This window comes from Streptomyces sp. NPDC058051 (genome assembly GCF_042885475.1).
Taxonomy (GTDB): Bacteria; Actinomycetota; Actinomycetes; order Streptomycetales; family Streptomycetaceae; genus Streptomyces.
Genome location: NZ_JBHVRW010000023.1, coordinates 55,845 through 112,268 on the forward strand (window position 1 = coordinate 55,845; position 56,424 = coordinate 112,268).

At 69.9% G+C, this 56,424-nt stretch carries 50 protein-coding genes (1 of these 50 cut by a window edge); 15 read left to right on the forward strand and 35 right to left on the reverse strand.

Annotation, left to right across the window (positions count from 1 at the left end; translation table 11 throughout):
* From ACFVUT_RS28985 to ACFVUT_RS29015, 7 genes are all read right to left on the reverse strand, one after another.
* Positions 1-299, reverse strand: the beginning of a protein-coding gene (locus tag ACFVUT_RS28985) for an LLM class flavin-dependent oxidoreductase (protein ID WP_389655292.1). The gene continues 775 nt to the left of window position 1, outside the view; 299 of the gene's 1,074 nt are visible here — the first part of the coding sequence; its start codon is at positions 297-299; its stop codon lies off the left edge, out of view.
* A gap of 4 nt (positions 300-303) precedes the next feature.
* Positions 304-1,191, reverse strand: coding sequence for an ABC transporter substrate-binding protein (locus tag ACFVUT_RS28990; protein WP_389655294.1), 888 nt, complete (start codon positions 1,189-1,191; stop codon positions 304-306).
* Positions 1,192-1,950 (reverse strand): ABC transporter ATP-binding protein, encoded by a 759-nt coding sequence (locus ACFVUT_RS28995; RefSeq protein ID WP_389655296.1) that lies wholly within the window; start codon positions 1,948-1,950, stop codon positions 1,192-1,194.
* Positions 1,947-2,777 carry an ABC transporter permease gene (locus tag ACFVUT_RS29000; protein WP_389655298.1) on the reverse strand — a complete coding sequence of 277 codons (831 nt, stop codon included), beginning with the start codon at positions 2,775-2,777 and terminating at the stop codon, positions 1,947-1,949. Before ACFVUT_RS29000 ends, ACFVUT_RS28995 begins: the two co-directional genes overlap by 4 nt.
* Positions 2,774-3,790 carry an NrtA/SsuA/CpmA family ABC transporter substrate-binding protein gene (locus tag ACFVUT_RS29005; RefSeq protein ID WP_389655300.1) on the reverse strand — a complete coding sequence of 339 codons (1,017 nt, stop codon included), beginning with the start codon at positions 3,788-3,790 and terminating at the stop codon, positions 2,774-2,776. The genes ACFVUT_RS29000 and ACFVUT_RS29005 overlap by 4 nt, the downstream gene beginning before the upstream one ends.
* A 21-nt stretch (positions 3,791-3,811) precedes the next feature.
* Entirely contained in the window at positions 3,812-4,840 is a 1,029-nt protein-coding gene (locus ACFVUT_RS29010) for an ABC transporter substrate-binding protein (protein ID WP_389655302.1), read from the reverse strand.
* 282 nt (positions 4,841-5,122) lie between these two features.
* On the reverse strand, positions 5,123-5,233 hold the full coding sequence (locus ACFVUT_RS29015; RefSeq protein ID WP_389655304.1) for a putative leader peptide: 111 nt from the start codon (positions 5,231-5,233) through the stop codon (positions 5,123-5,125).
* A gap of 198 nt (positions 5,234-5,431) precedes the next feature.
* Between ACFVUT_RS29015 and ACFVUT_RS29020 the strand changes: the two genes are divergently transcribed.
* Both ACFVUT_RS29020 and ACFVUT_RS29025 read left to right on the forward strand, forming a co-directional pair.
* Entirely contained in the window at positions 5,432-6,214 is a 783-nt protein-coding gene (locus tag ACFVUT_RS29020; protein ID WP_389655306.1) for an IclR family transcriptional regulator, read from the forward strand.
* Between the two features lie 97 nt (positions 6,215-6,311).
* Positions 6,312-8,534: a DEAD/DEAH box helicase gene (locus ACFVUT_RS29025; RefSeq protein ID WP_389655308.1), complete on the forward strand. Its 2,223-nt coding sequence runs from the start codon at positions 6,312-6,314 to the stop codon at positions 8,532-8,534.
* 5 nt (positions 8,535-8,539) lie between these two features.
* Here ACFVUT_RS29025 and ACFVUT_RS29030 read toward each other — a convergent pair whose 3' ends face one another.
* Positions 8,540-9,724 carry a multicopper oxidase domain-containing protein gene (locus tag ACFVUT_RS29030; RefSeq protein ID WP_389655310.1) on the reverse strand — a complete coding sequence of 395 codons (1,185 nt, stop codon included), beginning with the start codon at positions 9,722-9,724 and terminating at the stop codon, positions 8,540-8,542.
* Positions 9,725-10,020: 296 nt separating this feature from the next.
* On the opposite strand from ACFVUT_RS29030, the gene ACFVUT_RS29035 reads away from it, so the two are divergent.
* Both ACFVUT_RS29035 and ACFVUT_RS29040 read left to right on the forward strand, forming a co-directional pair.
* The gene (locus ACFVUT_RS29035) at positions 10,021-12,513 is read left to right on the forward strand and encodes a ThuA domain-containing protein (protein ID WP_389655312.1); all 2,493 of its coding nucleotides are present in this window, start codon (positions 10,021-10,023) and stop codon (positions 12,511-12,513) included.
* Entirely contained in the window at positions 12,510-14,747 is a 2,238-nt protein-coding gene (locus ACFVUT_RS29040) for an OmpL47-type beta-barrel domain-containing protein (RefSeq protein ID WP_389655314.1), read from the forward strand. The genes ACFVUT_RS29035 and ACFVUT_RS29040 overlap by 4 nt, the downstream gene beginning before the upstream one ends.
* A 12-nt stretch (positions 14,748-14,759) precedes the next feature.
* Here ACFVUT_RS29040 and ACFVUT_RS29045 read toward each other — a convergent pair whose 3' ends face one another.
* Positions 14,760-15,839 (reverse strand): ABC transporter permease, encoded by a 1,080-nt coding sequence (locus ACFVUT_RS29045; RefSeq protein ID WP_389655316.1) that lies wholly within the window; start codon positions 15,837-15,839, stop codon positions 14,760-14,762.
* Positions 15,836-16,846: a non-homologous end-joining DNA ligase gene (gene ligD / locus ACFVUT_RS29050; protein WP_389655445.1), complete on the reverse strand. Its 1,011-nt coding sequence runs from the start codon at positions 16,844-16,846 to the stop codon at positions 15,836-15,838. The genes ACFVUT_RS29045 and ligD overlap by 4 nt, the downstream gene beginning before the upstream one ends.
* Before the next feature lie 97 nt (positions 16,847-16,943).
* On the opposite strand from ligD, the gene ACFVUT_RS29055 reads away from it, so the two are divergent.
* Positions 16,944-18,011 carry an ATP-dependent DNA ligase gene (locus tag ACFVUT_RS29055; RefSeq protein ID WP_389655318.1) on the forward strand — a complete coding sequence of 356 codons (1,068 nt, stop codon included), beginning with the start codon at positions 16,944-16,946 and terminating at the stop codon, positions 18,009-18,011.
* Between the two features lie 79 nt (positions 18,012-18,090).
* On the opposite strand, the gene ACFVUT_RS29060 is transcribed toward ACFVUT_RS29055, so the two are convergent.
* The 14 genes from ACFVUT_RS29060 to ACFVUT_RS29125 form a co-directional block, all read right to left on the reverse strand.
* A complete protein-coding gene (locus tag ACFVUT_RS29060; protein ID WP_389655320.1) occupies positions 18,091-19,317 on the reverse strand; it encodes a lytic murein transglycosylase in 1,227 nt (408 codons plus the stop codon).
* Positions 19,318-19,339: 22 nt separating this feature from the next.
* Complete coding sequence (locus ACFVUT_RS29065) at positions 19,340-20,107, reverse strand: hypothetical protein (RefSeq protein ID WP_389655322.1); 768 nt, start codon at positions 20,105-20,107, stop codon at positions 19,340-19,342.
* Positions 20,108-20,154: 47 nt separating this feature from the next.
* A complete protein-coding gene (locus ACFVUT_RS29070; protein ID WP_389655324.1) occupies positions 20,155-20,685 on the reverse strand; it encodes a hypothetical protein in 531 nt (176 codons plus the stop codon).
* A gap of 68 nt (positions 20,686-20,753) precedes the next feature.
* Complete coding sequence (locus ACFVUT_RS29075) at positions 20,754-21,413, reverse strand: hypothetical protein (protein ID WP_389655326.1); 660 nt, start codon at positions 21,411-21,413, stop codon at positions 20,754-20,756.
* Positions 21,414-21,432: 19 nt separating this feature from the next.
* Positions 21,433-21,951 (reverse strand): hypothetical protein, encoded by a 519-nt coding sequence (locus ACFVUT_RS29080; RefSeq protein ID WP_389655328.1) that lies wholly within the window; start codon positions 21,949-21,951, stop codon positions 21,433-21,435.
* The gene (locus ACFVUT_RS29085) at positions 21,948-23,204 is read right to left on the reverse strand and encodes an MCE family protein (protein ID WP_389655330.1); all 1,257 of its coding nucleotides are present in this window, start codon (positions 23,202-23,204) and stop codon (positions 21,948-21,950) included. The genes ACFVUT_RS29080 and ACFVUT_RS29085 overlap by 4 nt, the downstream gene beginning before the upstream one ends.
* Positions 23,201-24,424: an MCE family protein gene (locus ACFVUT_RS29090; protein ID WP_389655332.1), complete on the reverse strand. Its 1,224-nt coding sequence runs from the start codon at positions 24,422-24,424 to the stop codon at positions 23,201-23,203. Before ACFVUT_RS29090 ends, ACFVUT_RS29085 begins: the two co-directional genes overlap by 4 nt.
* Positions 24,421-25,548: an MCE family protein gene (locus tag ACFVUT_RS29095; protein ID WP_389655334.1), complete on the reverse strand. Its 1,128-nt coding sequence runs from the start codon at positions 25,546-25,548 to the stop codon at positions 24,421-24,423. Before ACFVUT_RS29095 ends, ACFVUT_RS29090 begins: the two co-directional genes overlap by 4 nt.
* A 1-nt stretch (position 25,549) precedes the next feature.
* A complete protein-coding gene (locus tag ACFVUT_RS29100) occupies positions 25,550-26,569 on the reverse strand; it encodes an MCE family protein (RefSeq protein ID WP_389655336.1) in 1,020 nt (339 codons plus the stop codon).
* Positions 26,566-27,597: an MCE family protein gene (locus ACFVUT_RS29105; protein ID WP_389655338.1), complete on the reverse strand. Its 1,032-nt coding sequence runs from the start codon at positions 27,595-27,597 to the stop codon at positions 26,566-26,568. The genes ACFVUT_RS29100 and ACFVUT_RS29105 overlap by 4 nt, the downstream gene beginning before the upstream one ends.
* A complete protein-coding gene (locus tag ACFVUT_RS29110) occupies positions 27,594-28,895 on the reverse strand; it encodes an MCE family protein (protein WP_389655340.1) in 1,302 nt (433 codons plus the stop codon). The genes ACFVUT_RS29105 and ACFVUT_RS29110 overlap by 4 nt, the downstream gene beginning before the upstream one ends.
* Entirely contained in the window at positions 28,892-29,695 is an 804-nt protein-coding gene (locus ACFVUT_RS29115; protein WP_389655342.1) for an MlaE family ABC transporter permease, read from the reverse strand. Before ACFVUT_RS29115 ends, ACFVUT_RS29110 begins: the two co-directional genes overlap by 4 nt.
* Before the next feature lie 6 nt (positions 29,696-29,701).
* A complete protein-coding gene (locus ACFVUT_RS29120) occupies positions 29,702-30,556 on the reverse strand; it encodes an MlaE family ABC transporter permease (RefSeq protein WP_389655344.1) in 855 nt (284 codons plus the stop codon).
* A complete protein-coding gene (locus ACFVUT_RS29125) occupies positions 30,553-31,536 on the reverse strand; it encodes an ABC transporter ATP-binding protein (protein WP_389655346.1) in 984 nt (327 codons plus the stop codon). The genes ACFVUT_RS29120 and ACFVUT_RS29125 overlap by 4 nt, the downstream gene beginning before the upstream one ends.
* A gap of 945 nt (positions 31,537-32,481) precedes the next feature.
* Between ACFVUT_RS29125 and ACFVUT_RS29130 the strand changes: the two genes are divergently transcribed.
* Positions 32,482-33,414: a hypothetical protein gene (locus ACFVUT_RS29130; protein ID WP_389655348.1), complete on the forward strand. Its 933-nt coding sequence runs from the start codon at positions 32,482-32,484 to the stop codon at positions 33,412-33,414.
* A gap of 480 nt (positions 33,415-33,894) precedes the next feature.
* Here the strand turns inward: ACFVUT_RS29130 and ACFVUT_RS29135 are convergent, their stop codons facing one another.
* Together ACFVUT_RS29135 and ACFVUT_RS29140 are read right to left on the reverse strand one after the other, a co-directional pair.
* Positions 33,895-35,394, reverse strand: coding sequence for a DUF6801 domain-containing protein (locus ACFVUT_RS29135; protein ID WP_389655350.1), 1,500 nt, complete (start codon positions 35,392-35,394; stop codon positions 33,895-33,897).
* 139 nt (positions 35,395-35,533) lie between these two features.
* Positions 35,534-36,151 (reverse strand): hypothetical protein, encoded by a 618-nt coding sequence (locus tag ACFVUT_RS29140; protein WP_389655352.1) that lies wholly within the window; start codon positions 36,149-36,151, stop codon positions 35,534-35,536.
* A gap of 781 nt (positions 36,152-36,932) precedes the next feature.
* Here ACFVUT_RS29140 and ACFVUT_RS29145 point away from each other — a divergent pair.
* The 6 genes from ACFVUT_RS29145 (at position 36,933) to ACFVUT_RS29170 (ending at position 43,766) form a co-directional block, all read left to right on the forward strand.
* Positions 36,933-38,147 (forward strand): helix-turn-helix domain-containing protein, encoded by a 1,215-nt coding sequence (locus ACFVUT_RS29145; protein ID WP_389655354.1) that lies wholly within the window; start codon positions 36,933-36,935, stop codon positions 38,145-38,147.
* A 220-nt stretch (positions 38,148-38,367) separates the two neighbouring features.
* Complete coding sequence (locus tag ACFVUT_RS29150) at positions 38,368-38,631, forward strand: hypothetical protein (protein WP_389655356.1); 264 nt, start codon at positions 38,368-38,370, stop codon at positions 38,629-38,631.
* A gap of 250 nt (positions 38,632-38,881) precedes the next feature.
* Complete coding sequence (locus ACFVUT_RS29155; protein WP_389655358.1) at positions 38,882-39,355, forward strand: SCP2 sterol-binding domain-containing protein; 474 nt, start codon at positions 38,882-38,884, stop codon at positions 39,353-39,355.
* A 4-nt stretch (positions 39,356-39,359) separates the two neighbouring features.
* Positions 39,360-40,574, forward strand: coding sequence for an acyl-CoA dehydrogenase family protein (locus ACFVUT_RS29160; protein WP_389655360.1), 1,215 nt, complete (start codon positions 39,360-39,362; stop codon positions 40,572-40,574).
* A 218-nt stretch (positions 40,575-40,792) separates the two neighbouring features.
* Positions 40,793-41,620, forward strand: coding sequence for a hypothetical protein (locus ACFVUT_RS29165; protein WP_389655362.1), 828 nt, complete (start codon positions 40,793-40,795; stop codon positions 41,618-41,620).
* Between the two features lie 58 nt (positions 41,621-41,678).
* Entirely contained in the window at positions 41,679-43,766 is a 2,088-nt protein-coding gene (locus ACFVUT_RS29170) for an MDR family MFS transporter (protein ID WP_389655364.1), read from the forward strand.
* Positions 43,767-43,800: 34 nt separating this feature from the next.
* On the opposite strand, the gene ACFVUT_RS29175 is transcribed toward ACFVUT_RS29170, so the two are convergent.
* The 4 genes from ACFVUT_RS29175 to ACFVUT_RS29190 all read right to left on the reverse strand — a co-directional run bounded on the left by ACFVUT_RS29175 (position 43,801) and on the right by ACFVUT_RS29190 (position 46,499).
* Positions 43,801-44,250, reverse strand: a complete 450-nt coding sequence (locus ACFVUT_RS29175; RefSeq protein ID WP_389655366.1) for a YchJ family protein — start codon at positions 44,248-44,250, stop codon at positions 43,801-43,803.
* A gap of 148 nt (positions 44,251-44,398) precedes the next feature.
* Entirely contained in the window at positions 44,399-45,208 is an 810-nt protein-coding gene (locus ACFVUT_RS29180; protein WP_389655368.1) for an SAM-dependent methyltransferase, read from the reverse strand.
* Between the two features lie 194 nt (positions 45,209-45,402).
* The gene (locus ACFVUT_RS29185; RefSeq protein ID WP_389655370.1) at positions 45,403-45,639 is read right to left on the reverse strand and encodes a DUF397 domain-containing protein; all 237 of its coding nucleotides are present in this window, start codon (positions 45,637-45,639) and stop codon (positions 45,403-45,405) included.
* Positions 45,639-46,499, reverse strand: a complete 861-nt coding sequence (locus ACFVUT_RS29190; RefSeq protein ID WP_389655372.1) for a helix-turn-helix domain-containing protein — start codon at positions 46,497-46,499, stop codon at positions 45,639-45,641. The genes ACFVUT_RS29185 and ACFVUT_RS29190 overlap by 1 nt, the downstream gene beginning before the upstream one ends.
* A gap of 207 nt (positions 46,500-46,706) precedes the next feature.
* Here ACFVUT_RS29190 and ACFVUT_RS29195 point away from each other — a divergent pair, with 207 nt between their 5' ends.
* Positions 46,707-47,165, forward strand: coding sequence for an ATP-binding protein (locus ACFVUT_RS29195; protein WP_389655374.1), 459 nt, complete (start codon positions 46,707-46,709; stop codon positions 47,163-47,165).
* Positions 47,159-47,599: a hypothetical protein gene (locus ACFVUT_RS29200; protein WP_389655376.1), complete on the forward strand. Its 441-nt coding sequence runs from the start codon at positions 47,159-47,161 to the stop codon at positions 47,597-47,599. The genes ACFVUT_RS29195 and ACFVUT_RS29200 overlap by 7 nt, the downstream gene beginning before the upstream one ends.
* Before the next feature lie 58 nt (positions 47,600-47,657).
* Here the strand turns inward: ACFVUT_RS29200 and ACFVUT_RS29205 are convergent, their stop codons facing one another.
* From ACFVUT_RS29205 to ACFVUT_RS29225, 5 genes are all read right to left on the reverse strand, one after another.
* Positions 47,658-50,348, reverse strand: coding sequence for a carbohydrate-binding protein (locus ACFVUT_RS29205; protein ID WP_389655377.1), 2,691 nt, complete (start codon positions 50,346-50,348; stop codon positions 47,658-47,660).
* A complete protein-coding gene (locus ACFVUT_RS29210; RefSeq protein ID WP_389655379.1) occupies positions 50,345-52,144 on the reverse strand; it encodes a DUF2264 domain-containing protein in 1,800 nt (599 codons plus the stop codon). Before ACFVUT_RS29210 ends, ACFVUT_RS29205 begins: the two co-directional genes overlap by 4 nt.
* 4 nt (positions 52,145-52,148) lie before the next feature.
* Complete coding sequence (locus tag ACFVUT_RS29215; RefSeq protein WP_389655381.1) at positions 52,149-53,015, reverse strand: carbohydrate ABC transporter permease; 867 nt, start codon at positions 53,013-53,015, stop codon at positions 52,149-52,151.
* A 26-nt stretch (positions 53,016-53,041) separates the two neighbouring features.
* Complete coding sequence (locus ACFVUT_RS29220; protein ID WP_389655383.1) at positions 53,042-53,908, reverse strand: carbohydrate ABC transporter permease; 867 nt, start codon at positions 53,906-53,908, stop codon at positions 53,042-53,044.
* A 77-nt stretch (positions 53,909-53,985) separates the two neighbouring features.
* Positions 53,986-55,302, reverse strand: a complete 1,317-nt coding sequence (locus ACFVUT_RS29225; protein WP_389655385.1) for an ABC transporter substrate-binding protein — start codon at positions 55,300-55,302, stop codon at positions 53,986-53,988.
* An 82-nt stretch (positions 55,303-55,384) separates the two neighbouring features.
* Between ACFVUT_RS29225 and ACFVUT_RS29230 the strand changes: the two genes are divergently transcribed.
* Positions 55,385-56,419 (forward strand): LacI family DNA-binding transcriptional regulator, encoded by a 1,035-nt coding sequence (locus tag ACFVUT_RS29230; protein WP_389655387.1) that lies wholly within the window; start codon positions 55,385-55,387, stop codon positions 56,417-56,419.
* Positions 56,420-56,424 lie beyond the last annotated feature (5 nt).

Genomic DNA, 56,424 nt, shown 5'->3' on the forward strand with positions numbered 1-56,424 from the left:
CGGCCGCCGAAGAGCGTGTCGAAACTGAGCGCCATCTTGGCGAGGAGGGTGGGTGAGATCAGACCGGGGTGCACGGCCAGCAGGGGTTTGAACCTGGTGCTGGTGGAGGCGGCCAGCGCGCTGCCGAGCGGCCAGACGTCGTACAGGTCGGTGGCGAGCAGCGCACCGCTGTAGCCGAGACGTTCGACCGATCCGGCGAGCTGGGCGAGGTAGCCGAGGTCGACCGGACGCCGCCCTTCGGGCTCCCAGGGATAGGCGCCTTCGCGCGGGATGATGTACCAGAGGACTTCGCTCGCCATGGCGTCAGGCCACCTCGTCCGCGGCGGCCCCGGCCCGGGCGTGGGCGACGGTGACCGGCCGGTCGATGAAGCCGGTGCGGTGGAAGATGTCGGCCGCTTCCTGCTGCTCGGCGATGAAGGCGTCCGTGACGGGCTCGATCCGCCAGGGCAGGGTCCGCAGGGCGGTCTCCCAGTCGTCGGCGGATCCGCCGAGGTCGGCGGCTGCGATCTCGGCCGCCTTCCGGGGGTGTTCGGCCGCCCAGTCGTCGGCGCGCTGCAGGGCGCGGGTGAGTGCCTCGATGACCTCGGGGCGGCTCTCGGCCAGATCGCGGCGGGCGAAGAAGACGGACCGGTCGGTGATGACGTCGCCGGTACGGACGAGGGTGCGCAGTCCGCCGGTGCGGCGGGCCGCTGCCAGTGGGGCGCCCTGCGCGACCCAGGCGGCGATGGCACCGGAGCGCAGCAGTTCCTCGCTGCTGTCGTCGCCGCGTACGGCGGTGATGTCGGTCGCGTAGGAGAGACCGGCGTCGTCCAGTGCCTTGGCGATCAGGTGGGTCTGCCAGGAGCCGATCGCGAGGTGGACGGTGGTGCCCTTGAGGTCGGCGACGGTACGCACGGGGCTGTCCTCGGGGACGAGGAGGGCGCCGTGTTCGGGGCGCGGGGCGGACACGGCGGTGTAGACGATGTCGTGCCCCGCGGCCTGGGCGGTGACCGGCGGGGTGGAGCCGGTGCCGCCGAAGTCGATGACGCCCTGGCTCAGGAGTTCGCCGGTGCGGACGCCGTTGGTGTACGGGTGGAAGACGACGCTCTCGCCGAGCGGTGCCAGTTCCTCCTGGGCGAGACCGAGCCGGGAGAGGTGGTACAGGTGGTAGAGGGACGGGTTGCTGCTGTGCACGCCGATGGTGATGGTCATTCAGCTCACTCCTGCTTCGGTACGTTCGGTGGTCGGTGCGGGGTGCGGGGCCGTGTCGACCCCGAGGTCGTCGAGCAGTCGTCGGCGCAGGGCCGCGAAGGCGGGGTCGCCGGGGTCGCGCGGCCGGTCGACGGTGACGGGCTCGTCGGTGACGAGCCGGCCCTCGCGCAGGACGGCGACCCGGTCGGCGAGCCGTACCGCTTCGTCGACGTCGTGGGTGACGAGGAGGACGGCGGGCCGGTGTCTGCGGCACAGCTCCCCCACCAGGTCCTGCATCTTCAGCCGGGTCAGGGCGTCGAGTGCGGCGAACGGCTCGTCGAGCAGCAGCAGTTCGGGTTCGCGGACCAGGGCGCGGGCGAGTGCGACGCGCTGGGCCTCGCCACCGGAGAGGGTGGCGGGCCAGGCGTCGGCGTGCCGTTCCAGGCCGACTTCGGCCAGGGCCCGCAGACCGTGTGCGGAGCGGCTGCGCGGCAGGGCCACGGTCACGTTGGCGAGGACCTTCTTCGACGGTACGAGGCGGGGTTCCTGGAAGACGACGGTGCGGGCCCGGGGGACGAGGACCTCTCCTCCGTCGGCGCCGTCGAGGGCTCCCAGGATGCGCAGCAGGGTCGTCTTCCCGCTTCCGCTGGCGCCGAGCAGTGCGACGAACTCGCCCCGTGCGATGTCGAGCCGGAGGCCGTCGAGCACGGCACGGTCGCCGAAGACGCGGCGCAGTCCCCGTACCCGTACCGCGGGCGCGTGAGGTGTCCGACCGGTCATCGCCTGGCTCCTTGCGGGGTGCGCCAGGGCATCAGCACGCGCTCCAGCAGCCGGACGACGATGTCGGCGGCGAGTCCGAGCAGCCCGTAGACGAGGATGCAGACGGCGAGGATGTCGGTGCGGGCGTAGCTCTGTGCCTGGGACATCAGATAGCCGATCCCGGCCGTCGCGTTGATCTCCTCGGCGGCGATCAGGGCGATGACGCTGAGCGTCATGGAGAGCCGCAGCCCGGCGAGCAGGGAGGGCAGGGCTCCGGGGAGGACGACTTCGCGTACGAGCGCGAGCCTGCCCATGCCGAAGCTGCGCATGGCTTCGATGAGTTTGGGATCGGTGTTGCGCACCCCGCTCGACGTCGACACGTACATCGGGAAGGTGGTGGCGACGGCGATGAGCAGGATCTTCGCGGTTTCGTTGATTCCGAACCAGACCATGAACAAGGGCACCAGGGAGAGGAAGGGAATGGTGCGCAGGGTCTGGAGGGAGGAGTCGAGGAGTTCGTCGCCGAGGCGGGTGAATCCGGTGGTGATCCCGAGGACGAGCCCGGCGGCGAGCCCGATGGCGAGGCCCAGTCCTGAGCGGGTGAGGGACGTCGTGAGTGCGTCGGGCAGCTGCCCGTTGCTCCACAGCTCCCCCACCGCGCGCAGCACTTCGGCGGGTGAGGCCAGTACGTCGGGGGTGAGCAGACCGGTGGCCGATGCTGCCCACCAGAGGGCGAGGAGGGCGACCGGGCCGAGTGCCCGGACGGTCAGGGAGTAGGTCCGGCCGCGGGCCTTGAGTCGCTGGGGCTGCGGCCGGACGAGGCCCGGATGCAGGGCGGCGTCGGTCATGTCAGCTTCTCGATGTCGAGGAGGTGGGCGGCGACGTCCACCTGGTTCGTGGTGACCTTCTGCTCGGCGTAGAAGGCGGCGACGTCCTCGAAGCGTGTGATGTCCTCGGGTCCGATGGGTCCGACCGTTCCGCTCTTGCGGGTGATGTCGGTCTGGACCTCCTTGGCCTTGCCGGTGACGGCGGTCGGTCCGGCGTCCGTGAAGACGTTCAGGTAGGCGGCCGGGTTCTCCTTCTCCTTGGCACTGGCGTCGTGGAGGTACTGGTAGAGCGCCTTCACGACCTTCGGGTGCTGTTCGGCGAATCCCGTGCGTACGGCGTGGAGGCTGTAGTTGTCGGAACCGATCGCGGCGCCGTCGGCGACGAAGTGGGCCTTGCCGCTGCCGATTTCGGCGACGGCGTAGGTGGCCCAGACGGCCCAGGCGTCGACCTGGCCGGCGTTGAAGACGGCGGCCGTCTGGTCGGGGCGCAGGTAGACGCGCTTGACCTTGCCGGCGGGGATGTGGGCCTCGGCGAGGGCCTTGAGGAGCAGGTATTCACCGGTCCCGCCCTGGTTGACGGCGACCTTCTTGCCGACGAGATCGGCGACGGACTCGATGCCGGAGCCGTTCTTCACGAGGATGCCCTCGCCGGCCGCGTCCGGGTCGACCGCGGCGAAGAACGCGAAGCCGGGGCGCTGGGCGAGCGAGGTGATGCCGGAGGTGATGGATCCGGTGGCGACGTCGAGCTGGTCGGCGTTCATCGCCTGGGCCGCCGGGGCGAAGGGGCCCGCGCTGCCGGTCCATGTGACCTTGGCACCCGCCTTGGCGAGCGCCTTGTCGAGGCTGCCGTCCTTCTTGCCGAGGGCGAGGACACCGGAGTTGCCGGGGTCGGGGATGCGGATCTCGACCGTTGCCCGGTTGGGGGAGGCGCCGCTGTCGGCCTCGGAGGTGCCGCAGGCGGTGAGGGCGAGGAGTGCGGTGACCGTGAGGAGCGCGGGGGCGAGGGAGGTACGCAGTGGTCGGCGGAGGTTCATGGTGTCGGGGTTCCTCGTGGGTCAGGGGGCGGAAGGCGGGGAGGAGAGGACGGCGGGACGGGAACGGGCCAGCGCGGCGGCGCGGCGCAGCGGTCCGGGGTCGGCCCAGGCCGTGACATCGACGGGTTCGGGCAGGAAGCCGTGGGCGCGCAGCCCAACCTCCTGCTCGGCGAGGAGGGCGAGGCGTTCGGTGGAGAGGTCGGGGTGGAGCGTGAGGTGGGTGCCCGGCCGGTAGGCCCCGGCGACTCCTTCGGCACCGGCGCCGGTCTCGGAGCCGAGGATGCGGGCGACCTCGCCGGGCTGTCCGGTGGCCCAGTCGGCGGCCCTGAGCAGGACGGCGAGGAAGCGGTCGACGAGGTCGGGGTGGTCGTCGAGGAGTTGCTGATGGACGGTGATGGGGCGCGGGGTGCCGTTGTTGATCCGGAAGCGGCGGTCGGGCAGTGCGTCGAGTTCGACGGCGATCTCGGCCCCCTGCCGTCGTGCGGCCTCGACGGCCAGCGCGCCCTTCACGTACACGGCGTCGACGTCGCCGCGCCGCAGCGCGGCCAGCTCGGCGGCCCACTGGCCCTCGTTCTCCGCGGCGGGTACGTCCACCGGCGTGGCGTCGTCCAGTGCGAGGCCAGCGGAGCCGAGCGCGCCTTCGAAGCCGCGCAGCGCCATGGCCCGCCAGAAGTCGATGGCGATGTCGTGCGCCGGCACGGCGAGCCGCAACCCGCGCAGGGCGTCGGCGCCGCGGATGCCGGAGCCCGGCGCGACCAGTACGGCCTGGCGTTCCTCGATCCAGGTGAGTCCGATCAGCCGGGTCCGCTCGCCGCGCGAACGGGCCCACAGGGCGGGGACGTTGCCGCCCTCGCGGAAGAGTCCCGACAGGGCGTGGGTGAAGTGGGCGCCGCGGTCGGCATCGGGTGCGGCGTCCTGGAGGGAGCGCACCGTGATGCCGTCGGGGGCGAACTCGCCGGTGAGCCACCCGCGGTCGGCGGCGATTCCGGTCGCGGTGGGTACGGGACAGCGGGTGAACCAGAGCGTCCGGGGCTGGACGGCATGCGTCATGGGGGTCTTCCCGAGGGTCGGCGAAGCGGAGGGAGGGCTGGTGCGCGGTGCGTACGGCGGTGCGTACGTCCGTGCTGGTGCGCGGTGCGTACGTCCGTGCTGGAACGCGGCGCGTACGTCAGTGCTGGAGCACGGTGCGTGGATCAGTGCTGGAGCGCGGTGCGTACGTGGGCGCCGGGGCAGACGTACGGCGGGCGGCAGGCACCGCGTAGGGCGGAGGAACCTCCGGGCCGCGCCGAGGACGCGGCGGGGAGGGGCGGCGCATGCGTGAGGGGAAGAAGGTCAGCGACAGGCGGCGCTGGAGACCCGCGCCAGGTCGATGTGACGGCGCAGCGTCAGAGCGAGCAGGACCGGAGCGGCGTGAGCGGGACTCGCGGTTCGACGGCCGGCCATGGCACTGCTCCCTTCTGCTCGATCGGTGGTGATGTGCGGCAGCCTGCCACGGACGCGCCCCGACCCACAACTCGCTTCCCACGATGTGGGATTGAGTATGAACAGAGTGTTTCACAGGGGGCGGAGACTCCGTTCTCAACTCCCGTAGTATGGCAACCACATGCCCTCCTTCCCCTCACGAGCAGAGAGTCACCCGATATGACCGAGGCCACGACGGTGCGCGCCCCGGCCGGAGCGCAGGCGGTACAGCGCGCCCTGGACGTCCTGCACTGCTTCCACGACAACGGCCCCGATCTCAGCGCCTCCGACCTCGCCCGCCGCCTCGGACTCTCCGTGTCCACGGCGCACCGGCTGGCCCGCACCCTGCTGAGTGCGGGTTTCCTGGAGCAGGACGCCCGCACGTCCCGTTACCGGCTCGGGCCCGCCGTGACCGAGCTGGGCCGCCTCTCGTACCACCAGCGCGGTCTGCACCTGGCCGCCCCGGAGCTGACCGACCTCGCCGAGCGCACGGGTGCCACCGCCGACCTCGCGCTGCGCAGCGGCCCGCACGCGGTGATCGTCGCCGGTGGTTCGGTCACCCCGAAGGTGGGGCTGCGCAGGCCGCTGCACTCCACCGCGCTCGGCAAGGTGCTGCTGGCCTGGGCGCGGCCGGGCGAGGGCGGACTCGCCTCGCTCCCTCCGCTTCCGGCGTTCACCGAGCGCACGATCGTCGAACGGGAGGCTCTGGAGGCCGAGTTGGCCAAGGTGCGGTCCCACGCCTACGCGCTCAACGACGGCGAGTCGGCCTACGGCGTACGGACCTTGGCGGTCCCGGTGCTGGACGGTTCCGGGTACGCGCGCTTCGCCCTCGCGGTCCGGGCCACGCCGTCCGTCATCACGGACGCGCGCACCGAGTGGTTCCTGTCGCAGGCCCGCGCCTGTGCGCGCGCTCTGGAGATCCTGTTGCTCTCCCCGGCGGAACGCCGACCGCCCGCGTCGTGAGCCGGGGGCACGGTCGGCGCCGCGTGGCACGATAGGGATCGCCCGGGGCGGGTGCCGGGCAGGACGGCAGCCGGACTCCGCGGACAGAGGGACGTACATGACAGAGGCCGGACCGGCGGAGGCCAGGGCTCCCCGAGGAAGGGCCGCCCGGGAGCTGCTGGAGCAGGCGGAGCAACTGCTCGGCACGGCGCGCACGGTGCTGGCCGATCACGCCCGCGCCGTCGACGCCGTGCGCGCGGCGCTGGCTCCGCTGCTCGACTCCCTCATCCGTCGCGAGCTGTCGGCGATCCCCGTCTCCCGGCTCAAGGACGTCACCGAGGGCAGACTGCGGATCGGCGCGGTCCAGCAGGCCGGCTTCACGACCGTCGGCCAGGTCCACGAGGCGAACCGCTTCGAGCTCCGCCAGATCCCCGGGGTCGGCGCGCAGACCGCCGACCAGGCACTGGCCGCGGCCGGGCAGATCGCCCACGCGGTGCGGGACACCGTCACCGTCCGGATAGACGTGGACGCCCCGGACAAGGACACGACCGCGCTCGTCACCGCATTGCACCGGCTGGTCGAGGCCGGTCCCGACGTCCGCCGGGCCGTGGACGCGGCGGGCCGCCTCGTCGGGCGCCTGGAGCCCCTGCTGGCCGCGGCGGGACCGGCACGGGGGCGGCTGCGGATGCTGCTCAGTCGGCGGCAGGCCCGCGCCCAGGCGCTGGAGGCCGTCGTCTCGGTACGGGCCGCCGTCGCCGAAGCGGCCACGCGCGGGCTTCCCCTGCTGTTCGGGCAGGTCTCCGTCGATCTGCTGCGGGACGCCGAGTCGGACCTCGCGGCCTGGGTGGACTTCGAACTGCGGTCCGCGGAGTACTACAGCCTGCTCGCCGAGATGTCGGGCACGGGGCCCGACCGGGACGCGGCCGAGGGATTCCTCCCGTCCGGGATAGCGGACCGGGTGCGTGAGCTGCGGCTGGACGACGCCCATCTGCGCGTCGCCCTGCGCGGGTACCAGTCGTTCGGCGCCCGGTTCGCGCTCGCGCAGAAGCGGGTCATCCTCGGGGACGAGATGGGACTCGGCAAGACCGTGCAGGCCATTGCCGCGCTCGCGCACCTCTCGGCGCGGGGCGAGACACACTTCCTCGTGGTCTGTCCGGCGAGCGTGCTCATCACCTGGGCGCGCGAGGTCCGTTCCCGGTCCACGCTGCGCGCGCTGCCGGTGCACGGCGCCGAACGGCAGGGCGCCTTCGCACAGTGGCGGGAGGGCGGCGGGGTCGCCCTCACCACGTTCGACGCGCTGCACACCCTGCCGGCCGCCGCGGACTGCGACACGGCCCCTGCCATGCTGGTGGTCGACGAGGCCCACTACGTCAAGAACCCCGACACCCGCCGTTCCCGAGCGGTGTCCGGCTGGACGCGGCGTGCCGAACGGGTGCTGTTCCTGACCGGTACGCCGATGGAGAACCGGGTCGAGGAGTTCCGCAGCCTCGTCCGCCAGCTCCGGCCCGAGCTGGCCTCCTCGATCCACACCACGCACGGCGCCGCGGGTTCGCACGCGTTCCGCAAGGCCGTCGCCCCGGCCTATCTGCGGCGCAATCAGGAGGACGTGCTGACCGAACTCCCCGCGCTGGTGCAGGTCGACGAGTGGGAGCAGTTCAGCGAGGGCGACCTCGCGGCCTACCGCGAGGCCGTGGGCGCCGGGCAGTTCATGCGGATGCGCCGGGCCGCGTACGCCCGGCCCGACACGTCCGCGAAACTGAACCGGCTGCGCGAGCTGGTCGCCGAGGCCGCGGACAACGGCCTCAAGGTCGTCGTCTTCTCGTACTTCCGCGAGGTGCTCCTCAGCGTCGGTCAGGCCCTGGGCAAGGGCGTGTTCGGGCCTCTCTCCGGAAGTCTTCCGGCCGCCCGGCGGCAGGAGCTGATCGACGGATTCAGTGCCGTCGAGGGCCATGCCGTCCTGCTGAGCCAGATCCAGGCGGGCGGTGTGGGGCTGAACATGCAGGCCGCCTCCGTCGTCATCATCTGCGAACCGCAGATCAAACCGACGATGGAGCATCAGGCGGTGGCCCGGGCACACCGGATGGGCCAGATACGGTCCGTCCAGGTGCACCGGCTCCTCGCCACCGACAGCGTCGACGAGCGGCTGCTGAACATCCTGGCGCGCAAGGAGCGGCTGTTCGACCTGTACGCACGGCGCAGCGACGTCGCCGAGACGACGCCGGACGCCGTGGACGTGTCGGACGGATCGCTGGCCCGACGCATCGTCGAGGAGGAGCAGCTGCGCCTCGCCACCGGAGCGGCGGGAGCCGCCGAGGCAGCCGGGGCGGTGCCGGGGAGCTGACCGCCTCAGCTCCCGTGCGCCGCCGGGGCGTGGGTGGCCGGGGCGTGGGTGGCCGCGTCCTTCGCCGCCTGATCGGGAGCCGCCTTGCCGGGCGCCGCCTTGCCGGGAGCCGCCTTGCCGGGAGCCGGTGTGCCGGCCGCCGTCGTGCCGGGAGCCGTGTCACCGTGCCCGGTGGTGCCCTTCGCCGTACCGTCCGGCGCGGTCTTGCCCGGCGCGGCCGACGCGTGGGTCGTCATGTCGTGGGGGTCGTAGCCCGGCACCGTGCCGTCCGGTTTGGCGACCAGCAGCAGTCCGGCCATGCCCATGTCGGAGTGGCTCTGTACATGGCAGTGGTACATCCAGGCGCCGGCGCCCACGTGTTCGCCCGCGATGACCTGGAAGCCGAAGGAGTCCGCCGGTCCGACGATCTTCGTGTCGACGACGCGGCTCGGGTCGTCCGGACCGGTGAGCAGACCGGTCCGGTTGTCCGCCCAGCGATGACCGTGAATGTGGAACGTGTGGAAGTAGTCGCCGTGCGTGATCATCACCACTTCGAGGCGGTCCCCCACCGTGGCCTGGAAGTCGGGGGCTTCGTGGGCCGGCTTGTTGTTGATCGTCAGGTCGTTGAAGACGATCGTGATCGTCTTGTCCGGCAGGATGTCTCCCGCGCGCCTGACGATCAGCGGACCGTAGAGGCCCTTCTTGATCCCGCCGGTGCCGTGATCCGTGCCGACGACGTGGTCGTGGTAGTGCCAGTAGCCCGCGCTGCCGGGCTGCCAGGTGCCGTCCTTGCGCCGGCCCGGCGCGTGGGTGCGCCAGGTGTAGGTGCGGGTGCCGCCCGGTTCGACGATGCTCTTGTTCATCCGGGTGCCGTCGCTCGCGATGTCGTAGTCGACTCCGTGCGTATGCAGGCTGACCGGCACGTCCATGGTGTTCTCGAACTCGATGTGCAGCGTGTCGCCCTCGGTGAGTTCGATGAGGGGCCCCGGGATCGACGCCTTGCCCTTCTCCAGGCCGTAGCCCATCTGACCGTCCGCCAGCTTCTCGGCGTACAGCTTGAGATGGCGGACGGCACCTCCCGCCGGGGCGGTTCTGGGCGGGGGTTCCGCCGAACTGGCCTCGATCGTCCCCAGAGACAACGATGTCACCCCGGTCGCGGCGGCCACCCCTCCGCCTACCAGGAACCGCCGGTTGAAGCTCCTTCTGTCCATGTCGAACTCCCCACTGCGTCAAGGAATTTGCCGATGCTTGCGCTCGTGTCCGGATCGCGGGGTCTGCGCAGACCGCGGAGGCTACGGAGGTTACGGGGATTGCGGCGGCTTCAGAGGTTGCCGAGGTTGGCGGGGCACAGGTACCCCCCGGACGGCCCACACCGTAGCCGGGGGATCTTCGTTTATCCACACCCAGGACAAAGTTCGTGCGATTGCTGCCATAGCTATTGGCGAGTCGCGAAAAGAGGTCTAGCTTCATCCGCTGTTGTAGTGACCAAAGAGGGGTGGGTGACCACATGCAGCGCACACCACATCACAGGTCCAGATCGCGACGCGGACTTGCTGCGGCCCTGGCGGCCGGAGCCCTGGCCGCTTCCCTGCTCGGCGGCAACGCCGCCAGCGCCAGGCCCTATCCGGAACCGCCGCGCGACATGGTGACAACGTTATCCCTGCCGTCACCACCGGGCAGCGCCGACGTCAAGGTCCTGGTGTTCCATGCCTCCGCCACCGAGGAGTCCCCGACCGTCGACGCCGGGATCGCAGCGATCGAGAAGATCGGACTCACCGGGCCGGAGGCCGGCCGGTTCCGGACCGTCGCCACCGACGACCCGGCCGTCTTCACCAAGGGCAAGCAGCTCGGCACGTACAACGCCGTCGTCTTCCTGACCGGTGGCGGCGATGTGCTGGACCCGGAGCAGGAGGCCGGCCTGGAGGCGTACATGGAGGCCGGAGGCGGTTTCCTCGGCATCCATGACGCGGCGCGCACCGAACCGTATTCGGACTGGTTCACCGGACTGGTCGGAGCCCGTCCGGCAGCCGACAGCCCGACCGCCGTACAGCGCGCGACGGTCGAGATCGGCGACCGCCAGCACCCGGCGACCAAGAACCTGCCGCTGGAGTGGAAGCGCCCGGACAAGTGGCTGAACTGGACGAAGAACCCGTCCGGTGACGTGCACACCGTGGCCCGCGTCAGGGAGATCACGTACAAGCCGGGCGCGAGCGCCAACGGCTGGGACCACCCGGTCTCCTGGTGCCGGGACTACGACGGCGGCAGGTCCTTCTACACGGCCATGGGCGGTACGGTCGACAGCTTCGCGGAGACCGACTTCCGCGACCATCTGCGCGGTGCACTCGACTGGACGACCCGGATCTCGCAGGCCGACTGCCGGGCGACGATCACCTCCAACTACACGGCGGAGCGGGTCACCCAGCCCAATCAGCCCGGCCGGAACGACCAGATCGGCGAGCCGCACGGTTTGGTCGTCGCCCCGGACGGACGGGTGCTGTACATCGGCCGCGGCGGGGCCGACAGCAGCCGGCCGGTCGTCACGGACTGGAACGACCCGGACATCGGCAAGGGGCTGGGGCAGATCCATGTCTACGACCCGAGGACGAAGAAGGCCACCCTCGCCGGCGAGCTGACCGTGTTCGGCAACAAGGGCGGCGGAGACGAGCTGGTCAAGGTCGAGGAGGGGCTGCTCGGGATCGAGCTGGACCCGGACTTCGAACAGAACGGCTGGGTGTACCTGCACTACACACCCCACTCGAAGATCGACCGTGACAAGCAGATGGCGGTGCGCCAGGTCTCCCGCTTCACCCTGGACCCGGCCACCGACAAGCTGGACCTTTCCTCCGAGAAGGTGCTGCTGCACTGGCCGGTCCAGATCCACAGCTGCTGCCACGCCGGCGGCGGGATGGCCTGGGACTCCAAGGGCAACCTGTACATCGCCACCGGTGACAACAACTCCTCCCAATTCAGCGACGGTTACTCGGGCAACAACCCGCAGCCGAACTACAAGGGCGTCTCGTTCGCCGATGCCCGGCGGACCGCGGGCAACACGAACAACCTCAACGGCAAGATCCTGCGGATCCACCCGGAGGACGACGGCACGTACACCCTGCCCGAGGGCAACCTCTTCACCGGCGAGGAGCCGGACGAGGGCGGTGGCAAGACCCGCGGGGAGATCTACGTGATGGGCGTGCGCAACCCGGCCCGGATCTCGATCGACAAGACGACCGACACGCTGTACGCGGGCTGGGTCGGCCCCGACGCGGGCGCGCCGAGCACCACATGGGGTCCGGCGAAGTACGACACCTTCGCCGCGATCACCAAGGCGGGCAACCACGGCTGGCCGTACTGCATGGGCAACAAGCAGCCCTACCGGGACCGCAACCTGCCGGACCCGAGCAAGCCGCTCGGCTGGTACGACTGCGACCACCCCAAGAACGAGTCGCCGAACAACGACGGCCTGGTGAACCTGCCGCCGATCACCTCCAACACCATCTGGTACTCCCCGCAGGGCGGCGGCGTGGACTACCCGCGCGACGCCGACGGCATCCCGAGCTACAAGGCGGAGGAGCAGAAGCAGCTCCTGCCCTGGCTCAAGGGCGGCGGCCAGGCCACCATGAACGGCCCGGTCTACCGGTACGACGCGGCGAGCACCAGCGCCGACAAGTGGCCCTCCTACTGGGACGGCAAGTGGTTCGTCGGTGACTTCTACGACGACACCCAGCCGCGGCACGCCGTACTGACCGACCCGAAGACGGTCGGCAAGGGCGGTCTGCCCACGCACGCCGAGTCACTCAAGAAGATCATTCCGGTCGGTGCCGACGGCATCCGCAACCTGATGGACTGGAAGTTCGCCCCGGACGGTTCGCTGTACGTCCTGGACTACGGTCGCGGATTCTTCACCTCCGACTCCAAGTCCGCGCTCTGGCGTGTGACGTACAAGGGCGGCGGTCCGACCCCGGCCGCCGAGGACCTGGCCAGGAAGGCGGCAGCGCAGTGAGACATCGTTCGCTCCACTCGCGACGGCGATACCGGCCCGTCCGGTTGTGGCTCGCCCTGCTGGGTGCGTTCCTGATGGTGCTGGGCCTGACCTCGACCGCGGCGTACGGCCGTACCGTGGCGGCTCCTACGGCCGCGGCGGCCGATCAGGTGCTCACCTGGACGGCGGGCGACTCCATCGACCACTACCTGTCGGCGCCGACGACCGCGGTGGCCGGCAAGGCGACCATCGTGTTCGAGAACAGCGCGGCGACCGGGAACACCACGGGGATGCCGCACACGCTCACCTTCAGCGTCTCGGACCCGGAGTTCAACAACGACGTCACGCTGAACATCCTGGCCAATCCGGCCGACGACCAGGGCGGCCGGCACACCGCCGAGGTCACCCTCACCCCCGGCCGGTACTTCTACCACTGCACCATGCCGGGGCACGAGGCGATGCAGGGCATTCTCGTCGTGACCGAGGACGGCGGCGGCTCGGACACCACCGCGCCCGAGACCTCGGCGAAGGTCGACGGCGACAGGAACGCCGACGGCGCGTACGTCGGGCAGGCGACGGTCACCGTCACGGCGACCGACGACAGCTCGGGGGTCGACACCGTCGAATACGCGGTGGGGGCGGACGGCGCCTGGCAGCCGTACACCACTCCGGTCGTGGTGAACGAGGTCGGGGCGCACACGATCCGGTACCGCGCCACCGACAAGGCGGGCAACGCGGCAGCGGAGAAGTCGGTCGACTTCGCGGTCGCCGCACCGCCCACGGACGACACCACGCCGCCGGAGACCTCGGCGACCGTGTCCGGCGAGCAGGACGATCAGGGCCGGTACCTCAGCATGGCGACGGTCACCGTGACCGCCTCCGACACCGGGTCCGGAGTCAACACCATCGAGTACGCGATCGGGGCGGACGGCGCCTGGCAGCCGTACACCGGACCCGTGATGGTGCACGAGACCGGCACGCACCACGTCCGCTACCGGGCCACCGACAGGGCGGGCAACGCGGCGGCCGAGAAGTCGGTCGACTTCACCGTCGTCGCGCCGCCGGCGCAGGACAGGACGCCGCCGGAGACCTCGGCCGCGGTGGAGGGCGACAAGAACTCGGACAACGCCTACATCACCAGCGCCAAGGTGACCGTCACGGCGACCGACGCCGAGTCCGGCGTGGACAGGATCGAGTACTCGCTCGACGGCGGCCCGTTCCTCGCGTACACCGGCACCGTCATCGTCGACCGGGTCGGCTACCACGCGGTCGCCCACCGGGCGACGGACAAGGCCGGCAACACCTCCGTCGCGAAGCAGGTGTCGTTCACCGTCGCGCAGAGCGGGGGCGTGCCGGCGCCGAACTGTCCGGAGTTCGACGAGCGGCTCACCGTCATCGTCGGCACGGTCGACACCGGGGTGCCCAACCGCATCACCGGCAACCGCTGCACCATCAATGAGCTGATCGAGGACGAGAAGGACTGGTCGTCGCACGCGCTGTTCCTCAAGCACGTCGACAACGTCCTCGACAAGCTGCTCGCCGCCGGTGTGATCGACGCCCGCGAGCACAAGAAGATCTACCGGGCGGCCAAGCAGTCGGGGATCGGCGAGCCGGGCCAGGACGAGGGCTACACGAAGCTCTTCGACGGCACGGCGGGGTCGTTCGCCAAGTGGCAGCAGGTCGGCGGCGGCAGGTTCGGACTCAATGCCGACGGTACGATCACCAGCTCCACGACGGTGGACGGCATGGGCATGCTCTGGTTCCCGGGACGGCAGTACGGCGACTTCTCGCTCAAGCTCCAGTGGCGCGACGACGCCCCCGGCACGGGCAACGCCAACAGCGGAGTGTTCGTCCGCTTCCCGAACGTCCACGACAATCCGGAGGAGTCCCGTCCGGAGTGGGTCGCCATCAAGTACGGCCATGAGGTGCAGATCCTCGACCGTCCGGACGGCGACATGTACAAGACGGGTTCGATCTACGGGTTCGACCGGATCGGTCTGGCCGGCGCCGGGGTCACCCCCAAGGGCACCTGGAACGACTACGAGATCCGGGTGGTGGACCAGCACTATTCGATCTACCGCAACGGTGTCCTGCTGAACGAGTTCGACAACAACGGCGGCCAGGTCTTCGAGCCGCCGCGGGACGACGACCCGGGCACCGACGGCCGGCGCTACGCCTCCGGCTACATCGGGCTCCAGGTCCACAGCACCACGGACGTGGTCTCGTACCGCGACATCCGTATCAAGGAGCTGTAGCCCGGACCGGCGTCAGGGGGCCGTGGCCGCGTGCTGAGGCATGTGGTCACGGCCTCCGGGGTGCCGGTGGCGCCACACCCAGAACACGGTGGAGGAGACCAGCGCCCATCCTGCGAGCACCAGGTACGGGAAGATCCGCTGGTGCCCCTGGTAGTAGACGGCGGCGTGCTGGGCGTTGACCGAGGCCCCCGGGGGGAGCCAGCGGCCGATGAAGCCGAGCACCGACGGCAGCAGCGGCCAGGACACCGCGCCGCCGGAGGACGGGTTTCCCAGCATCACCATCAGCCCCCAGGTGGGCAGCATGGCCCAGCGCCCGATCAGGGTGTTGAACATGGTGAACACCATGCCCGTGGTGAACATGGTGAAGGCGAGGATCAGCCACGACTGGACGAAGGGCAGATCGACGGAGCCGAGCAGCCAGTCCACCACGGCGGCGATGGAGAACCCGCCGAGCAGGGCGTAGGCGACGGTGAACCCGATCCGTTCCAGGGGCTCCAGTGCCTTGGCGTGCACGCTCAGCTGGATCGCGCCGACGAAACCGACGATCACCGCGGCGAGCGAGATGTAGAAGAGGGCGAGGCCGCGCGGATCGCCCCGCTGCAAGGGCTTCACGTCCGTGACCTTCACCGGCACGTGGGTCGCGTCGCCCACCTTCAGCACGGACTCGGCGAGCAGCTGGGCGACCGAGGCACCGGACGCGCTCGCGACGTCCAGGCCGACCCCGCCGTCCTCGGAACGCAGGATGGCGAAGACCTTCTGCTCCTCCAGCGCGGTGCGGGCCCCGGCTCCGGTGGCGTACGCGTGCGGCACCAGCGAGGTGTTGAGGGCGTCCTCCAGCTTGTCGAGGAAGACCTTGTCGCGCGGGGTGTCGAGCCGGCCGACCACGGCGGCCGGGATGTTGCGCGGGGTCGGGTTGGCCATCGCGTACGTGTAGGAGCCCGCGAAGAGGCCGGCCGCCGCCGCGATGATGAACAGGAGCACCAGGGCGGGCAGATACGGGGACTCCTTGAACGCCGCCCACCGGTCACCTCGGGCCGGGGGCCGGGCATGTTCCCCGCGCGGGGAGGCGGGCTCCAGGCCGGGTGCGCTCATGCATCGCCGTCCTCGTCGCGCCGGGCCCTGCTCGGCTGGACCCGTTTCGGTTCGCCCGGCATCTTCGGGTACTCCGGCGGATACGGCAGGTCGCCGAGCCCGCGCTCCCGCTCGTCCCGGTCCGCCAGCTCCAGCAGCCCGTCGAGCCGGAAGGCGTGCTCGTCCATGTCCGCGTGCACGTCGCCGGCTTCCGCATAGCGCTTCGGCATGGTCCCGATGTCGAAGTCGCGCGGTTCGGCGTCGTCGAGTTCCGTCCAGCGCAGCGGGGCGGAGACGGGGGCGTGCGGAAAGGGGCGCACGGAGTAGGCGGAGGCGATGGTCCGGTCGCGGGCGGTCTGGTTGTAGTCGACGAAGATGCGCTCGCCGCGTTCCTCCTTCCACCAGGCGGTGGTCACCCGGTCCGGCATCCTCCGCTCCAGTGCGCGCCCGGCGGCGATGGCGGCCCGCCGGACCTCGGTGAAGGTCCAGCGCGGCTCGATGGGGACGAAGACATGGATGCCCCGGCCGCCGGAGGTCTTGGGCCAGCCGCGCAGCCCGTGGTCGTCGAGGACGGAGCGCAGCTCATGGGCGGCCCTCACCGCGTCGGCGTAGTCCGTTCCGGGTTGCGGGTCGAGGTCGATGCGCAGTTCGTCCGGATGGTCGGTGTCGCCGCCGCGCACCGGCCAGGGGTGGAAGGTGAGCGTGCCGAGGTTGGCCGCCCAGAGGACGGCGGCGACCTCGGTGGGGCAGATCTCGTCGGCGGGACGCCCGCTGGGGAACGCCACCCGGGCGGTCGGGATCCAGTCGGGGAGGTTCTTCGGCGCCCGCTTCTGGTAGAAGAACTCGCCTTCGACGCCGTCCACGAAGCGCTGGAGGGTGGTCGGCCGGTCGCGCAGGGCGCGCGTGATGCCCGGACCCACGGCCAGGAAGTACTCGGCCACGTCCCTCTTCGTATAGCCCTTCTCCGGGAAGTAGACCTTGTCCGGGCTCGACAGCCGTACGGCCCGTCCGCCCGCTTCCAACTCCACCGCTTTTCCCGCTGCGCCCATGACGGTCACGGTAGGCCGGGCTCACATATGCCGCATATCGGGGGACGTATGTCCACCGATGGGCAACAATCGGCCCATGGATCTGCCGGTGATGCCTCCCGTGAAGCCGATGCTCGCCAAGTCCGTCGCGAAGATCCCGCCCGGTATGCAGTACGAGGCCAAGTGGGACGGCTTCCGCGCCGTGGTGCACCGCGACGGCGAGGAGGTGGTGATCGGCAGCCGGACCGGAAAGCCGCTCACCCGCTACTTCCCCGAGCTGGTCACCGCCGTCCGGGAGAGCCTGCCGCCGCGCTGTGTGATCGACGGCGAGATCGTGGTCGCGTACGGCGGACGGCTGGACTTCGACCGGCTCAGCGAGCGCATCCACCCCGCCGATTCCCGGGTGCGGCTGCTCGCCGAGCGGACCCCGGCCAGCCTGGTCGCCTTCGACATCCTGGCGGTGGGCGACGATTCGCTGCTCTCCACCAGGCAGTCCGACCGGCGCGCCGTGCTGGAGGCGGCCCTCGCCGGTGCGTCGCCCCCCGTCCACCTCGCGCCGGCGACCACGGACCCGGCACTCGCCCAGCAGTGGTTCGAGCGGTACGAGGGCGCGGGTCTCGACGGTGTGGTCGCCAAACCGCTCGATCTGCCGTACCGCCCCGACACACGGGTGATGTACAAGATCAAGCACGAGCGGACCGCGGACTGCGTGGTGGCGGGCTACCGCTTCCACAAGAGCGGCCCGGTCGTCGGCTCGCTGCTGCTCGGCCTCCACGACGCCGGGGGCGTCCTCCAGCACGTCGGCGTCTGCGCGGCCTTCCCGATGAGACGCCGCGCGGAACTGGCCGCGGAGCTGGAGCCGCTGCGGATCGATGTCACCGGTCACCCGTGGGCCGCCTGGGCGGACGCCGAGGCGCACGAGCGCGCCCGGCTGCCCGGGACGCAGAGCCGCTGGTCCGGGAAGAAGGACCAGTCGTGGGTGGCGCTGCGTCCGGAACGGGTCTGCGAGGTGGCGTACGACCACATGGAGGGCGACCGTTTCCGGCACACGGCGCAGTTCCGCCGGTGGCGGCCGGACCGCACCCCCGAGAGCTGCACCTATGCGCAGCTGGAGGAGGTGGTGCGGTACGACCTGGCCGACGTGCTTTCAGGAGGCGGGCGCTGAGGGCCTGTCGGGTGGCCTTCGGCCGCCCGGCCACAGGTCACAGGTCACAGGTCACAGGTCACAGGTCACAGGTCACAGGTCACCCGGCAGGCTCTGCCTCCGACGGCTCGGCGCAGGGGTCCTCGCTCGTGCTCGGGTCGGGTGACGGGGACTCGGTCGTTCCGGCCGGGTCGGTCGGGTCGGGGGACGGCGAGCCGGACGGGCAGCCGGGATCCGTGCCGCCGGGATCCGTGGTGCTGGGGTCCGGATCGGGGCTCGTCCCGGGATCCGGGGTGGTGGGACCGCTGTCGGTCGGGTCCGGGGAACCGCCCGGATCGGTGGGATCCGGGGAATCGCTCGGGTCCGGGGAACCGGTGGGCGAGTCGGAGGGGTTCGGGGACGCCGACGACGAGGGGCCGGGCGAGCCGCCGGGCGGCGGGCCCACGACGATGCCGCCGCCCGGGGCGCCGGGGCCGCCGACCGGGTGCGTCGGCTTGTTCGGCCCGCCCGCACCGGGGCTCTTCGGCACGGTGCCCTTGCCGTCGGGCACGGGGTGGATGCCCTTGCGGTAGAACTCCAGCCAGGACAGCACCGTACGCAGGTAGGTGTCCGAGTGGTTGTAGCTGAGGATCGCCCGGTCCAGATCGGCCTTCACGGACAGATCGCGGGTTCCCGCGCAGAGGTAGGCTCCGGCGGCCAGGGCCGCGTCGAAGACGTTGTTCGGATCGCGGCGGCCGTCGCCGTTCCCGTCCCTGGCCCAGTGCGCCCAGGTGGAGGGGATGAACTGCATCGGGCCGACTGCCCGGTCGTACGTCCTGTCGCCGTCGTACACACCGTTGTCGGTGTCCGGGATGTTCGCGAACCCGGCTCCGTTGAGGACCGGGCCGAGGATCGGCGTGAGCGTGGTGCCGTGGGCGTCGACCCGTCCCCCGCCGGCCTGCCCGGATTCGACCTTGCCGATCGCGGCGAGCAGTTGCCAGGGCAGATGGCACCCGGGGTCGGTGCGCCCGAGCGTGCTCTCCGCCGCGCGGTACGCCGCGAGCACCGTGGCCGGGATGCCCGCCTCGGCCCATGCCGTCGTAGCGGCCGGGCTCTGCTTCGCGCCGGCCTTCGGCGGTTGCGGCGACCGCAGCGGCGGCAGTTCGGTGTGGTACGAGTCGTCGTTGGGCACGTGCGTCCACGTGACCTCGTCGGCCTCCTGACGCTCCTTCGCGGTCAGTTCGTGGTGCACGGTTCCGGGTCCCTGGGACGCGGTGAGCGCGGCCATCGCGGCGACCGCGGCTGCCGTTCCGCCGGCCCGGCGGCGCATGGTGCCGTTGAACCTCATGCGTGCTCCCCTCTCCCCCGGGTCACTGGGTGAACGTGTCGATGCCGGAGATCCGCCAGGTCTCACCGCGGCGAACGGCGTCCACGGCGAACATGGCCGCCGCGTAGGTCGTCTCGTCCGACGCACCGGTACGGGTGTTGCTCTGGTCGGCGAAGATCAGTAGCCGGGCCCGGTCTCCGTCGAGGAGCTCCACCCCGCTCTCGGTGACGGTCGTGGTGAGGACGAGCTTCTGCTTCGGCCCCTGCTCCCGGACGTCCGCGAGCATGTCCTTGTGCTGCTGCACCGCCTTGCCGACGAGGTAGGTCTTCGCCGCCTGGTCGGACTTGGCGGTGGCGGCGTAGTTGTACGAGAAGACCGCGCCCACCGCCTCGGAGATCTGCCCCTTCACCTCACTGGTCCTGCTGATGTCGGTGAGGGCGGTGTTCTGGCGGCTCGCGTCGCCGCGCAGCCCGTCGGCCTCGGTGAACGACCAGGCGGCGAAGGCGCCGAGGAGGAGGGTGAGCGCGCAGAGCACGACGGGCAGCCGCATCCGCATCCGCATCCGCAGGCGAGACGTGGCCGTGGCCGTGGCCGTGGCCGGCGCTTCAGCCGTCTCCTCGTCGGTCGTCTCGTTCTCCGCCGGCTCCGCGTCGGGGGAGTCCGAGGGCGCGTCAGGATCGGGTGCGGTCCCCGGCTGCGGCTCGTCCTCGCCGGTCCGCCCCCTGCTGCGCGGGGGCGCGGTCGTACGCTCCGCGGCGGCGACGGTCGCCAACCGGCGCTGACGGTTCACGAGATGACGCGTCGTCGACATGTGCCGTGTTCCTCTCGGTGGAATGGTTCGGGTGGTGCCGGGCGGGTTCAGCCGGCCGTGTTTCCGACCGGCGCCTGGCCGAGGGTGCTGAGCTTCCACCCGTCGGACGTGCGGGTGAGCCGGCCGAGCATCCGGCTCTCCTTCACCGCTGGCTTGCCCTTCGGCGCTGCGACGGTGACCCGCAGTGCCACCATGACCGACGCCTTGCCGGCCCGGTCGTCGAGTTCGGTGACCGCGCCGGACAGCACCTTGGCGGTGCTCACGGTCTTCGCTTCCTGGATCTGCTTCTCGAACCCGCTCCGCCCGTCGACGAGTTGCTGGTGCAGATCGCCGGTCGTGGAGTCCTCCCAGCTGTCCAGTCCCTGGCTGAGCTTCTGGTGGTCGAGCGTGTTCAGGTTCTGTACGGCCTGCTCCCCCGCGGCCAGCGCGTCGTCGCGGGTCTGCCCGTAGCCGGCCGCGTCGTCGTGCGCGGCCCCGTACCAGGACGAGCCGCCCCAGGCCGCGCCGCCCGCCGCCGCGACGGTCAGCACGACCGCCGCCACCACCAGCGGGTTCTTCGTCGTCCGTATCCGTGCCATGTGCGGTCTCTCCCTCTACCGGCTGAGCTGAGCGGTGGGTGTCCGGGTGACGGTGGTCGCGGCCCCGGCTATCGGGTGGCGATATCGACGATGCGCCAGTGTCCGTTGTGCGGTTCGGCGGTGACGGAGAGCTGGGCGGCCGCCGTGGTGGCCGCCTTGCCCCGGCGCTCGTAGACCTGGTCGAGGAAGACGAGCAGCCGGGCGCTCGTGGCGGAGAGCCGGGTGACCCCGGCGCGTACGACATGGGTGGTGAGAGTCAGCTTCTGGTCCTCGGACTGCTTCTCGACCTGGCCGAACAGCGCCGCGTACTGCTGCAGCGCCCGTCCGCCGAGAAGCTGCTTCGCGGACTCCTTGGTGGCGGCGGTGTCCTGCGGGCCGTACGAGAAGACCTTGCCCAGCGCGCTGCTCACGTCGCCCACGACGCGGGTGGTGGCCTCGCTGTCGCTCAGCGCCAGGTTTCCGGTGGCCGGGGTGTCCCTCAACTGCTGGGTCCGGACGAGGAATCCGGCTCCCGCCACGACGAGGGCGACCACCAGCAGCACGGCGGCCGTGCGCCGGAGACGGCGGACGGACCCGGACCCCCCAGAACCGTCCCCGTCCCCGTCCCCGTCGACCGCTGCCCCCACGGTTCCGGCGGCCTCCGCCCCCACGGCCCCGTCGACCTCGGTGATTGCCGGGGCCTTCGCCTCCTCGGCTTCGGCCTCGGCCATCTCCCCGGTGCTCACCATCGGCGTCCTCCCCCGTGCCTCATGCCGCACCCACCGGAATCGCGGTGAGTGCCTTGATCTTCCAGCCGTCCGCGGTACGGGCGAGGGTCGCCTCGAACCGTTTGCGTTCGGTGCCGGCCTCGCCGGTGCGCGGGGTGACCCGGACGTCGACGGTCGCGATCAGCTCGGCCGTACCCGTCCGTTCGTCGAGCGCGGTGAGCGCCGCGTCGGTGACGGTGCCGCGGGCGGTGCTGCCGCTCTTCTTCAGCTCCTCGGCGTCCTTCCCGCGGGTCCGCTTCAGCTGGTCGTGCAGCGGTCCGGTGGAGACGTCGAGCCACTGGCCCAGCCCCGCGTCCACGCTCGCGTCGTCCTTGCCGTTCAGGCTGTTCAGCCGGGCCAGGTGGTGCTTGCCCGCTGCCAGGGCCGCGTCGCGGCTCTTCGCGTACGCGAGGGTGTCGTCGCCCCGCGCCTGCGCGTACGACCAGCCGCCGAAGGCGCAGAACAGCACGGCGGCGAGTACGGCCGCCCAGCCGCCGAGTCTTCTGCCTCGGGTGTTCACTCGCCGGCCTCCAGTCCCAGCAGCCCGGCCATGCCGCTCGCGGCGGGCGCCGTGTTCGCCGTGGCCCCGAGTGCACCGGGGAGCGTGCCGCCCGCGTCGGTGCCCAGGAGCATCGAGCCCGGCTTGGCGGGTTCGGGTACGGCACCGCCCTTGGGGGCGTTGGCGCTGCCGCGTACGTTGATGCCGGTGCCCGGCGAGGACGTGCAGCGTGCCTTGGTGTTGACCGCGGGGCCGGTGGTCGTGTCGAGACCGTTGCGATAGGTCGTCCCGCCGTATCCGGCGGTGCAGGGCAGCGGTTCGAAGAAGGTGACCGACAGGCCGAACCGCGCGCCGTCCTCGTCCACGGCGCTCGCCCCGGCCGCGGCGACGGCGGGCAGTTTCACGAGGAGTTCCTCGATGCCGCGCTGCCGGGTGACGGCCACCTCGGAGGTGGTGAGGAGGTTCGCGACGACGACCCCGAACCCGGGGTCGAGGTCGCGGAGCAGGCCGCTGATCTGCTCGGTCGCGTCGGGTGCGGCGGCGATCAGCTTGCGGAGGTCCGTGTCGGAACTCTTGAGCTGGGCTGCCAGTTCCTCGGCCCCGGAGGCGAATCCCTTCAGCGCCTCGCCCTGTTCGGCTTGGGTGCGCAGCACGACCTCGCCGTCGGCCATCAGCTTGGTGGTGGTGGGCAGTGCGTCGTCGGCCGCCCGGACGAAGTCGCTGCCCGTGTCGAGGAGGACCTGGAGGTCGTCACCGCGCCCGTCGAACGCGGCGCCGAACTCGTCGACCACGGTGCGCAGCGATTCCAGGTCGACGGAACCGGCGAGGTCGTTGACGCTGGTGAGGACGTTCGTCACCGGTGCGGGAACGGTGGTGTCGGCCTGGTCGATGACCGAGCCGTTCTCCAGGTAGGGGCCGTCGGTGCGGGTCGGCCGGAGGTCGACGTACTGCTCGCCGACGGCGGAGAGGTTGGCGACGACGGCCTTGAGCTCGTCGGGGATGGGCGGCGCGGACTTGTTGATGCGCAGTTCGGCCTCCACGCCGTCGTCGGTGAGTTCGATCGGGCCGACGCGGCCCACGGACACGCCCCGGTAGGTGACGTTGGAGTGGGTGAACAGACCTCCCGTCCGGGAGAGCTGGACCTTGACGGTGTAGTAGTCGCGCAGGCCGACGTAGTGGCCGAGGTCGGCGTACCGGACGCCCAGGTAGCCGAGCACGAGCACGGCGATGATCAGGAACGCGATGTTCTTCAGCCGGGTGGCGAGGGTGATCATCGGTTGCTCCCCTCCGAGGCCGAAGGCCCGTCCGACGGTTGGTCCGAGGGCTGCCGCGCACTCGTTCCGGAAGGTGTGGCCGTGGTCGTCCGCGAGGCCGTGATCGAGGGCAGGGGCAGCGGCAGTCCCGAGCCGGCCACCGCGGACGTTGCGGTCGCGTCGTCGGCGTCCGGGTCGTAGGGCGGGATGACCTGGGTGCCGGGGACGGCCGTCATGTCCAGGTAGACGTTGAGGTAGTCGCCCTTGACACCGCGCAGCACCTCGTCCGTGAACGGATAGGTCGCGAGCACCTGGAGGGAGTCCGGCAGGTCGTTGCCCGAGTCGGCGAGCGCCTTCAGGGTGGGGGCGAGGGCCTTGAGGTCGGCGATGGTGTCCGCCTTGCTCTTGTTGACGGTGTCGACGGCGACGGTGGAGAGGGTGTCGAGCGCGCGCAGCATGGTGAGGAGCGAGCCGCGCTGTTTCTCCAGGACCTTCAGGCCGGGGCTGAGCCCGGTGAGGACCTTCCCGACGTCCTGTTTCCGGGTGGCGAGGGTGGCGGAGAGGCGGTTGACTCCGTCGAGCGCGTCGGTGATGTCCTTCTTGTGGTCGTCGAGGTTGGTGACGAGGGTGTCGACACGGCTGAGCATGGACCGGATCTGCGGCTCCTGCCCGGTCAGTGCCTTGTTGAGTTCGGTCGTGATGGTCTTGAGCTGGTTGACACCGCCGCCGTTGAGGAGCAACGACAGGGCGCCGAGGACCTCTTCGACCTCGGGGTTGCGGTTGGTGCGGGAGAGCGGGATCTTCGCACCGTCGGTGAGGGTGCCTCGGGCGGCGCCCGCCGCGGGTGGTGAGAGCTGGATGTACTTCTCACCGAGGAGGCTGGACTGTTCCAGGTGGGCGTAGGCGTTGGCGGGCAGTTCGACCTTCCCGTTGACGCGCATGGTGACCCTGGCCTGCCAGTTGCCCGGAGCGAGGGAGATCTTGGTGACGCGGCCGACGGAGACGTCGTTGACCTTCACCGAGGACTGCGGTGCGAGGCTGAGCACGTCCGCGAAGTCGGCGGTGATCTCGTACGGATGGTCTCCGAGGTCCGCGCCGCCGGGCAGCGGCAGTTGTTCGATGCCGCTGAACCGCGGGGCCTCGCAGCCCCTGACGACGAGGAGGCAGCAGAGGCCGAAGGCGATCAGGGTGGCGGCGCCGGTGGTCGCGAGGGCCCCGGGTCTGCGGAGGTCACGGCTCATCGGTCCGCCCCCTTGGTGTCGTTGTTCTTCCCTGTCCCGGTGTCCTCCGGCGTGCCGTAGACGGTGCCCACGGCCGGCAGCGGCAGTGCGGGCAGCGCCTTGCGCCGTTCGGCGGTCACCGGGGAGAGGCCGTCGAGACTCACGGTCGACTCGGTCAGGGGCCCGCCCATGCTGAGCTCGTTGAGGTCGGTCCGGCCGTTGAGTGTCCGGTTCGTCGGGTCGTACGCGTTGACGAGGTTGCCCGCGGAGAGCGGCAGTGTGTCGAGGGACTCGGCGAGCGAGGCCCGCTGGTCGACGAGGGTCTGGGTGAGCGGCACCAGGGCGTCCACGTTCTTCTTGAGTGCCGCGCGGTTGTCGTGGATGAAGGTCTTGACCTGGGCGAGTGCGGTGCCGAGCTCCTTGAGCGCGGCACCGAGGTTCTTCTTGTCGTCGGCCAGGAAGCCGGTGACGGAGTTCAGCTGCTGCTCGGCGGCGCGTACGTTGCCGTCGTTCTCCTTCAGCATCGTGGTGAAGGTCTGCAGGTAGGACAGCGTGTCGAAGAGGTCCCCATTGCTCTTGTCGAGGGTCTTCGTGGCCTTGCCGAACTGTTCGATGGAGTCCCCGATGTCCTTGCCGTTGCCCTTGAGGTTCTTCGCCCCGGTGTCGAGGAGCCCGGCGAACGCTCCTTCGGCGTTCGCGCCGTCCGGCCCGAGCGCGCCGGCGAGTTCGGTGATGGACTCGTACAGCTGGTCCACTTCCACCGGCGTCGCGTTGTTCGCGGCGGGCAGTTCGGCTCCGTCGGCCAGGACGGCTCCCCCTGTGTAGGCGGGGGCGAGCTGGATGTACCGGTCGGCGACGAGGCTGGGCGCGACGACGACGGCGTGTGCGTCCTTTGGGACCTGGATGCCCTTGTCGACCCGTAGGACGACCTCGACCTCCTTGCCACGCGGTGTGACCGACGCGACGGTGCCGACCTTCACGCCGAGGATCCGCAGGTCCGATCCGGCGTAGACACCGGTGGCCTGGTCGAAGTACGCGGTGACGGTCGTCGTCCCCTTGTCGTCCAGGGCCATCAGGCCCGTGGTGGCAGCGACGGCCACCACGGCGAGTCCGGCGCAGATGCCGACGATGCGCGTGCGTCTCATGTCAGCTGCCGCCTTCCTGCTTGGGAGGCATGCACCCGGTGGCCGGTGGGGTGTCGGCGGGCAGGTAGTTCTTCGGGACGACACCGCAGACGTAGTTGTCGAACCAGCGGCCGTTGCCGAGGGTGTTGCCGACGAGCCGGTTGTACGACCCGGCGAGCGACAGCACCTTGTCGAGGCTCTTGCGGTTCTTCTGCAGGACCGCGGTGACCCGGCCGAGTGCGTTGAGTGTGGGCTTCAGCTGCTTGTTGTTGTCGGCGACGAGCCCGGTGAGCTGGGTGCCCAGATCGCGGGTGCCGGTGAGCAGCAGGTGGATGGAGTCGCGGCGCGCCTGGATCTCGCCGAGGAGCAGGTTGCCGTCCTCCAGGAGGGTTTCGAAGCTGCTCTTCTTGTCGGCGAGGGTCTTGGTGAGCTGCTTGCTGCCCTTGAGGAGGGTGGCGAGCTGGGCGTCGCGCTCGGAGACGGTCCTGGAGAGTGCGGAGAGCCCGTTGGCGGCGCTCTTCACGTTCGGCGGCGAGTCCTTGAACGTGGCGGAGATCGTTTCGAAGCTCTTGGCGAGCTGTGCGGTGTCGATGTCGCCGATGGTCTCGCCGAGACCGTTGAACGCCTGCGTGACGTCGTACGGGGACGTGGTACGGCTCGCGGTGATGCGCTCGTGCGGGTCCTGCGGGGCGTTGCCGAGCGGGTCGACGGCGAGGTACTTGTCGCCGAGCAGGGTCTTGATGGCGATGCCGATGGTGCTGGAGTTTCCGATCCAGGCGTCCCTGACCCGGAAGGTGACCTTCACCTTGGCGCCGTCGAGGGAGACCCCGGTGACCTCGCCGACCTTCACCCCGGCGATCCGTACCTCGTCGCCGTCGGCGAGTCCGGCCGATTCGGTGAAGTCGGCGCTGTAGGTCGTGCCGCCTCCGATGAAGGGCAGCGAGTCGGCGCGGTAGGCGGCGAATCCGAGGAGGGCCAGGACGAGCAGGCCCACGACGCTGACGGCGACGGGGTTGCGTTCCCGTACGGGTTTGATTCTCATGACAGGCACCTCGGCTGGGTGATCGCGATGCCGGTGGGCGGTGTGCTGCCGTCACTGGTCGTCACACCGTTGATCCGGGCTTCGCAGAGATAGAGGTTGAGCCACGAGCCGTACGAGGTGAGGCGGCTGATCGCCGTCATCTTGGCCGGGGTCTTCTCCAGGAAGTTCTCGATCTCCGACGAGTTGTCGGCCAGCCGGTCGGAGAGGCGCCCGAGCTGTTTGATGTCCTTCTTGAGCGGGGCCCGGCCGTCGTCGAGCAGGTCCGCGGTGACGGTGGTGAGCGCCCCCATCGCGGTGACTGCCTGGCCGAGCGGTTTGCGGTCGCCGGAGAAGCCGGTGACGAGCTTCTGGAGGGTGACGACGAGGTCGTTGAAGCCGGCCTCGCGGTCGTTGACGGTCTTCAGGACCGTGTTGAGGTTCTTGATCACCTCGCCGATCACCTTGTCCTTGGCGGCGACGGTGCCGGTCAGCGACCCGACGTGCTGGAGGATGCTGTCGACGGTGCCGCCCTCGCCCTGGAGCACCTGGACGATGGAGCCGGCGAGCTGGTTGACGTCCGGTGGGGAGAGCCCTTCGAAGAGCGGCTGGAAGCCGTTGAAGAGCTGGGTGAGGTCGAGGGCCGGGGTGGTGCGGGAGAGCGGGATGGTCGAGCCGACGGTGAAGCTCTCGCCGACCGGACCCGCCCCCTGGTCGAGGTCGATGTACCGCTGGCCGACCATGTTGAGGTACTTGATGGACGCGGTCACCGATGCCGGAAGCTTGCGGCCCTTCTGGACGCTGAAGCCGACTTCGGCGAGCCGCCGGTCGGCGACCTCGATGGATTCGACCTGTCCGACCTTCACGCCGGCGATCCGGACGCTGTCGCCGACGATCAGTCCGGTCGCGTCGGTGAACCGGGCTCTGTAGGTACTGGTGCCGCCGACGCCCGTGTTGGCGATGGACAGGGCCAGGACGGCGGTGGCCACGACCGTGACCAGGATGAAGACGATCGACTTCGTGAGGGGCCCGGCGAGGGAGCGGCGCTTCACTTGAGCTTCACCTCCGCACCGCGGAAGGCCGGACCGATGAGCACGCTGCTCCACTCGGGCAGTTCCTGCGGCTGGACTTTCAGTGAGGGAGCCACCAGTTCGTTGACGAGCCGGCTCTCCTGCGGGGAGTTGGGCATGCCGAGGGATGCGTCCGCCGCCGCCACTTCTTCGGGGGCGTCCGGCTCGGACGACGACGCGGTGGCCTTGTCGGCGGCGGCACGGGCGTCCGCCGTCGGCACGGTGGCACCGATGTAGGGCAGGGAGTAGCAGTGCGGTCCGCCGGTCGCGTCGTAGACCGGGGTGTCCTTGCCCGCCACGTACTTCCCCTTGGAGGGCACCGCCTTCAGGGTGACGTGCAGGCCGGGTTCGTTCGTGCCCTTGCCGAGCGCCTTGTCCATCGCGGGGACGAATCCGGCGATGGTGCGCAGCGTGCAGGGGAACTCCGACGAGTACGTCGCGAGGGTCTCCAGTGTCGGCCTGCTCGTCGCGGCGAGCCGGATGAGGTTGTCCTTGTTCTTCCGCAGGAAGGCGGTGGTGTCCTGGGCGGCGGCGGTGGTGGATCCGTACAGGTCGGCGAGTTCGGCCTGCTGGTCGGCGAGGGTGCTGCTCGTGGTGGTGAAGTCGGTGAGCGCGTCGAGGACGTCCGGGGCGGCGTCCGCGTACACGGTGCTCACCTTGACGAGTTCCTTGATGTCGGCGTTGAGCTTGGGCAGTTGGGGGTTGAGCTTCTTCAGGTGGGCGTCGAGCGTGACCAGGGTCTCGCCGAGCTTGTCGCCCCGCCCTTCGAGGGCCTGGGAGACGGCGGTGAGGGTGGCGGAGAGCTTCTGCGGCTGCACGGCGGTGAGCAGCGGCAGGACGTTGTCGAGGACCTCTTCCAGCTCGATGGCGTTGCTGGAGCGGTCCTGGGGGATGACGGCCCCCGCCTTCAGCGTCTGCGCGGAGGGGATCTCCGGTGGTACGAGTGCCACGAACCGTTCCCCGAAGAGGGTGGTGGGCAGCATCTGGGCGGTGACGTCGGCCGGGATCCGGTCGAGCTTGCCGGGCTGGATGGCGAGGGTGAGACGGGCCCCGTCCCCGTCGGCCGCGATGGTGCGGACCTGGCCGACGACGACACCGCGCAGTTTCACATCGGCGTTGTCGTGCATCTCGTTGCCGACGGTTCCGGTCCGTACGGTCACGGTGGCGTCGTGGGTGAAGTCCTTGTTGTACACCGCGACGGACACCCACACGAGTACGGCGGGCACGAGGAAGAAGCCGGCTCCGGCGAGCCGTCGGCGTACCGTCTGCGCGTTCATCATCCGGCCACCTTCACGGTCGTCGTGGCGCCCCAGATGGCGAGTGAGAGGAAGAAGTCGGTGACGCTGATCAGCACGATCGCGTTGCGCACCGACCGACCGACGGCGATTCCGACCCCGGCGGGACCGCCCTCGGCCCGGAATCCGTAGTAGCAGTGGGCGAGGATCACCATCACGCTGAAGATCAGCACCTTGAGCACCGACAGCAGGACGTCGTCCGGGGAGAGGAACAGATTGAAGTAGTGGTCGTACGTGCCTTCCGACTGCCCGTTGAACAGCACGGTGACGTAGCGGGACGCGACGTACGACGAGAGCAGCCCGATGGCGTACAGCGGGATGATCGCGACGACTCCGGCGATGACCCGGGTGGTGACGAGGTACGGCATGGAGCGCACGCCCATCGCTTCGAGGGCGTCCACCTCCTCGTTGATCCGCATCGCGCCGAGCTGGGCGGTGAAGCCGGCGCCGACAGTGGCGGAGAGGGCGAGTCCGGCGACGAGCGGTGCGATCTCACGGGTGTTGAAGTAGGCGGAGATGAAGCCGGTGAAGGCGGACGTGCCGATCTGGTTGAGCGCCGCGTACCCCTGGAGTCCGACGACCGTTCCCGTGAAGAGAGTCATCGCGATCATCACGCCGATGGTTCCGCCGATGACGCCGAGGCCGCCGCTGCCGAAGGCGACTTCGGCGAGGAGGCGCTGCACCTCTTTGAGGTAGCGGCGCAGGGTCCGGGGGATCCAGATCAGCGCGCGTATGTAGAAGGTGAGTTGATCGCCCGAGCGATCCAGCCAGCCGAGCATGGACATCTTCTCTCAGCTCCCCTTCGCGGGGACGATCTGAAGATAGATCGCCGTGAGGATCATGTTCACGAAGAACAGCAGCATGAAGGTGATGACGACGGACTGGTTGACCGCGTCGCCGACGCCCTTGGGGCCGCCGCGCGGGTTCAGCCCCCGGTAGGCCGCGACGATGCCGGCGATGAAGCCGAAGATCAGTGCCTTGAACTCGCTGATGTAGAGGTCGGGCAGCTGAGCGAGGGCGGAGAAGCTGGCGAGGTACGCGCCGGGGGTTCCGTGCTGCATGATCACGTTGAAGAAGTAGCCGCCCAGGGTGCCGACGACGGAGACCAGGCCGTTGAGCAGGACGGCCACGAACATGGTGGCCAGGACACGCGGGACGACGAGACGCTGGATGGGCGAGACGCCCATGACCTCCATCGCGTCGAGTTCCTCGCGGATCTTCCGCGACCCGAGGTCGGCGCAGATCGCCGAGCCGCCCGCACCGGAGATGAGCAGCGCCACGATGAGCGGGCTGGCCTGCTGGATGACGGCGAGGACGCTGGCGCCGCCGGTGAACGACTGGGCGCCGAGCTGTTCGGTGAGCGAGCCGACCTGGAGGGCGATGACCGCGCCGAACGGGATGGAGACGAGGGCGGCGGGCAGGATGGTGACGCTGGCGATGAACCAGAACTGCTCGATGAACTCCCGTACCTGGAAGGGCCTCCGGAAGACCGCGCGGCTCACGGCCAGGGCGAGCGCGAACAGTTTGCCGATTTCGCGCAGCGGGGTGAGCAGCCTCGTCGGCTGCTTCTGCACCGGGGCCGGCTGCGGGGGTTTCGCATCGGTGGCGGGCGGCTCGGGGGGCCGCACCGGAATCTCGGCCGTCACGGGTGTGCACCGCCGGTGGCCGGGGTGTAGCTGTTCATGATGGCGGTGCGGGCGGCCTCCGGGAGCTGGCCCATCATGCCGAGGACCCGCTCCCGACGGCGCAGGACGGCCTGGCGGACCGGCATGCCGGGCGAGGGTTCCAGCTGCGGTACGACGGTCCTCGGGCCGTAGGCGGTGCCGCTGCCGCTCAGCTGCTCGGCGGCGAGCGTGGCGGCGTCCTTCTCCTCGGACATGCCGATGGGGCCTTCGCGGCGCCCGGAGAGGAACTGGGAGACGACGGGCATGTCGCTGGTCAGCAGCACCTCGCGCGGCCCGAAGGTGACGAGATTGCGGCAGAACAGCATCCCCATGTTGTCGGGGACGGTCGCCGCGATGTCGAGGTTGTGGGTGACGATGAGCATCGTGGCGTCGATCTGCGCGTTGAGGTCGATCAGGAGCTGGGAGAGGAACGCGGTGCGGACCGGGTCGAGCCCCGAGTCCGGCTCGTCGCAGAGGATGATCTGCGGATCCAGGACGAGCGCACGGGCGAGACCGGCCCGCTTGCGCATGCCGCCCGAGATCTCGCCCGGCAGCTTCCCCTCGGAACCGAGGAGCCCGACGATGTCGATCCGCTCCATGACAATGCGGCGGATCTCGGATTCCTTCTTCCGGGTGTGCTCGCGCAGGGGAAAAGCGATGTTGTCGAACAGCGACATCGACCCGAAGAGGGCACCGTCCTGGAACATGAGCCCGAAGAGTTTGCGGGTCTCCATGATGTCCCGCTCGGGGCTGTTCACCATGTCGACGCCATTGATGAGAACGCGGCCGTGTTCGGGCTTCAGCAGGCCGATGATGGACTTGAGGAAGACGGTCTTTCCCGTACCCGAAGGGCCGAGCATGACGCTGACCTCGCCGGCGGGGAGCGTGAGCGACACATCCTGCCAGATGTTCTGCTTGCCGAAAGACTTGGTAAGGCCTTCGACCACTACTTCGATTCCCATCCCACCTCCTGCATGCGCTCACGAAGTGACAGAAGTGCGCCGAGGGGCGCACGTTAAGTTCACCAAGACCGCCAGGACAAGCCCTTGAACAGCCAATTCGCGAACATCCGGCCTGCTTGTCATCCAGTGACAAACTTTCACTCAAACCTTGTGAAGAACTGCGTACGCACCACGGTCGGCGCAGGCCGGGATCCCGCGGCCCAGGGGGGCCCGAGCCGTGGGATCCCGGAATGAGAGCTCGGCCCGTGTGGCGATTCGGGGCTGAGAGCTCCCGGACGGGGAATCCCGGCGCGGGGGGCCGCGACAGGAGTCCCTTTCTGACGGGTGAGCAATCTCCGGACGCACCGGACGCGTTGCCGACGAGGGCGACGTTACGGCCGGGTAACCTGCCCCGCAATACAAGTTCTCCAAGTTTTCGCGAGCCCGCGTCGAGCCGCCGTTTTCTTTGCAGTGTCTGAGCAGCGGACATGAGGAATCTATCGACAAGTGATAATTCCCGAAGTTCACGTGCCGGCGCACCGACGATCACGGCCGACCGCCCGACGACCGCCCGGACCGGCGCGAACGCACAGGAGGGGCGTCAATTCCGCAACGGGCACGCACGACGACGGGGCACGTGCCGCCCCCGGGCCGTACGCACGACGTGACAAGGTGGCTTGATGCCGTACTCACCCGCGGACGAGAAGTCGTATGCGGCGGCAGATTCTCAAACAGCGGGATTGTGCGCCAGTGTTTCCCGCAAGTAACCTCACGGCTCGGTGAATGGGAAGTCCGCACCATCTTTGCTCGCTCAGGACCCCAGCACCCGCATATCGCACACCTATGATCTGCGCACCCCTCACTTCATGACCGCCGCGCACCGGCTTCGGGGCGTCGCAGGCAGACCGAGCAATTCCGGGTTCACCAGGCCGCCTCGACGACGGCTGCCTCAAAAAAGGGGAAGACATGAGATCTGGTTCGAACCGGGCGCGTGTGGGGCTGCTCGCCTCCTTCACCGCACTTGCCGCCTTCGCGTCCATGGGGTCGGCCACCGCGGCCACGACCCTGAACGGCAACTGGGCGCCTTTCAACCGCTGCCCGGTGGACGCTCCCGCCATGCTGGCCGCGGACGGGGCGACCGACACCGCCACCTGCGTCTCCTCCCACTCGGCGAGCGGCTCCATCAAGCTCGGCAACACCGTGGTCCCGGTGGGCGCCAGCGACCTGCAGATCGGGGTCGTCACGCATCCGGGAGGCGGGACGACCGTGGTCTCACCTCAGGGCGGCGCCCTGGTCGCCGACTCCGCCCAGATCCCCGGCGGTCTGCTCGGCCTGATGTGCCCCAGCGACATTCCCGTGATCACCGGCATCTGCAACCAGCTGACGGACGTCAGCCTGAACCGGGTGACCGCCACCATCGAGTCCGTCAACAACCCCACCGACTTCCAGCTCCTGGCGGGTACCACCACCGGAAAGCCGATCGTCACGCTGCCGGTGAGGATCCACCTGGAGAACCCGTTCCTCGGCAACTCCTGCTACATCGGCTCCGCCTCGGACCCGATCCTGCTCCGTCCGGAGAACCTGACCCGCCCGACCGTCGGCACCCAGAAGTTCGCCGGCGACGGCACCACCGACGCGGCCGGTCCCATGGGCCGGATCAGCCTCCTGGGCGCCACCCAGAACGACACGACGTACGCGGTCCCGGGGGCCGGCGGCTGCGGGCTGGGCCTGCTCAACTGGGCGGTGAACCTGAAGACCGGGCTGCCCGCGGCCTCGGGCAACAACAACGTGGCCCTCAACGACGCCCAGACGTACGTCGCGACGATCAACAACCCCGGCAGCGTCGCCCCCGACGCGGGCAAGCTGCTGTCGCAGTACTGGCACTCGGCGGCCCAGTAGCCACAGGCCGTTCCCTGCCCGACGCCCCGGTGGGGCCACTCTCCTGTGCGGAGGTGGCCCCATCGGGGCGTGGACGTGCGCGGACGGACGAGGAGCGCTCCGGCGACGCGGGGGGTCGGGCTACCGCGGAGGGCACACTGCCTGCGGCGGGGCGAGCTACCGGCGGGGGTGCCGGCGGGGGTCGGACTACCGGCAGGGATCGGACTACCTGCGGGGCGCCGACGATGACGGCCGTGAGGCCGTCACGCACGCGAGTGGAGGCATCCGCGTCCCGGCCTGTGCACGTCATCACACCGGCGGACACATCGGCGTCCCGGCCGGTGTACGTCGCACCGACGGACACACTGACCGTCACGCGGGGCAGGACACGCGTCCTGCCCGGCGTTCCGCGGGACGCGGAACGCCGGGCAGGTCAGGCGGAACGCCGGGCAGGTGACGCGGGCAGGTCAGGCGGGCCGGCCGTGCGGGCAGGTCAGGCGCTCACGATTTCGTGCCCGGCATCTTCGGCATGGTCGGCGGGCAGAGGTTGTTGGGCGAACTCGGAATGCATGTCGTTCCCTGGTTCATGCTGATCAGGTTCCCCGGGCCCGAAATGGATGCCGTGAACAAGGCGTCGAGATTCTCGTCACCCGAACTGCAGCCGGAGAACGGCGGGATGTCCACCTCCCCCTCCAACAGGCCGCCGGAGTAGACATTGACATATTTCGCCCCGCCGTTGAGAACCACCTTGAAGGGTCTGACGGTCCTGCAATTGCTTCCCACGTCCAGGGGAGTTCCATTGACCTTCACGTCGTGGAGACGCAAGGACTGCATGAAAAAGGCCGTGGAAAAGGCGATTCTCTGGGCGCCGGTACCGATGTTTCCGGTGGAGATGGTCATCGGGCCGTTCTCGAATTCCACCTTCGCGCTGACCGGCTGGAATCCGAAGGTCAAGAAGGTCGATTCGGCATCCGGAAGCTTCAGGTTCCCGAGCGAGTCGAGTCGGGTGTAGGCACCGCCCTTGGCGCTGGCGGCACGATTCGCGGTGTGTTTGATCGCCATGACGCTGATCATTGCCGGGGTGCGGGCGGGATCGTTGATGATCATGGCCCCGTTCAGCTTGCTCACGTTGGCGATCCCGACCGCGTAGGCGCAACCGAAGGTTCCGCCCGTGGGCACATCGGTCTCCCTGACGGGATCGCCCGGAGGTGCCTGCGGGGCCTCGCTCGCGTCCATCTCCCCCGTGGCCGGCTCGACCGGGCAGGGATCGGCGTCCTCGGCCGGGGTGTCCTCCGGCTCGACCATGATGCCTTCCGCGGACTTCTCGCCCGAGTCGCCGCTTTCCGCCGGGTCGGGTGTTGTGGACGCATCGGCATCCGGGCCGCCCGGCACCGAAACAGTCGCAAGACGTCCGTCCTGCCCCTTCTCCGGTTCGCACGTCAGCGTTGCCGGAGCCGCTTCGCTCTCCTGGCCCAGGGCCGTCGCGGAGCGCAGCGTGACCGTCAACTCCCCTGCGGTGAAACGGACCTCACCCGGAGATCCCACCGTCACCGACGGGACCTCGCCCGAGTGGACCATCCTCACCGTGCCGTCGGAAGCAAGCGGGGTGCCCGGAGCGCCGAGGTCGGCCCACTGCGCCTGGACCGACTGATCGTTCTGCGCCACTTCCACCGTGAGCGCCGCCGTGCTCACCACCGCCTCGGTGCCGGCCGGGAGCAGCCCGTCGAGATCGGTCCGCGACAGCGTCACGGCGACTGTCGCGGGCCCGGGTTGCACGGGCCGGCCGACATCGCCCGTGGCCGGGACTTCCACCGAGACCTCGACCGTGGCCGCCGCGGTCCCGTCCTTCGGTCCGCAGTCGTACGCGAGGGTGACCGGCTTCGTGCCTTCTTCCGCGACGGATCCGGGTCCGGACAGCAGCCCGGCGAGGAGCGCGACGCCCGCGACCGAGGCGAGCCGCATCGACCGCCTGCCGCCCGCCACGAGTGACTTCATGTTCATGCCGACGCTGTCCTCCACCTCGTGCGTGCTGCGACTGTTCTGCTGCGGCGCCGTCGCCCACGGCGCCGGAAACGAGAAGGCCGGGCCGACGGCGGCAGCATTCGCCCGCCATCGGCCCGTACCCGTGCGCTGTCCGGTACTACGGGGTGGTGATCGTCGGCGACGTGCCCGTCGACGTCACGTTCACGTGGTACGAGGCGTTGAAGCTGGCCACGTCACCGTTGTTGATGAGTCCGAGGCAGCTGGCGCTGGACGCGACCAGCTCGACGCCCGTGCCGTCGATGACGAGGTCACCGGTGTTGTTCTGGTAGCGCCCGTAGACCTTACCCGTGAAGTCGGCACTGCAGCCGATTCCGGAGATGTGGGCCGAGATGGAACTCACGGTGCCGTCCACCCAGTTCGCGTTGGAGGCGTTCGGCTGGACGGCGTTGATCAGCCACGGCGTCGTCTTCATCGTGACATCGAAGGGGATGCCACCGACCGTGCAGTCGGTGAAGATGATGTTGTTGATGTTGGCGATGCCGTTACCGGTGGAGCTCGACGCCTGGAGGACGCCGGCCGTCACGTCGGAGGATGCGCACTCCAGTGACGCCAACGGCACTTCCAGGGTCGGGAAGTCGGCGTGCGCGGTGTAGGCCCCCGACGGCGCGACCGTCCAGGTCGCCGCGGTACCGGCCGAGGCCGCCGACACCGTCATTCCGATGGCCGCACCGAGGGCGGCGGTTACAACTGCGGCTCTGCGAGCAAGGGTGTTCACGGATCCGTATCCCTTCAGGATGTATGACCCGGTGCCGAAGCTCGCCTCCGGCCGGATTCGGCGGAGCTCCCGGGGCGGGGTCACAGGACAGAGAAGTGGCAGTCCGACCTGACCGACTGCTCGACCACTTGCGTTCGGCGATGACGCTACGGGCGAGTAATGTTGCACCGCAACACTCGGGACGAAGAATCTCCGAAAGCGCATCCGCCGGGCAATAACTTGTTCCGGGGCGAGTACGGGATCATCGATTCTTATCCAGAAGTGAGTGGTTCGGGCCCGGCGACAGTGTGGCGCGCAGTCGCCGGATCGGCCGGTCGGCGGCCGGGAATCTCGGCAACTCCCCACGTCACGGCCCCTGTCGGGAGACGGATCCGGCCCCGATCGGTTCAATCGGTTCACTGCGCGGCCACCGGAGCGAGGGCCCTTGACTTCACCGCCCCCACACAGTCGAATTACCACCGGAATACCGATCGCGACGCGCTCCCCATTACCGGTGACGGCCGCACAGGGATTCCCGGTCGGCCGGGAATTCCTTGCCACTGACTGCCGGACCTGATTGCGGTCCCACTCCGTCCGCCGGATCCGTGGCCGGCCCGGAAGAGGAGCGGCCCGGCCCCGGCACGGGAATAGGTGCCCCTTGCATCTCGTGCTGTCACGACGGTGTTCCACGGGCCCCTGCGTGGACTATCTTCAGCAGCCACGTTGGTACGCACCTGAAGGCCTGGGAGCGCTCCTCCCACGGCCCACCCCCATCGGGCGCCGGAGAGCAAGGGGTACAGGCATGCCGGGAGTCGCACAATCCTCGGACCTCGGAGAACCGCTGGGGCCACTGCCTCAGGAGTTCGCCGCGATCGTACGGCCCGAACTCCCCAGCCTGATCAAGGAGATCGGGCTGGAGGTGACCCGCGCCTACCCCGAGTACGCGCGACTGCTCGACGGCCCCTACGGGCAGGGCATCCGGGTCGGCGTGGAGCAGAGCATCTCCGTCTTCGTGGACCAGGTCGCCGAGCCGGCCTCTCCCTCCGCCCTGCGCGACGAGATGTGCCGCAGATTCGGCAGGTTCGAGGCGTACGAGGGACGCGGTCTGGACCAGTTGCAGGGCGCGTACCGACTGGGCGCCCGGATCGCGCTGCGCCGGGCGAAGAAGGTGGGCCGGCGCTACAACCTCTCCCCCACGATGATGCTCACCTTCGCCGACGCGCTCTTCTCCTACGTCGACGAGCTCGAAGCGCTGTCCCGCGAGGGCTACTTGGAGGTAAGGGCCGCCTCCAGCGACCATACGGACACGCTCCGGCGGCGGCTGCTGCATCTGATACTCGCCGGCCGGCCCGTGCCCCGTACCGCCATCGCCGAACTCTGCGAGCAGACCGGCTGGGTGATGCCCGACGAGGTGACGCTCGTCGCGGTGCGCCCGTCGGCGGACCTCGGGCGGCTCGGCGCCGACCGCGACGTCCTCGTCGACTTCACCGACCCGCAGCCGCACTTACTGATCCCGGGACCGTTCGACGAGATGCGAAGACGCATGCTTGATCACGCGCTCCCGGGTACCCACGCAGCCATCGGCCTGACCGTTCCCGCCGCCCTGGCATCGGACTCGATCCGCTGGGCACGTCGCGTGCTGGAACTCGTCGACGCGGGGGCGATCGACGACGCACCCGTCATCCTCTGCGAGGACCACCTGATCACCCTGTGGCTGCTCTCCGACCCGGTCCTCCTCGACCAGCTCGCCCGGCGCGAACTCGCCCCGATCGCCGGCATCAGCGTCAACCGGCGGGAGCGGCTGATCGAGACCCTGCGGATCTGGCTCGACACCCGCGGCACCGCCGCCCAGATGGGCGAGCTGCTCGACGTGCACCCGCAGACCGTCCGCTACCGGATGCGCAATCTGGAATCCATCTTCGGCGAGCAACTCGTCGACCCGGAGTCCCGGTTCTCCACCGAGGCCGTGCTCCGCGCGATGCAGCTGCGGGCCCGCAGCAACGACACACCACTCTGATCGGCGCAGCGGGGATTCCGACCCGAGCACGTACCTCACGCGGAGTCAACTTACTTACGGGTAAGGGAAAAAGACCGGTCACTCCCAAACGGTTGCCACACGGAGACGTTCTCAACGAGAAACCCGGAATGGCGTCCCGTACACATGGAGAAGTCGGCCGCCCACCAGGCGGCTGCGCCAAGAACCGCCTCCTGGCCAACCATCCGAGAGGGAACCCCCCATGACCGCCTCGCACCTCCTCGTCCCCGTGCCGATCCCGGACCGGGTCGCCGCGCTGATCGGATCCTGCACCCCGCCGCACATCCTGCAGGCGGAGTTCGACGCCGACTGCGCCGCACGCGAGGTGCGCAGGTTCCGCGGCCCCCGGCTCTGCGTCGAGGACCAGGCCGACCGCGAGCAGGCACTCTCCGCCCTGGCCCGCGCCAACAAGGTCCTGGCCGCCCACCACCCCCGGCTGCCGGTGCGCCCCGACGACTCCTGGTGACCCGCCGGCCTCCCCTCCTCCCGCACCTGCCCCGCGAAGGCCCGCACCTGCCCCCCGAAGGCCCACGCCTGCCACGCGAAGGGCCGCACCCGCCTCACGAAGGCGGGATCTACCCGCGAAGGCCCGCACCCGCCCCACGACGCACGAAGGCTCGTGACCTCCTGGCGAGGAGGCGCGCCCGTCTTGCGGAGGGCGCGGCACGGCCCGTACCTTACTCAAAAGTAAGTTTACTCTGGAGTAAGGAACTGGCGTGGCCGACAACAGCAGCGGCAACCTCACCGACGAACTGGCCGGGCTCGACTTCGCGGCCGTCTCCCCCGCGGAATTCGCCCGCATCGTCAAGGGCCTGTCCGCCAAGCAGCTCGGCGAGGTCATGCACGGCGAACTGCGCCTGCGCATACTCGGTGAGGTCTTCGGCCGGATGAAGCAGCAGTTCCGTCCGGAGGCGGCAGGGCAGCTGAAGGCACTGATCCGGTGGAAGATAACCGGGGACAGCGAGGTGGTCTTCGAGACCGCGATCGCCGAAGGCCGCTGCACCGTCAGCGAGGGCCGCTCCGACGCCGAACCGCGCACGACGCTGGTGATGGGGGACACCGAGTTCCTCAAACTGGTCTCCGGCAACGGCAATCCCGTGACCATGTTCATGATGCGCAAGCTGAAGGTCGCCGGCGATGTCTCGCTGGCCTCCGGGCTGACCCGCTACTTCGACATCCCGAAGGTCTGAGCCCATGAGCTATTTCTCCCTCGCGCTCACCGAGGAGCAGCAGGATCTGCGCAACTGGGTGCACGGCTTCGCCGCCCAGGTCGTCCGCCCCGCGGCCGCCGAGTGGGACGCCCGGGAGGAGACCCCGTGGCCCGTCATCCAGGAGGCCGCGCGGATCGGCCTGTACGGTTTCGAGTCCCTCGCCGACATGTACGGCGACCCCTCCGGCCTCTCCCTCCAGATCGCCAACGAGGAACTGTTCTGGGGCGACGCCGGAATCGGCATGGCGCTCTTCGGCACCTCCCTCGCCGTCGCCGGCATCTTCGCCTCCGGCACCCCGGACCAGCTGGCCGAATGGGTGCCGCAGTGCTACGGCGACGAGGACGACCCGAAGGTCGCCGCGTTCTGCGTGTCCGAACCGCAGGCCGGCTCCGATGTCTCCGCGATGACGACCAGGGCCCGTTACGACGAGGCCCGCGACGAGTGGGTACTGACCGGCCAGAAGGCGTGGATCACCAACGGCGGCATCGCCGAGGTCCATGTGGTCGTCGCCTCCGTCGACCCGTCGCTCGGCTCCAGGGGGCAGGCCGCGTTCATCGTGCCGCCCGGCACCGACGGCCTCGCGGCGAGCCGCACCATCAAGAAGCTCGGCCTGCGCGCCTCGCACACGGCGGACGTCTTCCTCGACGACGTCCGCGTGCCCGGACACTGCCTCCTCGGCGGAAAGGAGAAGCTCGACGCCCGGCTGGCCCGGGCCCGCGAGGGGACGAACGCCAAGGGACAGGCGGCGATGGCGACCTTCGAGGTGAGCCGCCCGACCGTCGGCGCCCAGGCGCTGGGCATCGCCCGCGCCGCGTACGAGTACGCGCTGGAGTACGCGGGTCAGCGCGAGGCGTTCGGCCGGCCGATCATCGAGAACCAGTCGATCGCGTTCGCGCTGGCCGACCTCCGCACCGAGATCGAAGCCGTACGGCTGCTGATCTGGCAGGCCGCCTGGATGGCACGCAACGACCGGAGCTTCGACGCGGGACAGGGCTCCATGTCCAAGCTGCGCGCGGGTGAACTGGCCGTGTCCGCGACCGAGAAGGCCGTCCAGATCCTGGGCGGCGCCGGGTACAGCAGGGAGCATCCCGTGGAGCGGATGTACCGCGACGCCAAGATCTACACGATCTTCGAGGGGACGAGCGAGATCCAGCGCCTGGTGATCGCGCGGGCGATCTCCGGGCGCCACATCCGCTGATCACCCCCGGCGCGGGCGCCGTCCGCGCCGGCCCGTGCGCCCGGAGCCCCGACCGGGTGGGGACCGGCTACGGCGGACATGAGAGTGTCGGGCCGTGACAGCGATCGCTGTGCGGCCGGCTCGTCCGGGGCGGACCTCATGACGCCCCGGCCCGCGCCGGGCGGCGCCGTCGACGTCAACGACCCACTGTCCGCCGCCACGCCCCATGGGGGAACGTCATGCCCGTCGGCCCGCGCCCGTCCGTCCTCTTCGTCACCGACCTCGCCTACGAGGCGAGAGGCCGCCGCTACTGCGACGAGGACATCCATCTGACGTCACGCCTGCGCGAGGAGTTCGACGTCGCGCTCTGCCACCCCCTGGACGCCGCCGCGCTGCTGGACGGCTTCGACGCGGTCGTCATACGCAACAGCGGTCCGGTGCTGCACTACCAGGAGGCGTACGACGCCTTCCGCACGCGGGCCCGGGAGCAGGGCGTACGCGTCTACAACCCGCTCAACGGCCGGGGTGACATGGCGGGCAAGCAGTATCTGGTCGATCTGAGCCGGGCCGGATATCCGGTGATCCCCACGGTGGACCGGACAGCGGATCTGGGGCTGCTGCCCGCGGTCGCGGAGTACGTGGTCAAGCCGAAACTGGGGGCGGACTCGGTCGGGCTGCGGTTCGTGCAGGAGGTGGCGCTGCCGGAGGGCGAGGACGGCACGGTGCTCGTCCAGCCGCGGATCGACTTCCGCTACGAGGTGTCGTTCTACTTCATCGACCACGACTTCCAGTACGCGCTGTACGCACCGGATCCGGAGCGGCGGTGGGTGCTGGAGCCGTACGATCCGAGCGGGGCGGATCTGGAGTTCGCCCGGAGTTTCGTGGACTGGAACACGCTCGACCACGGTATCCAGCGGGTCGACGCCTGCCGGACCGCGGCGGGCGAACTGCTGCTCGTCGAGCTGGAGGACCTGAATCCGTATCTCTCGCTGGACCGCGTCGCGCAGCCGGTGCGGGCGGCGTTCGTCACCCGCCTGAAGGCTTCCCTGCGGGATCTGCTGGCCTGACGGCCCGTTCGGCCGTCCCCCACATGCGGGAGTCGCGGGCCCGTGTGAGCGTGCAGACGTGACCACTGCCAGCGAGACCGCCCCCGCAGCGCAGAGTGCCGCCGCGCCGCCCGTTCTCGATCCCCGCCGCAGGAACATCGTCTTCGCGACGATCGTGCTCGGAATTCTGCTGGCGGCCCTGGACCAGACGATCGTCGGCACCGCGCTGCCGACGATCGTCTCGGATCTCGGCGGCGCCGCCCATATGTCCTGGGTGGTCACCGCGTATCTGCTCGCCGAGACGGTGGCGACGGTCCTGGCCGGCAAGTTCGGCGACCTGTTCGGCCGGAAGATCATCTTCCAGCTGTCGGCGATCATCTTCATCACCGGTTCCTTCCTGTGCGGTCTCGCGAGCAACATGACGCTCCTGATCGTCTGGCGCGGGCTGCAGGGCATCGGCGCGGGTGGGCTGATGGTCACCTCGATGGCGCTGATCGCCGATGTGATCCCACTGCGTGAGCGCGGCAAGTACCAGGGTGCGATGGGCGCGGTATTCGGGGTGTCGACGGTGATCGGGCCGTTGCTCGGCGGGCTCTTCACCGACCACCTGAGCTGGCGCTGGGCGTTCTACGTCAATGTGCCGATCGCGATCGTGGTGGTCATCGCCGCCGCTCGGACGATCCCGTCGGTGAAGGCGGCGGGGCGGCCCGTGATCGACTACCTGGGCATCGCGATGGTCACGGTCGGCGCGAGCGCGCTGATCCTCGCGACAAGCTGGGGCGGCAACGAGTACGCGTGGGGCTCGCCCGTCATCATCGGTCTCTTCGCGGCCGGAGTCGTGGCCCTGGCCGTCTTCTGCCTCGTGGAGTTCCGGGCGAAGGAACCGATGCTGCCGATGCGGCTGTTCCAGAATCCGGTGTTCACCGTCTGCTCGATCCTGAGCTTCATCGTGGGCTTCGCCATGCTCGGCGCGATGACCTTCCTGCCGACGTATCTGCAGTACGTGGACGGGGACTCGGCGACCATCTCGGGCGTGCGGACGCTGCCGATGGTCATCGGGCTGCTCGGCGCCTCGATCTTCAGCGGCAACATGGTCTCCAGGACGGGCCGGTACCGGATCTACCCCGTCGTGGGCTCGCTCGTCATGGCGGTGGGGCTGTTTCTGCTCTCCCTGATGGGTCCGGGCAGCGGTGTGGGGCTGGAGTCGCTGTACATGCTGGTGCTCGGCGTCGGCATCGGACTGTCCATGCAGGTGCTGACCATCGCCGTGCAGAACACCGTCGACTACTCGGATCTGGGTACGGCGACGTCGGGCGTGACGTTCTTCCGTACGCTCGGCAGCTCCTTCGGCACGGCCGTGTTCGGCACGATCTACGCCAACGCGCTGAAGCCGAATCTGACCGACGGCGTCGCCGCGGCGGCACGGGCGGGCGGTGACCCCGCCGTGCTGACGAAGGCCGCGCAGAGCCCGGAGGGGCTGCACCGTCTGCCCGCCGCGCAGTCCGCGCCACTGGCACAGGCGTACGCCGACACGCTGCACACCGTGTTCCTGTGGACGGTGCCGGTGGCGCTCCTGGGGTTCGTCGTGGCGCTCTTCCTGAAGCAGATGAAGCTCCGGGACACGGCACGGGTCGGCTCGACGGACATGGGTGAGGGCTTCGCCCAGCCCAGCGACGGGGACTCGGCCAAGGTGCTGGAATTCACCGTGGCCAAGATCCTGCACCAGGTGGGACCGGACACGGCCCGGCGGATCACCGCGGGTTCGGACACGCGGCTGGACATGGCGGGGGCCTGGGCGGTCATGCAGGTCGAGCTGTTCACCCGGATGGTCGGCCATGCGAGTCTGAACCTGATCGCGACCCGGCACCGGGTTCCGCCCGAGGTGCTGGTGCCGGTCTTCGACCGGATGATCGAGGAGGGCTTCCTCACCGGCGACGGTCATGTGTTCACCCACACGGCCGCGGGCAGCCGGGAGGCCGCGGCGATCACCTCCGCGTGGGCGCGGTGGCTCAACGAGCGCCTGGACGAGCACGGGGCACGCCCGGACGACCGGCGGCTGCGCGCGGCGGTGGACGTGATCGCCAAACGGTTGCTGGCGGAGGACCTGACGCAGGAACTCTCCCCGGAGAGGTCGCGGGCGAGGGCCGTCCGAGAGCCTGTCGGGTGACCTCTGAGCGGGCAGGGCCCGGCACGCGGCTCCGTCAGTCGGCGAAGACCGCGCTCGCGTACACCCAGGCGCCCCCGGACCGGACGAAGCGGCTCTTCTCGTGGAGCGAGTCCGGCCTGCCGTTGTCCGTGCAGTGCGCGCGGAAGGTGACCGTCCCCGTGGTGTGGAACGCGCTGCCGTCCGTCGTGTCCAGGATCTCCAGCCGCACCCAGCGCGTCCCCGGATCGAAGTCCACGGCGGGCGGCCGGGTGTCGGGGTGCCAGGTGCGCAGCAGATACGCCTCGTCCTGTACCGCGAAGGCGGTGTACCGCGAGCGCATCAGCGCCTCGCAGGTCGGTGCTGCTGCGGTCCCGGCGTGCAGGCGACCGCAGCAGTCCGCGTAGGTGGCGGGCAGGCCGCACGGGCACGGCGACTGCGCGGTGATCGCGGAAGGCCGCGCTCCGCCGGTGGCGGACCGCTTCGGGCGTGTGGTGCGTCGTGACATGCGTCCATTGTCGCCCGCGTCCGCCCGGCCCGGCGGGCCGGGGGGACGCGGCGGAGGGACGCACGGGGAGCCGGCCCGCCGGGCGGAGACCCCTCGGTGAGGGAGAGCGCCCGGCAAGGCGCGTCAGCAGGCAACGTCCGCCGGGCCGTCAGGCCTTGTGGGCCACGCCCGCGTAGCCCGGGATGGGCTCGTCCCCGGCGACGTCGACGACCTCGCCCAGCTCCGGGTGCCAGTCCGCGGAGAGGGTGACACCCGGCTCGATGAGGTCGAGTCCGTCGAAGAACCTGGAGAATTCGGCGTGCGAACGCAGACGCAGTGTCATCCCGCGGGCCTTGTACAGGGCGGACGCCTGCGCCGCGCCCTCGGGGTCGAAGTCCCCGGTGGTCTGCGAGAGAACGAGGTAGCTTCCGGAGGGAAGCCGCTCGACCAGGCTGTTGACGAGTTCGGCCGCGCCGTCCTCGTCGTCCAGGAAGTGCAGCAGGGCCAGCAGCGAGAGCGCGATCGGCTCGCGGAAGTCGAGGACCTCGCCGGCCTGTTCCAGGATGACTTCCGGCCTGCGGGCGTCGACCTGGATGTACTCGGTGGCGCCCTGCGGGGTGGAGCGCAGGAGGGCCGCCGCGTGCGCGAGGACGATCGGGTCGTTGTCGCAGTAGACGACGCGGGCGTCGGGGGCGGTGCGCTGGGCGATCTGGTGGAGGTTCGGCTCGGTGGGTATGCCGGTGCCGATGTCGAGGAACTGGCGGATGCCGCTCTCGGCCAGCCACCGGGTGGCGCGGTGCATGAAGGCCCGGTTGACGCGGGCCATGTCGCGTCCCCTGGCGTCCACGGACAGCAGTTGCCGGGCCATCTGCTCGTCGACCGGGTAGTTGTCCTTGCCGCCGAGGAACCAGTCGTACATCCGTGCGGGATGCGGCTTGCTGGTGTCGATCTCGATGGCTCGGGGTTCTTGCCCGGTCATAGCACGCTCCATGGGTCCATAGGTCGGCGAACAACAAGAGTCTGGCCGGGGCCGGGCTCCGGCGCCGGGGAATCCGCCGGAGAGGCTGTCGGTCAGGGCGGACCGGGTCACCGGTCCATGCGTTTCAGGTGATGCGGTCGGTGCGGGTGATGCGGCCTTACGGGTACTGCGGTCGGTGCGGGTGATGCGGTTCCTCAGGTGAGAAGGAAGTCCGCCTGGCCGGACTTGGCGCCCTGGATGAAGGCGGCGATCTCGCGCGGGGAGTAGATGAGAGCGGGGCCGTCGGGGTCTGCGGACTGGCGCACGGCGACTCTTCCGTCGGACAGCTTCATGGCTTCGACGCAATTGCCTCCGTTCCCACCGCTCCACGGCTTGGACCAGCCCTCGGAGCCGAGTTCGGCGGCCGGCATGCCGTTGTATATGGGTTCCATCACAGCTCCTTGCGGAATTCCCGGAGGATTTCCTTCGTGCGTTGTGCAGTCGCGGCCTGAGCCGCCATGCGGTCCATGACTTCGAGGTAGGAGGCCACCTCGGGGCGCGCGTCGAAGTAGACGGCTCCGGTCAGGTACTCGCTGAAAACCATGTCGGGAAGTTCGGGAATACCGAAGCGGAAGAGGACGAAGGGGCCGTAGGTGCCCGGGTGGTGACCGGTCGAGAATTCCGCGATCTGGAGCGTCACATGCGGCAGCTCGGTCGCTTCCAGCAGCCGGTCGATCTGCCCGCGCATGGCGTCGACACTGCCGACGGGACGGCGGAGCACCGTCTCGTCCATCACCACCCACAGCTTCGGGGAGTCCGGTCTGGTCAACAGGGACTGCCGCTCCATCCGCAGCGCGACATGGCGCTCGATGTCCTCGGGCCTGGTCTGGCCGACGGCTCCGGTGCGCATCACCGAGCGTGCGTAGTCCTCGGTCTGGAGCAGTCCGGGTACGAAGTGCGGCTCGTACATGCGCAGGAGGCTCGCGGCGCCCTCCAGACTGACGTACATGCTGAACCAGTCGGGCAGCACATCGTGGAAGCGCTGCCACCAGCCGGGCTTGTTGGCTTCCTCGGCGAGCTCCACGAAGGCGTCGGCCTCGGCGTCGGCGATGCCGTACGCCTTCAGCAGCAGCTGGACATAGGGGATCTTGAGAGCGACCTCGGCGGTCTCCAACCTGCGTATCGTCGCAGGTGCGACCCGCAGCACCTTGGCAGCCTGGTCACGGCTCAGGCCGACGCGCTCCCGCAGATCCTGCAGGCGCTTGCCGAGAACGACCTGACCCACGGTCGGGGCGGACCGCGGTTCGCTCACTTCAGACCTCCCGATGCGCTGTTTGCCAGCAGTGTGCCATGCGCGGGCCACCCAGAACACTGCCACTCTGAATTTTTCAGAGTGCCCCTTGCCAAGTGTTCCCGACAGGGGGAGAGTTGGTGAGTGAACCAGTTCGTGTAGTCACGACCGCCCTCATGCACATGGGACCGCGGAGTGTGACGCAGCCCCCACTGTGAGGATTCGGTTGTGGCACCTGGCAGCGCGCTTATCCCCCGGCTCATGGATCTCAGGCCCGGGACGGAAGCGCTCCGGTACTGCTTCGCGCTGCCCGCGCACCCCGAGTCGGTGGCCGGTGCACGGCGGCTGACGACGGCTCGGCTCGACGAGTGGCGGCTGACCGAGGACACGCACGAGGCAGCGGTCCTGATCGTCTCGGAACTGGTCACCAACGCGGTGGTGCACACCGTGAGCGCTCGCGTCGTGTGCGAGCTGCGCTGCCTCGACGGGCGGCTGCGCATAGCCGTGCAGGACCAAGGACACCAGCCCGGCGGGCCGCAGCTGTGCCGCACCGCCGACGACGAGCACGGACGCGGCCTGCTGCTCGTGGACGCGATGAGCAGCTCCTGGGGTTCCCGCGACGCGGGCAACGGCTCGGGGCGCATCGTCTGGGCGGAACTGCCGCACGGCTCGGAGCGGTCATGCTGAGGAACGCCATGTCCCATCTGCTCGGAGCACGCCGCTCACGTGAACTCCGGCCCGCCTCCGACACGGGCACGGTCCAATTGCCGCTGCCTCCCGCGCTGTCGGCGAGCCTGGGCTGCGACGCGGTGGGGGTGCCGTCCCGGTACGGCTTCCGGCTGATGTCGCATCTGCCGCGCACCGGTTGCGTCTTCGCGGACGCCGACCGCTGGTGGTGGATCGTGCCCGCGGGCTCCGATCTCGATCTGGACTGGCCCGCACAGGCCTCGTACGCGAAGGGCGCGTGCGTTCCGGCGGTACGGCCGAGGCTGATCCACCAGCCCGACAACCGCATGCCGTACACCCCGCCGATCCCGCTCTTCCTGATGGTGTGCCAGGTGAGTGGTGTGAAGCCGTCGTGGGCGCTCTCCGACGGCCCTCGCGCCATCTCCGCTCCCTGACACCGCGCATGGAAGAGGGGGCGGGGATCCCTGAGGAATCCCCGCCCCCTCGGCCGGATCACTTGCGGAACGTCAACCAGTCGACCGCGGCGACCTCGGAGCCGCCCGCCGCGACCAGATGGATGTCGTGCGAGCCGGTGACGGTGCGCAGCAGCTTCACCGACTGCTCCTGCCAGGCGTCGGGACCGCCGGTGGCCTTCACCGGCAGCACGCCGACGAGCGGGCCCTTCGGACTGTCCAGGCGTAGCTGGAGCACTCCGGTGCGGCCGTTTCCGGCAGCCGCGAGACGGGCGGTCAGCCGGTCGGCCCCCGCGCCGAACTGCACCTTGCGGAAGCCGAACCGGTCGCCGGAGCCGAGAACCCCGGTGGCCGCTTCGCCGCGCTCCACGCCCTTGACGTCGGTGGCCTGTTCGGCCTGGAGCGTGGTGGCCGCGTCCGGACCGTCCGCGTACAGCCGGACCTCGTTCACGGCCCACGCGGTGTCGCCGGGAGCGGTGAGGGTGATCCGCAGATAGCGGACGGTGGCCGGTGCGAAGACCGCTTCCTGCGTGAAGGAGCGCCCCGCGACCTGTGCGACCGAGTCCCACCGCTTGCCGTCACGGCTGGTGGCCACGGTGAATCCGGACGGATGCCCGGTGGCGTCCAGACCGGCGTCGAGGGCGAGCCTGCCCACCGTCTTCGCCGTGCCGAGGTCGACGGTCAGCGTCTGCCCGGGAGCCTGGAGTCCGGTGGCCTGCCACTGGGTGGTCTGCACGCCGTCCACCGCGGCGGAGGCGTCGCTGCCGTCGGACGCCGTGGCGGTCCATCCGTCGTTGCGCAGGCGCGACTGGCAGCCGGGCAGGTCGCAGCCCGCGGACCAGATGGCGTCGCCGTACTCGTACGCGCCCTGGTCGGGACCGGCGCCGCGGACCCCGGTCGTGACCCCGTCGACCGTCTCCCCCGCGTCGATCGCCGGTGAGTCGTCGAGCAGCCACAGCTCGCCGTTGCGGGCGTCGGCGTAGCGCGGGTCGGTGGGCGGGAGCAGGTTGCTGCGCTCGATCGGGGCGGGGTCGCCGGGGCCGGAGATCTCCGTCTTGGTCATGCCGACGATGTTGCTGACGTACGTCCCCGTGGCGTCGGTGGCGCCGCTGAGGCGGACCGACGCACCCGTGATGCCGGGGCCGTACGAGGAGTGGTGGTCCCGGTTGCCGAGGCTGACCCCGCTGTGGCCGTTGAAGAAGGTGCCGCGGGTTCCGGTGTTGTACGCGACGTTGTGGTGGAGGAGGAAGTTGCCGGAGGAGTTGTCGATGTAGTAGCCGACCTGACCGTCGTGGTCGTGGACGATGTTGTGGTCGACACTCGTGCCGGTGGCGTCCAGGTTGCAGCAGACGTAGAAGGGGCTTCCGTCGCGGGAGGTCCGCATCGCCTCGGAGAGGTCGTTGTAGGCGATCCGGTTGCCGTGGAAGGGCACGCCGTTCAGCTGCCACGACACGTCGATGCTGCCGCGCCCGGTGCGGCGGATGGTGTTGTGGGTGACGGTGTGGTCACTGCCGTTGATCTCGATGCCCGGCGTGTAGCTGCCCATCCAGCCGATGTCGTGGATGTACGTGTTGGTGACGGTGTTTCCGCTGCCCCGCACGAGGACGCCGGTGCCGGCCGAGTAGCCGATCTCGCTGTCGCGCAGGGTGTTGCCCGTGCCGAGTATCTGCACGCCCGAGTCGAGGATGCGGGAGACGACGATGTGGCCCTCACCGGGTTCGATCGCGAGTTCGTCGTCGGCGGGCATCGGCAGGGTCGAGTACTCGGACACGTAACGGGCGTTCAGGCGCTCGACGACGACGCCCGTGCTGTCCTCGCCGGTGCGCAGGGACGTGCCCCACAGGTCGAGGCCGCGGACCGTGACGTAGGAGCTGTCGCTGAGGTCGACGCCCCAGGAGCGCTGCTTGGCGGTGACGGTGTGGCCGGCCATGCCGCCCTTCGGCGGGACGAGGTACAGCTTCCGCTCGGCCTTGTCGTAGTACCACTCGCCCGGCTGGTCGAGGGCGGCCTTGGCACCGACCAGATAGTAGTTGCGGAAGTTCTGGTCCCCCATGCAGAGCGGGTCGCAGCGGTAGTTGCCGCCCTTGAAGTCGAGGGCGCCGGCGGTGGTCGAGGTGACGGTTCCGGTCTGCTGGCTCCAGGGGTTGGAGCCAGCCCACAGATGGACCGTGGCGCCGGTGAAGTCACCGGCCGGCAGGTCGGGGTCGTCGATGTGCTGGTCGGTGGAGGTCCTTTCGGCGACGGCCCAGGTCGGGTTGAGCGGGTCCGTGCCGGAGTTGGGCCAGCGGCCCTCCATGGCGCGGTCGCCGTCGAGGAAGAGGGCGTTCTCGCTCGCGTCGAGCGGGAGGTCCGTCCTCGTCGCGACCAGGCCGCCGCCCGCGTCCTGCCAGCCGGTGACCGTCTCGGTGCCGTCGATGGTGACCGTTCCGTCGCCGTACGCGGCGAAGGTGATCGGTGCGTCCGCCCGGCCGGAGGGCGGGGTCACCTGTTCGCGGTAGGTGCCGCGGTGGATCAGACAGCTGTCGCCGGGGCGTACCAGTTCGGCGCAGCGTGCGATCGTGCGCAGCGGGTGCTGTGCGCTGCCCGGGGACCGGTCGGACCCCCAGGTCGCGACCTCGTAGGTCCGGCCCTGTCCGGCGGCGGTCGCCACCCCCGGCAGGGCGAGCGGCAGGGCGATCAGTGCGGCAGCCGCGGCGGCCACCAGCGATGACGGTCTGAAAGCCGGTCTCATGTACAGCCTCCGGTGTTCGGGGGTTCGGGTGGGCGTTTCCAGGCGGTCTCGCCGTCCGGTCCGGGCGGGGCGCCGAGGACCGCGCAGCGCAGCCAGTGCTCGCCGGGCGGGAGTTCGCCGGTGAGCGTGGGCAGCGTGGTGCGACGGGCGAGCACATTGGTGCCGGGCAGGCAGTCCACGAGCTGCCCGGTGCGACGGCCGTCGCCGTCGATCAGCCCGCTGAGTCCTGCGGGCCCGGCTGCGCGGGCGTGGGCGGGTCCTGCCTGCCGGGCGGGCGCGGAGTCGCGGTCGAGGGCGAAGCCGCCTTCCGCGGTGTGCAGATGGCGCGCGGTGCGGACGCGGTGGACACGCAGGTGCCAGGGCGGGGCGGCGGTCAGCCAGGTGGTGACCTCCACATCGGGCCAGGGATGCCAGGTGCAGCGGACGGTGGAGTCGGTGACGTGGTGGTCCCTGGGCTCCTCCCGTACCCGGTAGTGGATTCCGCCGTCGTCGCTGAGTGCCAGCATCGAGTCGTACGCGCCCTGCTCCAGGCCGACGGGCCCCGCGGGGAGGCTGAAGCCGAACCGTGAGGAGTAGGCGAACTTGGCGTATTTCTCGGCTCCGTGGCGGACCCAGGCGTGGTGCTGCCGTCCGGCGAGCAGGGTGACGTCGCCGCCGGACCGCATCAGGACCGCGCCGGCGTGCGGCTGGGCGGAGACGGGGGGCATCGCCGGGGCCGGGTGTTCGGCCGCCGTCCAGAAGGGGTGGGTGGCGGGCAGTGCGAGGGGCAGGAAGGTCTTCATCGCCCAGTACGGCGAGCCGGGGGCGTTGTACTGCTCGGCGAGCGCGGGCTGCGGATAGGTGTAGCCGACGGAGAGCAGACCGCCGGGTGCGGCTTCCGGCCACTGCTGCCACCAGCGCAGATGGCGCATCAGGTGGCCCTTGACGACGCCCCAGGGCAGGGCTTCGACCCCGGCGTACGGTAGTGCGGACCAGAACGCGGCATGGGCGAACCGGTAGGTGAGGGAGCGGCCGTACGGCACCGCCGCGCCGTCGTCGGCGAACCAGTGCTGGAAGTCGGGGGCGAAGAGTGCCGCTCGCATCCGGAAGCGGATGGCCCGCTCGGGATCGCTGTCCTCGGCGAGGGCCGCGTACAGCAGTCCGTAGAAGTGCATCGCCCACGGCACGTAGTAGTCGCGGCGCTCGGTGGGTCCGTCCGCGTACCAGCCGTCGCCGAGCGCGAAGGTCTCCAGCTCGTCGAGGCAGGCACGGACCCGCTCACGGTCGTGGGGCACGCCGACCCGGTCGAGGCCCAGACCGATCAGGACGGGGAAGAAGAGCCAGTTGTTGTCGGTGACCGGGCAGGAGATGCCCGACTTCAGCCAGCGGGCGACCCGTTCGCGCTCCGACTGTGCCAGCGGCTCCCAGAGCCGGTCGGGGGCGAGAGCGAGCGCGAAGCCGATGGCGGCCATCTCGACGACGCGCTGATCGTGCGGCCCCGGCAGGCCCCAGTACTCGGCGTGGTCCGGGTCGGTGCCGGCCGCCAGGCCGCGTACCCAGTGGTCCCAGTGCGCGAAGTGTCCGCCTCCCGCGGCAAGCGGGGCGAGTCCCCACAACGGGCGTGCGAACGCCTCCAGTTCGGCGGCCGCATCGTCGTGGATGGCGGTGTTGACGCCGAGGCGGAGCCGGGCACGGCCCGGGCTGAAGTGCGGGAGCAGGGGTTCGGTGAGGGCGCGGGCCCGGCTCTGCAGCCAGGCGCGGTCCTCGGTCGGGGTGCCGCCGGTGTTCTCGTCCGCGGTCGTCCGGTCGTCCGTCATCTCCTCACCCCTTCTCCGCGCCGGCCAGCAGTCCCGTGCGCAGGAAGCGCTGGGCGAAGAGGAAGGCGATGAGGGTGGGCACGCAGGCGACGAGGCCCGCGAGCGCGGCTTCCGGCTGGTGGATGTCGAGGTCGCTGAAGCCGCTGGACGCGTTGACGGCGCCGGTCGACTGGAGCAGGGACATCAGGCCCAGCTGGAGCGTGTAGGTCCGGTCGTCGGCGAGCATCACGAACGGCAGGAAGAAGTCCGTCCAGGTACGGGTGAAGGAGAAGAAGGCGATCAGCCCGATGGCGGGCTTGGCGAGCGGGATGCCGATCGACCAGAACAGCCGCAGCTCCCCCGCTCCGTCGACCCGGCCGGCGTCCAGCAGGCTGTCGGGAAGGTTGGCCGCGAAGTGCAGATAGGCGAGGTACACCCCGAACGGGTAGAAGGAGAGCGGCAGGATCACCGACGCGGGCGTGCCGGTGAGACCGAAGGCGTTCATCTCCAGGTAGAGGGGAAGGACAAGGGCCGCCGGGGGCAGGATCATGCAGACGATGGAGAGGGTCAGCAGCAGCTTGCGCCCCCCGAAGTCGTGCTTGGCCAGGACGTATCCGGCGGGGACGCAGAGCACCAGGGACAGGGCGACGCTGGCCGCGGTGTAGAACACCGAGTTGCCGATCCACAGCGTGATCTGCCCGTCGTTGTAACTCATCAGGTGGTCCCAGGCGTTGCCCACGTTGCCCAGGGAGCCGAAGCCGAGCGACGATCCGGTGGTGAGGTCGTCGGCGGTCCGGGTCGGGGCGAGGACCAGCCACAGCAGCGGGAGTCCGAAGAAGACGGCGGCGCCGAGGAGGAAGAGCAGCCGTGCGGAGCGGGATACGGCGTTCATCGGACTCGGACGCCTCTCACGTGTGATCACCGGTGGTCCGTTTCGTACATGCGGGTGCGGCTGATGACGATCCAGGCGGCCAGCAGGCCGACCGCGAGCATGGCCAGGGAGAGAGCGGCGGCCTTGCCGAAGTCCCCTTCCTGGGTCGCGTAGTTGTACGCGAGCTGGTTGACCGACCAGGTGGGGCTGATCTGTCCCGGCGCGCCGGTGGTGAGCACGGTCGGCTCGACGAAGACCTGGCTGCCGGCGGCGAAGCTGGAGATGAGGACGAACGCGACGTAGCTGCGGACCATGGGCAGCTTGATGTGCCAGGTGGTCCGCCAGGTGGAGGCCCCGTCGACCTGGGCGGCCTCCATGACGTCCTGGGGCAGTGCGTTGAGCGCGCCGTACAGGACGATGATCCAGCCGCCCGCGTGGACGGCGACGCCCATCACGGTGAGGACGGAGATCAGGCTCTGCCCGGAGAGGGCGTCGGTGGCGCTGGTGATGTCGAACAGGTCGAGGATCGGGCTGAACGGGCTGGCGTCGGGGCTGACCATGAACAGCCACAGCAGTGCGGCGGCGGATCCGGTGACGGCGCCCGGCAGGTAGTAGACGAACTGCATCGTGGACGAGAAACGGCCGGGCCGTACGTGCAGGGTCAGAGCGAGCGACAGCACCAGCAGGACGAGGATCGGCAGCCACAGCAGGAGGTACATGCCTACGTGGGCGGCGGAATCGACGAGCCGGTAGTCCTCGAAGACTCCGGTCCAGTTCCGGGTGCCGGCGAACGCGCCGTCGTGGACGAAGGACGTCCAGAGCGCGTATCCGGCCGGAGCGAGACCGAAGAGGACGAGGAAGAGGGTGTAAGGACCGACCAGGGCCCAGGCGGCGAGGGAGCGGGCCCGTTTCATGGGGCTTCTCTGCTGCGTGGTGTGCGCGGATGGCGTATGCGGGGTGATGCCGACCGGAGGACGACTGCTGGTGACAGTCACTGCGCGGCTCGTTCGACCGTGTAGTTGCTGGTCTTGGCGGCCTGGACAAGGCGCTCCTGCCAGCTGCCGAGTGCGCTCTTCACGGACTTGCCGGCACCGACCGCGGCACCGACGGTGTCGTTGAAGCTGCTCTGCCACTCGGCCTCGTAGCGGACGGCTCCGAAGCCGGGGCGGAGGTTGGCGGCCGCCTCTGTGAGAACCGGAACGGGATTGGTGGCGTAGTAGGTGTCCTTCGCCTTGGCCTTGCCCCATTCGGTCGCCGCCGCGGTGAAGGCCGGGTACGTGGGCTGCTTGGCCTGCAGGGCCACATCGGTGGTCAGCCAGGTGACCAGGTCCGTGGCGGCCTCGGTGCGCTTGCCCGCGTGCTTCGACACGACGAACGCGCCGCCGCCGACCTGTCCCGCCGCCGAGGTGGACTCGCCCGACCAGACCGGCATCGCGGCCGCCGCGATGCGGCCGTCGGGCACCTTGAAGGACGGCTTGAACATGAAGTCGCCGAACCAGGCCGGGCCGGGCAGCATCAGGATCTTGTCGTCGGCACCGAGCTTGGCGAAGGACGGCTCGGTCGGCACGACTTCGGTGACGGCCTTCTTCTCGGCGAGCGGCTGGAGGATGTCGGCGACGCGGCCGCAGGTGGCGTCCGTGGTGTCGATGCGCACCTTGGTGAGGCTGAGGGTGTCGCGGGTGGGGCAGCCGCTGCTGCCGAAGTAGAGGCCCGCCCCGTACTTTCCTGCGACGGACCCGACGATGGTGCCCGGGTGCTCGGCAGCGGCCTTCAGGCCGACGTTCCGGTACTCCTCCCAGGTGGTGGGCACCTCATAGCCGTACTTCTTCATCAGCGTGCTGTCGTACCAGAGGATGGCGGGCGCGATGTCGTTGCGCAGACAGTAGGTTTGGCCGTCGAAGGTGCAGGTGTCGAGGGCGCCGGGGGCAAAGCCCTCCAGGGTCTCCTTCGGGACGGCGTCGTCGAGGGGTGCCGCGTAGTTGAAGGGCTCGGCTGCGAGAGTGGCGGTCTCGGACGGATTGGCGAGGAAGACCACGTCGGGCCAGCCCCGCTTGGTCCGGTTGGCCAGGGAGACCTTGGTGGGGACGTATCCCGCGTCCGGCGGAATGGTGACCACGCGGATCTTCTGGTCCGGGTGCGCCTTGGCATACTCCTTGGCGGCGGCGGTACGGGTGTTGTCGACCCAGACGAGCAGCTCGTCGCTGTCACCGCCCGAGCCGCCCGAACCGGCGCCACAAGCGGTGAGCAGCAGTGCGCCGCACACCGAAAGCGCCGCGCGCATCCTTGCGCCGGTACCCCATCGGTTCATCGAAGACCACCTCTGTGCCCGAAAATGATGTTGCGATAGTTTTCGCAACAACGGTTCGCTCGAAACGTAGGAGAAACATCGGATGACGTCAACGGCTGGGGACGAATCGACACGCAGCACGCTGGCAGAGATTGCCAAAGAGGCTGGGGTTTCGGTCTCCACGGTGTCCAAGGTGCTCCATGAGAGATCCGACGTGTCATCGAAGACCCGGGCGAAGGTTCAGCGGCTCCTGGAGCAGTACGGATACCTCGCCCGGAACAGCCCGCCGACCTCTCAACTCCGGGGCGGACTCATCGAGTTCGTCATCAACGAGCTGGACAGCCCCTGGGCGGTCGAGCTGATCCGCGGGGCCGAGGAAGCCCTGCACGGGGTCGGGATGGGCATGGTCGTGTCAGCCACGCACGGCCGCACCAGACTGGCCCGGCAGTGGCTGGACTCGCTGGCCACCCGTCCTTCCCGGGGTGCGATCCTGGTGGTGCCCGAACTGACGGCCGAGCAGCACGAGGAGCTGCGCAGGCTCGCCATCCCGTTCGCGCTGGTCGCCCCGATCGAGGAACCGGCGCCGGGCGTGCCCTGGGTGGGCGCCACCAACTGGCCCGGAGGTCTCGCCGCCACCCGCCATCTGGTCGAACTGGGGCACCGGCGCATCGCGATCATCAGCGGACCGGCCCACCGGCTCACCTCACGGGCCCGGGTGGGCGGCTACCGCTCGGCGCTGGAGGAGGCCGGGCTGCCGTTCGACGAAGAGCTGGTGCGCTACGGCGATTTCACCCATGGGCTCGCCCATCAGCACGCCCTCGACCTGCTGAGACTCCCGGACCGGCCCACCGCGGTCTTCGCCGGGAGCGACCATCAGGCCCTGGGGACCTATCGGGCGGCAGCGGCACTCGGACTGCGTGTCCCGGACGACCTGAGCGTCGTCGGCTTCGACGATCTGCCGTTCGCCGACTGGGTGACCCCGCGGCTGACCACGGTGCGTACGCCGCTCGACGAGATGACCGCGCTGGCCGCCCGCATGGTGCTTCAACTCATCGCCGGGGAACAGCCGGAGACGACACGGGCGGAGGTGGCCACGGAGCTGATCGTCCGGGAGAGCAGTACGCCGCCCGCGAGGTGAGCCCC

Excerpts from the sequence above, each read along its gene's own strand:
- ACFVUT_RS29125 (WP_389655346.1), bottom strand. The coding sequence starts at position 31,536 with ATGGGAATCGAAGTAGTGGTCGAAGGCCTTACCAAGTCTTTCGGCAAG.
- ACFVUT_RS29110 (WP_389655340.1), bottom strand. The coding sequence starts at position 28,895 with ATGATGAACGCGCAGACGGTACGCCGACGGCTCGCCGGAGCCGGCTTC.
- ACFVUT_RS29090 (WP_389655332.1), bottom strand. The coding sequence starts at position 24,424 with ATGAGCCGTGACCTCCGCAGACCCGGGGCCCTCGCGACCACCGGCGCC.
- ACFVUT_RS29005 (WP_389655300.1), bottom strand. The coding sequence starts at position 3,790 with ATGAACCTCCGCCGACCACTGCGTACCTCCCTCGCCCCCGCGCTCCTC.
- ACFVUT_RS29210 (WP_389655379.1), bottom strand. The coding sequence starts at position 52,144 with ATGACGGACGACCGGACGACCGCGGACGAGAACACCGGCGGCACCCCG.
- ACFVUT_RS29070 (WP_389655324.1), bottom strand. The coding sequence starts at position 20,685 with ATGGCACGGATACGGACGACGAAGAACCCGCTGGTGGTGGCGGCGGTC.
- ACFVUT_RS29035 (WP_389655312.1), top strand. The coding sequence starts at position 10,021 with ATGCAGCGCACACCACATCACAGGTCCAGATCGCGACGCGGACTTGCT.
- ACFVUT_RS29150 (WP_389655356.1), top strand. The coding sequence starts at position 38,368 with ATGACCGCCTCGCACCTCCTCGTCCCCGTGCCGATCCCGGACCGGGTC.
- ACFVUT_RS29015 (WP_389655304.1), bottom strand. The coding sequence starts at position 5,233 with ATGGCCGGCCGTCGAACCGCGAGTCCCGCTCACGCCGCTCCGGTCCTG.
- ACFVUT_RS28990 (WP_389655294.1), bottom strand. The coding sequence starts at position 1,191 with ATGACCATCACCATCGGCGTGCACAGCAGCAACCCGTCCCTCTACCAC.
- ACFVUT_RS29000 (WP_389655298.1), bottom strand. The coding sequence starts at position 2,777 with ATGACCGACGCCGCCCTGCATCCGGGCCTCGTCCGGCCGCAGCCCCAG.
- ACFVUT_RS29200 (WP_389655376.1), top strand. The coding sequence starts at position 47,159 with ATGCTGAGGAACGCCATGTCCCATCTGCTCGGAGCACGCCGCTCACGT.
- ACFVUT_RS29095 (WP_389655334.1), bottom strand. The coding sequence starts at position 25,548 with ATGAGACGCACGCGCATCGTCGGCATCTGCGCCGGACTCGCCGTGGTG.
- ACFVUT_RS29025 (WP_389655308.1), top strand. The coding sequence starts at position 6,312 with ATGACAGAGGCCGGACCGGCGGAGGCCAGGGCTCCCCGAGGAAGGGCC.
- ACFVUT_RS29225 (WP_389655385.1), bottom strand. The coding sequence starts at position 55,302 with ATGAACCGATGGGGTACCGGCGCAAGGATGCGCGCGGCGCTTTCGGTG.
- ACFVUT_RS29175 (WP_389655366.1), bottom strand. The coding sequence starts at position 44,250 with ATGTCACGACGCACCACACGCCCGAAGCGGTCCGCCACCGGCGGAGCG.
- ACFVUT_RS29135 (WP_389655350.1), bottom strand. The coding sequence starts at position 35,394 with ATGAACATGAAGTCACTCGTGGCGGGCGGCAGGCGGTCGATGCGGCTC.
- ACFVUT_RS28995 (WP_389655296.1), bottom strand. The coding sequence starts at position 1,950 with ATGACCGGTCGGACACCTCACGCGCCCGCGGTACGGGTACGGGGACTG.
- ACFVUT_RS29030 (WP_389655310.1), bottom strand. The coding sequence starts at position 9,724 with ATGGACAGAAGGAGCTTCAACCGGCGGTTCCTGGTAGGCGGAGGGGTG.
- ACFVUT_RS29100 (WP_389655336.1), bottom strand. The coding sequence starts at position 26,569 with ATGAGAATCAAACCCGTACGGGAACGCAACCCCGTCGCCGTCAGCGTC.
- ACFVUT_RS29055 (WP_389655318.1), top strand. The coding sequence starts at position 16,944 with ATGGATCTGCCGGTGATGCCTCCCGTGAAGCCGATGCTCGCCAAGTCC.
- ACFVUT_RS29045 (WP_389655316.1), bottom strand. The coding sequence starts at position 15,839 with ATGAGCGCACCCGGCCTGGAGCCCGCCTCCCCGCGCGGGGAACATGCC.
- ACFVUT_RS29230 (WP_389655387.1), top strand. The coding sequence starts at position 55,385 with ATGACGTCAACGGCTGGGGACGAATCGACACGCAGCACGCTGGCAGAG.
- ACFVUT_RS29215 (WP_389655381.1), bottom strand. The coding sequence starts at position 53,015 with ATGAACGCCGTATCCCGCTCCGCACGGCTGCTCTTCCTCCTCGGCGCC.
- ACFVUT_RS29065 (WP_389655322.1), bottom strand. The coding sequence starts at position 20,107 with ATGTCGACGACGCGTCATCTCGTGAACCGTCAGCGCCGGTTGGCGACC.
- ACFVUT_RS29085 (WP_389655330.1), bottom strand. The coding sequence starts at position 23,204 with ATGATCACCCTCGCCACCCGGCTGAAGAACATCGCGTTCCTGATCATC.
- ACFVUT_RS29130 (WP_389655348.1), top strand. The coding sequence starts at position 32,482 with ATGAGATCTGGTTCGAACCGGGCGCGTGTGGGGCTGCTCGCCTCCTTC.
- ACFVUT_RS29115 (WP_389655342.1), bottom strand. The coding sequence starts at position 29,695 with ATGTCCATGCTCGGCTGGCTGGATCGCTCGGGCGATCAACTCACCTTC.
- ACFVUT_RS29160 (WP_389655360.1), top strand. The coding sequence starts at position 39,360 with ATGAGCTATTTCTCCCTCGCGCTCACCGAGGAGCAGCAGGATCTGCGC.
- ACFVUT_RS29060 (WP_389655320.1), bottom strand. The coding sequence starts at position 19,317 with ATGAGGTTCAACGGCACCATGCGCCGCCGGGCCGGCGGAACGGCAGCC.
- ACFVUT_RS29020 (WP_389655306.1), top strand. The coding sequence starts at position 5,432 with ATGACCGAGGCCACGACGGTGCGCGCCCCGGCCGGAGCGCAGGCGGTA.
- ACFVUT_RS29165 (WP_389655362.1), top strand. The coding sequence starts at position 40,793 with ATGCCCGTCGGCCCGCGCCCGTCCGTCCTCTTCGTCACCGACCTCGCC.
- ACFVUT_RS29180 (WP_389655368.1), bottom strand. The coding sequence starts at position 45,208 with ATGACCGGGCAAGAACCCCGAGCCATCGAGATCGACACCAGCAAGCCG.
- ACFVUT_RS29010 (WP_389655302.1), bottom strand. The coding sequence starts at position 4,840 with ATGACGCATGCCGTCCAGCCCCGGACGCTCTGGTTCACCCGCTGTCCC.
- ACFVUT_RS29185 (WP_389655370.1), bottom strand. The coding sequence starts at position 45,639 with ATGGAACCCATATACAACGGCATGCCGGCCGCCGAACTCGGCTCCGAG.
- ACFVUT_RS29075 (WP_389655326.1), bottom strand. The coding sequence starts at position 21,413 with ATGGTGAGCACCGGGGAGATGGCCGAGGCCGAAGCCGAGGAGGCGAAG.
- ACFVUT_RS29220 (WP_389655383.1), bottom strand. The coding sequence starts at position 53,908 with ATGAAACGGGCCCGCTCCCTCGCCGCCTGGGCCCTGGTCGGTCCTTAC.
- ACFVUT_RS29205 (WP_389655377.1), bottom strand. The coding sequence starts at position 50,348 with ATGAGACCGGCTTTCAGACCGTCATCGCTGGTGGCCGCCGCGGCTGCC.
- ACFVUT_RS29145 (WP_389655354.1), top strand. The coding sequence starts at position 36,933 with ATGCCGGGAGTCGCACAATCCTCGGACCTCGGAGAACCGCTGGGGCCA.